Origin of the sequence: Streptomyces sp. NBC_01498 (assembly GCF_036327775.1) — a bacterium.
Taxonomy (GTDB): Bacteria; Actinomycetota; Actinomycetes; order Streptomycetales; family Streptomycetaceae; genus Streptomyces.
The window spans coordinates 6,034,969-6,092,279 of sequence record NZ_CP109598.1 but is presented as its reverse complement, the minus strand read 5'-3'; the positions used below and the strand labels follow the sequence as shown (position 1 = coordinate 6,092,279).

General features: G+C 71.7%; 48 protein-coding genes, 1 tRNA gene and 1 pseudogene (1 of these 50 running past the window's edge). 20 read left to right on the top strand and 30 right to left on the bottom strand.

Going from position 1 to position 57,311, the window contains the following annotated elements; all coding sequences use genetic code 11:
- Positions 1-2 precede the first annotated feature (2 nt).
- From OG875_RS25975 to OG875_RS25965, 3 genes are all read right to left on the bottom strand, one after another.
- Complete coding sequence (locus OG875_RS25975) at positions 3-593, bottom strand: hypothetical protein (RefSeq protein ID WP_330176649.1); 591 nt, start codon at positions 591-593, stop codon at positions 3-5.
- A 211-nt stretch (positions 594-804) separates the two neighbouring features.
- Positions 805-1,707, bottom strand: a complete 903-nt coding sequence (locus OG875_RS25970) for a tRNA (adenine-N1)-methyltransferase (RefSeq protein ID WP_330176648.1) — start codon at positions 1,705-1,707, stop codon at positions 805-807.
- Positions 1,708-1,772: 65 nt separating this feature from the next.
- Positions 1,773-3,020: a site-2 protease family protein gene (locus OG875_RS25965; RefSeq protein WP_330176647.1), complete on the bottom strand. Its 1,248-nt coding sequence runs from the start codon at positions 3,018-3,020 to the stop codon at positions 1,773-1,775.
- A 107-nt stretch (positions 3,021-3,127) separates the two neighbouring features.
- On the opposite strand from OG875_RS25965, the gene OG875_RS25960 reads away from it, so the two are divergent.
- Both OG875_RS25960 and OG875_RS25955 read left to right on the top strand, forming a co-directional pair.
- On the top strand, positions 3,128-4,042 hold the full coding sequence (locus OG875_RS25960) for a RecB family exonuclease (protein WP_330176646.1): 915 nt from the start codon (positions 3,128-3,130) through the stop codon (positions 4,040-4,042).
- 84 nt (positions 4,043-4,126) lie between these two features.
- Complete coding sequence (locus OG875_RS25955) at positions 4,127-4,798, top strand: response regulator transcription factor (RefSeq protein ID WP_330176645.1); 672 nt, start codon at positions 4,127-4,129, stop codon at positions 4,796-4,798.
- A gap of 150 nt (positions 4,799-4,948) precedes the next feature.
- Here the strand turns inward: OG875_RS25955 and OG875_RS25950 are convergent, their stop codons facing one another.
- The 3 genes from OG875_RS25950 to metH all read right to left on the bottom strand — a co-directional run bounded on the left by OG875_RS25950 (position 4,949) and on the right by metH (position 11,560).
- Positions 4,949-6,553 carry an ABC transporter substrate-binding protein gene (locus OG875_RS25950; protein WP_330176644.1) on the bottom strand — a complete coding sequence of 535 codons (1,605 nt, stop codon included), beginning with the start codon at positions 6,551-6,553 and terminating at the stop codon, positions 4,949-4,951.
- A gap of 463 nt (positions 6,554-7,016) precedes the next feature.
- On the bottom strand, positions 7,017-7,718 hold the full coding sequence (locus OG875_RS25945) for an HAD family hydrolase (RefSeq protein WP_330176643.1): 702 nt from the start codon (positions 7,716-7,718) through the stop codon (positions 7,017-7,019).
- Positions 7,719-8,050: 332 nt separating this feature from the next.
- Positions 8,051-11,560 carry a methionine synthase gene (gene metH / locus OG875_RS25940; protein WP_330176642.1) on the bottom strand — a complete coding sequence of 1,170 codons (3,510 nt, stop codon included), beginning with the start codon at positions 11,558-11,560 and terminating at the stop codon, positions 8,051-8,053.
- A 218-nt stretch (positions 11,561-11,778) separates the two neighbouring features.
- Here metH and OG875_RS25935 point away from each other — a divergent pair, with 218 nt between their 5' ends.
- The 5 genes from OG875_RS25935 (at position 11,779) to OG875_RS25915 (ending at position 17,665) form a co-directional block, all read left to right on the top strand.
- Positions 11,779-12,543: an IclR family transcriptional regulator gene (locus tag OG875_RS25935; protein ID WP_330176641.1), complete on the top strand. Its 765-nt coding sequence runs from the start codon at positions 11,779-11,781 to the stop codon at positions 12,541-12,543.
- A 226-nt stretch (positions 12,544-12,769) separates the two neighbouring features.
- Positions 12,770-13,561 (top strand): MIP/aquaporin family protein, encoded by a 792-nt coding sequence (locus OG875_RS25930; RefSeq protein ID WP_330176640.1) that lies wholly within the window; start codon positions 12,770-12,772, stop codon positions 13,559-13,561.
- A gap of 38 nt (positions 13,562-13,599) precedes the next feature.
- A complete protein-coding gene (gene glpK, locus OG875_RS25925) occupies positions 13,600-15,150 on the top strand; it encodes a glycerol kinase GlpK (protein WP_330176639.1) in 1,551 nt (516 codons plus the stop codon).
- 75 nt (positions 15,151-15,225) lie between these two features.
- The gene (locus OG875_RS25920) at positions 15,226-16,839 is read left to right on the top strand and encodes a glycerol-3-phosphate dehydrogenase/oxidase (RefSeq protein ID WP_330176638.1); all 1,614 of its coding nucleotides are present in this window, start codon (positions 15,226-15,228) and stop codon (positions 16,837-16,839) included.
- Between the two features lie 154 nt (positions 16,840-16,993).
- Positions 16,994-17,665 carry a FadR/GntR family transcriptional regulator gene (locus tag OG875_RS25915; RefSeq protein WP_330176637.1) on the top strand — a complete coding sequence of 224 codons (672 nt, stop codon included), beginning with the start codon at positions 16,994-16,996 and terminating at the stop codon, positions 17,663-17,665.
- Between the two features lie 171 nt (positions 17,666-17,836).
- Here OG875_RS25915 and OG875_RS25910 read toward each other — a convergent pair whose 3' ends face one another.
- The 5 genes from OG875_RS25910 to OG875_RS25890 form a co-directional block, all read right to left on the bottom strand.
- On the bottom strand, positions 17,837-18,868 hold the full coding sequence (locus OG875_RS25910) for an ABC transporter permease (RefSeq protein ID WP_330176636.1): 1,032 nt from the start codon (positions 18,866-18,868) through the stop codon (positions 17,837-17,839).
- A complete protein-coding gene (locus tag OG875_RS25905; protein ID WP_330176635.1) occupies positions 18,865-20,427 on the bottom strand; it encodes a sugar ABC transporter ATP-binding protein in 1,563 nt (520 codons plus the stop codon). Before OG875_RS25905 ends, OG875_RS25910 begins: the two co-directional genes overlap by 4 nt.
- Positions 20,428-20,429: 2 nt before the next feature.
- Complete coding sequence (locus OG875_RS25900; protein WP_330176634.1) at positions 20,430-21,503, bottom strand: sugar ABC transporter substrate-binding protein; 1,074 nt, start codon at positions 21,501-21,503, stop codon at positions 20,430-20,432.
- Positions 21,504-21,619: 116 nt separating this feature from the next.
- Positions 21,620-22,405, bottom strand: coding sequence for an SDR family NAD(P)-dependent oxidoreductase (locus OG875_RS25895; protein WP_330176633.1), 786 nt, complete (start codon positions 22,403-22,405; stop codon positions 21,620-21,622).
- On the bottom strand, positions 22,402-23,721 hold the full coding sequence (locus OG875_RS25890) for an enolase C-terminal domain-like protein (protein ID WP_330176632.1): 1,320 nt from the start codon (positions 23,719-23,721) through the stop codon (positions 22,402-22,404). Before OG875_RS25890 ends, OG875_RS25895 begins: the two co-directional genes overlap by 4 nt.
- Before the next feature lie 254 nt (positions 23,722-23,975).
- Here OG875_RS25890 and OG875_RS25885 point away from each other — a divergent pair, with 254 nt between their 5' ends.
- The gene (locus tag OG875_RS25885) at positions 23,976-25,043 is read left to right on the top strand and encodes a PAC2 family protein (protein WP_330176631.1); all 1,068 of its coding nucleotides are present in this window, start codon (positions 23,976-23,978) and stop codon (positions 25,041-25,043) included.
- A gap of 1,374 nt (positions 25,044-26,417) precedes the next feature.
- Here the strand turns inward: OG875_RS25885 and mshC are convergent.
- From mshC to OG875_RS25865, 4 genes are all read right to left on the bottom strand, one after another.
- Complete coding sequence (gene mshC / locus OG875_RS25880) at positions 26,418-27,647, bottom strand: cysteine--1-D-myo-inosityl 2-amino-2-deoxy-alpha-D-glucopyranoside ligase (protein WP_330176630.1); 1,230 nt, start codon at positions 27,645-27,647, stop codon at positions 26,418-26,420.
- A 141-nt stretch (positions 27,648-27,788) separates the two neighbouring features.
- Entirely contained in the window at positions 27,789-28,622 is an 834-nt protein-coding gene (locus OG875_RS25875; protein ID WP_330176629.1) for an SCO1664 family protein, read from the bottom strand.
- Positions 28,586-29,176, bottom strand: a complete 591-nt coding sequence (locus tag OG875_RS25870) for a DUF3090 domain-containing protein (protein WP_330176628.1) — start codon at positions 29,174-29,176, stop codon at positions 28,586-28,588. The genes OG875_RS25875 and OG875_RS25870 overlap by 37 nt, the downstream gene beginning before the upstream one ends.
- A 114-nt stretch (positions 29,177-29,290) precedes the next feature.
- Complete coding sequence (locus OG875_RS25865) at positions 29,291-29,998, bottom strand: histidine phosphatase family protein (protein ID WP_330176627.1); 708 nt, start codon at positions 29,996-29,998, stop codon at positions 29,291-29,293.
- 167 nt (positions 29,999-30,165) lie between these two features.
- Between OG875_RS25865 and OG875_RS25860 the strand changes: the two genes are divergently transcribed.
- Positions 30,166-31,182, top strand: a complete 1,017-nt coding sequence (locus OG875_RS25860; protein WP_330176626.1) for a magnesium and cobalt transport protein CorA — start codon at positions 30,166-30,168, stop codon at positions 31,180-31,182.
- A 63-nt stretch (positions 31,183-31,245) separates the two neighbouring features.
- Here OG875_RS25860 and OG875_RS25855 read toward each other — a convergent pair whose 3' ends face one another.
- Both OG875_RS25855 and OG875_RS25850 read right to left on the bottom strand, forming a co-directional pair.
- On the bottom strand, positions 31,246-32,028 hold the full coding sequence (locus OG875_RS25855) for a ferritin-like domain-containing protein (protein ID WP_330176625.1): 783 nt from the start codon (positions 32,026-32,028) through the stop codon (positions 31,246-31,248).
- A gap of 336 nt (positions 32,029-32,364) precedes the next feature.
- Positions 32,365-33,417: an LLM class F420-dependent oxidoreductase gene (locus OG875_RS25850; RefSeq protein ID WP_330176624.1), complete on the bottom strand. Its 1,053-nt coding sequence runs from the start codon at positions 33,415-33,417 to the stop codon at positions 32,365-32,367.
- A 150-nt stretch (positions 33,418-33,567) separates the two neighbouring features.
- On the opposite strand from OG875_RS25850, the gene OG875_RS25845 reads away from it, so the two are divergent.
- Together OG875_RS25845 and OG875_RS25840 are read left to right on the top strand one after the other, a co-directional pair.
- Positions 33,568-34,551 carry an aldo/keto reductase gene (locus tag OG875_RS25845; RefSeq protein ID WP_330176623.1) on the top strand — a complete coding sequence of 328 codons (984 nt, stop codon included), beginning with the start codon at positions 33,568-33,570 and terminating at the stop codon, positions 34,549-34,551.
- Positions 34,548-36,881, top strand: coding sequence for a helix-hairpin-helix domain-containing protein (locus OG875_RS25840; protein WP_330176622.1), 2,334 nt, complete (start codon positions 34,548-34,550; stop codon positions 36,879-36,881). The genes OG875_RS25845 and OG875_RS25840 overlap by 4 nt, the downstream gene beginning before the upstream one ends.
- A 146-nt stretch (positions 36,882-37,027) precedes the next feature.
- Here the strand turns inward: OG875_RS25840 and OG875_RS25835 are convergent, their stop codons facing one another.
- Positions 37,028-37,696, bottom strand: a complete 669-nt coding sequence (locus OG875_RS25835; protein ID WP_330176621.1) for a hypothetical protein — start codon at positions 37,694-37,696, stop codon at positions 37,028-37,030.
- A 47-nt stretch (positions 37,697-37,743) separates the two neighbouring features.
- Here OG875_RS25835 and OG875_RS25830 point away from each other — a divergent pair, with 47 nt between their 5' ends.
- Positions 37,744-37,932: a DUF5703 family protein gene (locus OG875_RS25830; protein ID WP_330176620.1), complete on the top strand. Its 189-nt coding sequence runs from the start codon at positions 37,744-37,746 to the stop codon at positions 37,930-37,932.
- A gap of 79 nt (positions 37,933-38,011) precedes the next feature.
- Here OG875_RS25830 and OG875_RS25825 read toward each other — a convergent pair whose 3' ends face one another.
- The 3 genes from OG875_RS25825 to OG875_RS25815 all read right to left on the bottom strand — a co-directional run bounded on the left by OG875_RS25825 (position 38,012) and on the right by OG875_RS25815 (position 40,629).
- A complete protein-coding gene (locus tag OG875_RS25825) occupies positions 38,012-38,758 on the bottom strand; it encodes a chaplin (protein ID WP_330176619.1) in 747 nt (248 codons plus the stop codon).
- A gap of 132 nt (positions 38,759-38,890) precedes the next feature.
- A complete protein-coding gene (gene chpH / locus OG875_RS25820) occupies positions 38,891-39,124 on the bottom strand; it encodes a chaplin ChpH (protein WP_330176618.1) in 234 nt (77 codons plus the stop codon).
- A gap of 140 nt (positions 39,125-39,264) precedes the next feature.
- Positions 39,265-40,629, bottom strand: a complete 1,365-nt coding sequence (locus tag OG875_RS25815; RefSeq protein ID WP_443079200.1) for a M20/M25/M40 family metallo-hydrolase — start codon at positions 40,627-40,629, stop codon at positions 39,265-39,267.
- An 88-nt stretch (positions 40,630-40,717) separates the two neighbouring features.
- Between OG875_RS25815 and OG875_RS25810 the strand changes: the two genes are divergently transcribed.
- The 3 genes and pseudogenes from OG875_RS25810 to OG875_RS25800 all read left to right on the top strand — a co-directional run.
- Positions 40,718-40,805: transfer RNA gene (locus tag OG875_RS25810), tRNA-Leu, on the top strand.
- Positions 40,806-41,091: 286 nt separating this feature from the next.
- The gene (locus OG875_RS25805) at positions 41,092-41,913 is read left to right on the top strand and encodes a phytanoyl-CoA dioxygenase family protein (protein ID WP_330176616.1); all 822 of its coding nucleotides are present in this window, start codon (positions 41,092-41,094) and stop codon (positions 41,911-41,913) included.
- Positions 41,910-42,383, top strand: a pseudogene (locus OG875_RS25800) (DUF6309 family protein); the annotation flags it as partial. The gene OG875_RS25805 and the pseudogene OG875_RS25800, both read left to right, overlap by 4 nt.
- 39 nt (positions 42,384-42,422) lie before the next feature.
- Here the strand turns inward: OG875_RS25800 and OG875_RS25795 are convergent.
- Positions 42,423-43,172, bottom strand: a complete 750-nt coding sequence (locus tag OG875_RS25795) for an SDR family oxidoreductase (protein WP_330176615.1) — start codon at positions 43,170-43,172, stop codon at positions 42,423-42,425.
- A gap of 89 nt (positions 43,173-43,261) precedes the next feature.
- Here OG875_RS25795 and OG875_RS25790 point away from each other — a divergent pair, with 89 nt between their 5' ends.
- The gene (locus tag OG875_RS25790) at positions 43,262-44,596 is read left to right on the top strand and encodes an aspartate aminotransferase family protein (protein WP_330176614.1); all 1,335 of its coding nucleotides are present in this window, start codon (positions 43,262-43,264) and stop codon (positions 44,594-44,596) included.
- Between the two features lie 71 nt (positions 44,597-44,667).
- Here the strand turns inward: OG875_RS25790 and OG875_RS25785 are convergent, their stop codons facing one another.
- Positions 44,668-45,702: an NAD(P)/FAD-dependent oxidoreductase gene (locus OG875_RS25785; RefSeq protein WP_330176613.1), complete on the bottom strand. Its 1,035-nt coding sequence runs from the start codon at positions 45,700-45,702 to the stop codon at positions 44,668-44,670.
- A 410-nt stretch (positions 45,703-46,112) separates the two neighbouring features.
- On the opposite strand from OG875_RS25785, the gene OG875_RS25780 reads away from it, so the two are divergent.
- The 4 genes from OG875_RS25780 (at position 46,113) to OG875_RS25765 (ending at position 51,494) form a co-directional block, all read left to right on the top strand.
- Positions 46,113-46,271 (top strand): hypothetical protein, encoded by a 159-nt coding sequence (locus OG875_RS25780; protein ID WP_330176612.1) that lies wholly within the window; start codon positions 46,113-46,115, stop codon positions 46,269-46,271.
- Positions 46,272-46,358: 87 nt separating this feature from the next.
- On the top strand, positions 46,359-49,463 hold the full coding sequence (locus tag OG875_RS25775; RefSeq protein ID WP_330176611.1) for a lantibiotic dehydratase: 3,105 nt from the start codon (positions 46,359-46,361) through the stop codon (positions 49,461-49,463).
- Positions 49,460-50,767 (top strand): lanthionine synthetase C family protein, encoded by a 1,308-nt coding sequence (locus tag OG875_RS25770; RefSeq protein WP_330176610.1) that lies wholly within the window; start codon positions 49,460-49,462, stop codon positions 50,765-50,767. Before OG875_RS25775 ends, OG875_RS25770 begins: the two co-directional genes overlap by 4 nt.
- A gap of 340 nt (positions 50,768-51,107) precedes the next feature.
- On the top strand, positions 51,108-51,494 hold the full coding sequence (locus OG875_RS25765) for an SH3 domain-containing protein (protein ID WP_330176609.1): 387 nt from the start codon (positions 51,108-51,110) through the stop codon (positions 51,492-51,494).
- Between the two features lie 177 nt (positions 51,495-51,671).
- On the opposite strand, the gene OG875_RS25760 is transcribed toward OG875_RS25765, so the two are convergent.
- The 7 genes from OG875_RS25760 to OG875_RS25730 all read right to left on the bottom strand — a co-directional run.
- Positions 51,672-52,562, bottom strand: a complete 891-nt coding sequence (locus OG875_RS25760; RefSeq protein ID WP_330176608.1) for a hypothetical protein — start codon at positions 52,560-52,562, stop codon at positions 51,672-51,674.
- Between the two features lie 97 nt (positions 52,563-52,659).
- Positions 52,660-53,088 (bottom strand): peptidase inhibitor family I36 protein, encoded by a 429-nt coding sequence (locus tag OG875_RS25755; protein WP_330176607.1) that lies wholly within the window; start codon positions 53,086-53,088, stop codon positions 52,660-52,662.
- 797 nt (positions 53,089-53,885) lie between these two features.
- On the bottom strand, positions 53,886-54,299 hold the full coding sequence (locus OG875_RS25750; protein WP_330176606.1) for an Asp23/Gls24 family envelope stress response protein: 414 nt from the start codon (positions 54,297-54,299) through the stop codon (positions 53,886-53,888).
- 180 nt (positions 54,300-54,479) lie between these two features.
- Complete coding sequence (locus OG875_RS25745) at positions 54,480-55,403, bottom strand: SRPBCC family protein (protein ID WP_330176605.1); 924 nt, start codon at positions 55,401-55,403, stop codon at positions 54,480-54,482.
- 6 nt (positions 55,404-55,409) lie between these two features.
- Complete coding sequence (locus tag OG875_RS25740) at positions 55,410-56,108, bottom strand: histone protein (RefSeq protein WP_330176604.1); 699 nt, start codon at positions 56,106-56,108, stop codon at positions 55,410-55,412.
- 53 nt (positions 56,109-56,161) lie between these two features.
- A complete protein-coding gene (locus tag OG875_RS25735) occupies positions 56,162-56,602 on the bottom strand; it encodes an Asp23/Gls24 family envelope stress response protein (RefSeq protein WP_330176603.1) in 441 nt (146 codons plus the stop codon).
- A 196-nt stretch (positions 56,603-56,798) separates the two neighbouring features.
- Positions 56,799-57,311, bottom strand: partial view of a hypothetical protein gene (locus tag OG875_RS25730; RefSeq protein WP_330176602.1) — the 3' portion only. Its footprint extends 498 nt past the window's final position; 513 of the gene's 1,011 nt are visible here — the last part of the coding sequence; its start codon lies beyond the right edge, outside the window; its stop codon occupies positions 56,799-56,801.

Sequence of the window (57,311 nt, the reverse complement as noted above, 5' to 3'; positions counted from 1 at the left end):
GCTCAGACGCTCCGTGACGCGTTCTGGGTGCTCCGTACGAAGGCGCCGTTCGCCCATTCCCAGGTGAGCCGCTGCTCCTCGTCGGGGCAGCAGGACGGGATGTCCGGTCCGGAGTAGCCGAGGAGCCGGGCCCGGACGAGGCCGTCGCGTATGTCCAGGTCGGTGACGCTCCGGCGGTCGGCGGGATTCACGAGGGTGGCCACGACGCGGGGGGCGCCGTCCTTGGTGGTGGTGAGGACGTAGAGGCCGTGCGGCGGGGTGCCCGAGCCGGCGTCGCAGCGGGCGGCCGCCACGGTTTCGGGGTTGCCGTCGCCGTCGAGGTCCCCGGCCGCTTCCTCCGTCACGCGTACGGTCACGTCCCCGCAGTCCAGCGGGAGGTCGGCGGTGGCGGGGTCGGGGGCGGGCCGTGCCGCCGCAGCCGTGTCGGGAGCGGTGTGTCCGGCGGACGCGGTGCCGGTCTGGGTGGCGGTGGCGGCGTCGGGCTGGAGCAGACCGGCGGCGGCCACGACGGCGGCCATCGCGGTGGCCGTGGCGAGCCAGTGCACCGGACGCGGTCGGGTGTGCGCGAGGTCCGGGACGTCGGAGGTCTGCACGCGGTGTCTCCTGTGAAGGCGGTGCCGGTGGGGGTGGCGTGAATGGTGCCACACGTCACAGGGCAGCGGAACAGCGGGGTGAGCGTGGCTGCCGCAACACGACGACGCCGCCGTCGAGTTCACCCGGTGCGCGGGTGAACTCGGCGGCGGCGTCGTTGTGTTGCGGTGGAAGCGGTGATCCGGCGCGCGTGGGCCGGGTGGTGACGCGGCGTCAGCCGCGGGAGCCGCTGCCGCTTCCGGGGCCGTCGTAGTCGTCGCCGTAGGCGCCCTTGGAGGGGCGGCGGCGGCGCAGCGGCGGTTCGACGCCGTCGGCGAGGCGGCGGGCGGTGACGAGGAAGCCGGTGTGCCCGATCATGCGGTGGTCGGGGCGGACGGCGAGTCCCTCGACGTGCCAGTTGCGGACCATCGATTCCCAGGCGGCGGGCTCGTTGAAGGAGCCGTGCTCGCGGATGGTCTCGACGGTGCGGGCGAGCTGGGTGGTGGTGGCGACGTAGGCGCAGAGGATGCCGCCCGGTACGAGGGCCTTGGAGACCGGCTCGACACATTCCCAGGGGGCCAGCATGTCCAGGACGACCCGGTCGACCTCGGTGTCGGTGAGGTTGTCCTGGAGGTCGCCGACGGTGAGCTGCCACGCGGGGTGGGGGCCGCCGAAGTAGCGCTCGACGTTCTGCCGGGCGATGTCGGCGAAGTCCTGCCGGCGCTCGTAGGAGTGCAGCATGCCCTGGTCACCGATGGCGCGCAGCAGGAAGCTGCTGAGCGAGCCCGATCCCACTCCGGCTTCGACGATGCGGGCGCCGGGGAAGATGTCGGCGAAGGCCAGGATCTGGCCCGCGTCCTTGGGGTAGACCACGGCGGCGCCGCGGGGCATGGACAGGACGTAGTCGGGGAGCAGGGGGCGCAGCGCGAGGTAGGCGACGTTTCCCGTGGTGCGGACAACACTGCCCTCGGGGGCACCGATCAGCTCGTCGTGGGGGAAGGAACCCTTGTGGGTGTGGAAATTCTTCCCGGCTTCGAGCGTGAAGGTGTAGTGGCGTCCCTTGGGGTCGGTGAGCTGGACCTGGTCCCCGACCTTGAAGGGGCCGCGACGTCGGGCGGCACCGGTCGGTTCGGACATGCGGTCAGACTACCTGCTCCATTTGGGGTGTCCTTACGTGGCCGGGGCCGGGCCGGTGCGGGGGTTCAGGTGGTGTCGGGCCTGGCCATGGCGGCGACGAAGGCGCGTTCGACGTCGGCGGTCGCGAGGACTCCGTAGATCTCGCCGGTGTCCTCGACGACGAGGTATTCGGTGGCGGGGTTGGCGCGGAGGCGGTCGAGGAGTGCTTCTCCGGCGAGTTCGGCGGGGATCTTCATGCCGTCGGTGAGGTCCTGGGCGAGTTCGCTGACGGCGACCCAGGGGCGGCGGTGGGTGGGGACGCCGACGATGGCGGCTTCGCGGACGAGGGCGGTGGGTTCGCCCTGTCCGTCCACGACGACGAGGGCGCGGGCGCCGGCTTCGTTGGCGCGGCGGAGTGCCTCGGAGAGGGGGGTGGTGGATTCGACGGGGACGGCGCGGCGGGTGAGGGTCCGGGCGCGGAGGTCGGGGAGGTGTTCGCGGAGGCGGGCCATGCGGAGGCTGTTGCCGGCGCCGGTCCAGATGATGGCGGCGAGGATGGCGGCGAGGAGTGCGTCGGTGACGGTTTCGACGCCGCCGATGTCCTTGGTGGAGTTGCCGAGGGCTCCGGTGTGGGTGAGGAGGGGGAGGCCGATGAGGACGGCGACGGCGAGGGCGCGGCCGACCCAGGCGGCGGCGACGGTGCCGGCCATGGGTTTGCCGGTGATCTTCCAGACGACTGCGCGGAGCATGCGACCGCCGTCGAGGGGAAGGCCGGGCAGGAGGTTGAAGGCGGCGACGATGAGGTTGGAGATCATCAGTCCGGCGAGGAGCACGGCGGGGACGGTGCCGGGCCGGACGGCGCCGAGGGTGAGGTAGAAGAAACCGGCGAGGACGAGGGAGAGGAGGGGGCCGACGAAGGCGAGCGTGAATTCGCGGCCGGGGGTCTCGGACTCTTTCTCGATCTCGGAGACGCCGCCGAAGAACTGGAGCTGGATGCGGCGTACGGGGAGTTTGTAGTGGAGGGCGACGACGGTGTGGGCGAGTTCGTGAACGAGCACGGAGGCGTAGAAGGCGACGGCGAAGAAGAGGGCGACGAGGTAGCGGATGCCGCCGAGTTCGGGGAGTACGCGGTCGAGTTGGCCGCCGAAGACCCAGGTGATGAGGGCCGCGACGAGGAACCAGCTGGGGGCGACGTAGACGGGCACGCCGAAGGGGCGGCCCATGAGGATGCCGCCGCCGGGGTCGTCGGGTCGTTTGCGCCTCTTGTCGGGGGGCGTGTCCTCAGGACCGGACTGCGGCCTTCCGCTGTCGCCGCTCTCGTCGTCCTTTTTCACGTCGTCCCTTCGTCGCGGCGTGTTCGCTCGCTCGGTGGTCGTGGGTGCGCGGTCTCGGGTCGATGGTATTCCGCTCGCTGTCAGTGGCGAGCCGTAGGGTCTGCGTCATGAGTACGAGTCAGCAGCCCAGTTCGCTCTCGCCGTCGCGTGCGAGTGACTTCATGCAGTGCCCTCTGCTGTACCGGTTCCGGGTGATCGACAAGTTGCCGGAGCGGCCGAGTGAGGCGGCGACGCGGGGGACGCTGGTGCACGCGGTACTGGAGCGGCTGTTCGATGCTCCCGCTGTCGAGCGTACGGCGCCGCGTGCCCGGTCGTTGGTCCCGGGGCAGTGGGAGCGGTTGCTGGAGTCGAGGCCGGAGCTGGCCGGGCTGTTCGCGGGGGACGAGGGGGGTGAGCGGCTGGGGCGCTGGCTGTCGGAGGCGGAGCTGCTGGTGGAGCGGTGGTTCTCGTTGGAGGACCCGACGCGTCTGGAGCCGGCCGAGCGCGAGTTGTTCGTGGAGACGGAGCTGGAGTCGGGGCTGCGGTTGCGGGGGGTGATCGACCGGGTGGATGTGGCGCCGTCGGGTGAGGTGCGGATCGTGGACTACAAGACGGGGAAGGCGCCGCGTCCGGAGTACGCGGAGGGGGCGCTGTTCCAGATGAAGTTCTACGCGCTGGTGGTGTGGCGGTGGAAGCGGGTGGTGCCGCGGCGGCTTCAGCTGGTGTATCTGGGCAGTGGCGACGTGGTGACGTACGACCCGGTGCCGGAGGATCTGGAGCGGGTGGAGCGGAAGTTGCTGGCGTTGTGGGAGGCGATCCGGGAGGCGACCCGGACGGGTGACTGGCGGCCTCGGCCGACGAAGCTGTGCGGCTGGTGTGATCATCAGGCGGTGTGTCCGGAGTTCGGCGGGACGCCGCCGGTGTATCCGCTGACGGTGCCGCCCCGGCAGGGTACGGAGCCGTCGCCGGTCACGGAGCCGGGGCCGCCGGTGGCGGTGCCGGAGGGAGAGGGCGTCCCGGTGGAGCCGGTCCGGGGGGTGTGAGGGGCGGTCGTGCGTGCCCGCCGCCGGGGTGGCCGGGCGCGCAGGGCAGAATGGTCCGGGATCTGTCCCAGCGAAGGAGTTCCCGTGGCGATCCGCGTCCTACTGGTCGACGACCAGCCACTGCTGCGCACCGGTTTCCGGATGATCCTGGAGGCCGAGCAGGAGATCGCGGTCGTCGGTGAGGCCGGGGACGGCCTTCAGGCCATCGATCAGGTCCGGGCGCTCCAGCCCGACGTCGTACTGATGGACATCCGGATGCCGAGGATGGACGGGGTGGAGGCGACGCGCCAGATCACCGGTCCGGGCAAGGACGGTCCCGCGAAGGTGCTGGTGCTGACCACGTTCGACCTGGACGAGTACGTGGTGGAGGCGCTGCGCGCCGGGGCCAGCGGTTTTCTGCTGAAGGACGCGCCGGCGAACGAGCTGGTGCAGGCGATCCGGGTGGTGGCCGCCGGTGAGGCGATGCTGGCGCCGAGTGTCACCCGCAGGCTGCTGGACAAGTACGCGGATCATCTGCCGTCGGGCGAGGAGCGGGTGCCGGACACGCTGCACACGCTGACCGACCGGGAGGTCGAGGTGCTGAAGCTGGTGGCGCGGGGGCTGTCGAACGCGGAGATCGCGGCGGACCTGTTCGTCAGCGAGACGACGGTGAAGACGCATGTGGGCCATGTGCTGACGAAGCTGGGTCTGCGGGACCGGGTGCAGGCGGCGGTGTACGCGTACGAGAGCGGTCTGGTGCGGCCGGGCGCCCAGTAGGACGGTGGGGCGCGGGCGCGGCCGTGGTCGCCGCGACCCGTACGGCGGGCGCGTGACGTGACGTGGCGTGGTGCGGCGTGAGGAAGGGTCCCCGGCATCGTGTGGATGCCGGGGACCTCTGTCGTCGGGGGTGGGACCGCCGGGGGCGGGTCAGACGGCGCTGCCGGTGCCCAGTTCCCACAGGAGCAGTTCGCCCGAGGGGTTGAGGGCCCATTCGACGCCGGAGATGTCGTCGGCGGCGGCGACGTACTGCTTGCCCTGCCAGAGCGGCAGGACCGGCACGTCCTCGGCGACGATGTCCTGTATCTCCGTGAACGGTTTGACGGCGGCGCTGCGCTCGGCCTCGCGGCGGGACAGCGGGATCAGCTCGTCACTGATCTTCTTGTTCGAGTAGGGCGAGTTGAGGAAGTTGTCCGTGTCGAGGAACGGCGCGACGTAGTTGTCCGGGTCCGGGAAGTCGGGGAACCAGCCCATGCCGTAGACGGTGTAGTCGCCCCGGGTCTGCGCGGGACGGAACTTGGACCACTCGGTGCCCTTGATGTCGACCTTGAAGAGGCCGCTGGAGTTGAGCTGCTGCTGGAGCGTCTTGAACTCCTTGGCGGTGGCCTCGCCGTAGTGGTCGGTGGTGTAGTTCAGGGTGAAGGTGACGGGCGTCTCGACGCCGGCCTCTTCGAGGAGCCGGGCGGCCTCGGCCCGGTCGGGCTCGCCGTACTTGTTGAAGAACGAGTTGGTGTGCGTGGTGATCGTCGCCGGGATCAGCGAGTAGAGCGGCTGGGCCATGGAGCCGTACACCTCGGAGGCGATCTGGCCCCGGTCCACGAGGGAGGCGACGGCCTGGCGTACGGCCTTGTCCTTCACGACGGGCTCGTCGGTGTCGAAGACGAGGTAGCGGATCTCCACCCCGGGCATCTGGGTGAGTTCGACGCTGTCGTCGGGCTTGGTCACCATGGAGACGATCTGTTCGGGCGACATGGTGCGGGCCATGACGTCGATCTCGCCGGAGTCGAGCGCCTTGCCCATGGCGGCGGCGTCGGCGAAGGGGCGCAGTTCGACCTTGCTGTTGCTGAGTTTGAGGTCGCCCTTGTACGCGTCGTTCCTGGTGAAGACGGCCTTGGTGATGTGGTCGCCGTCCACCTCGGCCTTGAAGGTGTAGGGGCCCGAGCCGTTCACCTCGAAGCCGTCGCGGAGCTTCTTGCCGTCGTAGGAGGCGGGGTCGACGATGCCCGCGACGGGGGTGGAGAGCTTGTACGGGAAGGTGGCGTCGGGGGTCTTCAGGTGGAAGACGACCTCGGTGTCGCTGGGCGTCTCGACGGTGTCGATGTTCTTGAAGAGGCCCACGGCGCCGGCCTCGGAGTTGATGGTGAGGACGCGCTCGATGGAGAACTTCACGTCCTCCGAGGTGATCTCGGTGCCACCGGCGAAGGTCAGTCCCTCGCGCAGTTCGCAGCGGTAGCTCTGGTTCTGCTTGTCCGAGAACGCGCAGTTGGAGGCGGCGTCGGGGACGGGGGCGCCGCCGCCGCGCGGGATGTGCATGAGCGTCTGGAGGGACTGGCGCAGGATGTTCCAGGAGCCGGTGTCGTAGGCGAACGCCGGGTCGAGCGGCGCCGGCGTCTCCTCGGTGGCGGTGAACTGGTCCGTGGTGCCGACGACTATGGCGTCTCCGCCGCCGTCGGAGCCGTTCGAACCGCCGCAGGCGACGAGCACCGGGGCGAGCAGACCGGCGATCACCGGCAGCACGAGACTCTTGCGCATCATCCTGGACGTACTCCTCATCCGAACACCCTGCGTTCCAACGGTGGTTGAGAATCTCGCGACGTGATGACCGTCGGAACAGACCGTGGAGGCGGTGAACGAGTGGCGAAGTTCTCGCGATGAGATTAGTCCTCAGGTGCGGATGTGATGAACCGGGCCCACTTCGGGCGTAATCGCGGAGTGATCGGGAATTGCCCGAATGCGGGGGCACCCTCGGAGAAGAATTCGCGCATCGGGTGGCAAACCAGGACGCATGGGTGCCCGCTTCGATGAAGCCCGCGGGCAGCGCCGTGCGGCGGAACGGGCGTGATCACTTTTGGCGAGAGCACGGAGAGTGACATAAGTCACCCGATTTCCCCTCGGCTTTTGTTGATCACCCCCCAAGTGATCAACAGAGAGTCGTGGCAAGCGCTTACCGAATACCCTGGGCTTTCGATAATTTCAGGGGCCACGCTCTGTATGCCTATCAGTCTCGCCGCGTCATCAGACCACGCAGGAATTCCAGATCGACGTCTTCGAGCGAGCGAACGACGACCCGGCCCTCGGCGGGCGCGATGGGCGCGACGGACGGGACGGCGACCACCCGGCAGCCGGCGGCCTCGGCGGACGCCACCCCGGTCGCGGTGTCCTCGACGACGGCGCATCTGGAGGGGGTGGCGCCGAGCCGGCGCGCGGCGAGCAGATACGGGTCGGGGTGCGGCTTGGTGTTCATCACCTCGTCACCGGCCACGGTGAGGGCGAAGTGGTGGCGGCCGACGGATTCCAGCACCCGGTCGATGATGCGCCGGTGGGAGGCGGAGACCAGGGCGGTGGGCACGCCGTGCCGGGCGAGTTCGGCGAGGAGCCGGGCCGCGCCGGGCATCAGCGGGACGTCGAGGCCGATGCGCTCCTCGAAGCGGTCGTTGAGCAGGACGGTCAGCTCGTCCAGGGTGATGTCCGCCCCGGTGGCCTCGATGAGATAGCCGGCGCTCCTGGTCATGGGGCCGCCGACGACGATGTCGCGCCATGCCTCGTCCAGGGGGTGGCCGAGGTCCTTGAAGACGGCGACCTCGGTGTCCCACCAGAAGCCCTCGGTGTCGACCAGGGTGCCGTCCATGTCGAGCAGCACGGCCTGAAGGGTCGAGCCTTCGGCCGTACGGGTCAGGGACGCGGGAACCGTACTGGTCATGCGGCGCACCTCCGGGAGGGACGAGAGGGCCGGTCACCTTTCCCGGCGGGAATTCCCGCCGGGTCCGGGGACCGGCCCGCACTGGACCGACAAGTGTACGGCTCGCCCCGGCGAAGCGCCCGGTGAGCGCGACAGCTCGCCTCTGCCGGGCTCGTGGTCCCGCCGCCGAGCGGCTCGCTGTCCCCGCCGCCGGGCCCCTGGCCGACGTCCGCCGGGGCCCGTGTCCGGTTCCTGTCCGTCTCGCCTGTCCGCGTCATCTGTCCACGCCGGCGGCCGGGGACGCCGTCCCCGTCCCCGTACGTCGTCCCCGGCCGCCGGCGTACCAATGTCCGCTACCGGGCGTTGAAGTACTTCGCCTCGGGATGGTGGAGCACGATGGCGTCGGTGGACTGCTCGGGGTGCAGCTGGAACTCCTCGGACAGCTCGACACCGATCCGGCCCGGCTCCAGGAGGTCGGCGATCTTCGCCCGGTCCTCCAGGTTGGGGCAGGCGCCGTAACCGAGCGAGAATCGGGCGCCCCGGTACTTCAGGGCGAACATCGACTCGACGTCGGACGGGTCCTCGCCCGCGAAACCCAGCTCGGAGCGGACCCGGGCGTGCCAGTACTCGGCGAGGGCCTCGGCCAGCTGGACCGACAGGCCGTGCAGTTCGAGGTAGTCCCGGTAGGCGTTCTGCTCGAACAGTTCCGCCGTCGCGACGCCGATCCTCGACCCGACGGTGACGATCTGGAGGCCCACGACATCCGTCTCGCCGGACTCCTCGGGGCGGAAGAAGTCGGCCAGGCAGAGCCGCCGGCCGCGGCGCTGGCGCGGGAAGGTGAACCGGGTGCGCTCGGAGCCGTCCTCGTGGAGCAGGATGAGGTCGTCGCCCTTGGAGACGCAGGGGAAGTAGCCGTACACCACGGCCGCTTCGAGCAGGTTGTCGGTGTGCAGTTTCTCCAGCCAGCCGCGCAGCCTCGGCCGGCCCTCGGACTCGACCAGTTCCTCGTAGCCGGGTCCGCCCTTGCGGGCCTCCTTCAGTCCCCACTGGCCCTTGAACAGGGCGCCCTCGTCCAGCCAGGAGGCGTACTCCTTGAGCTGGATGCCCTTGATGACGCGGGTGCCCCGGAACGGCGGCTCCGGGACGGGGTTGGTGGTCGAGACGTCCGAGCGCACGGCGCCCTCGTCGGGGTGTTCCTCGACGGCGACGGTCGCGACGGGCTTGACGCGGCGCTGCTTGAGTTCGGGGAGTACGGCGCCGGGGACGCCGCGCTTGATGCCGATCAGCGCGTCCATGAGGCGCAGACCCTCGAACGCGTCGCGCGCGTAGCGGACTTCGCCCTCGTAGATCTCGTGCAGGTCCTGTTCGACGTAGGCGCGGGTGAGGGCGGCGCCGCCGAGGATGACGGGGAAGTCGGCCGCCATCTTGCGCTGGTTGAGCTCCTGGAGGTTCTCCTTCATGATCACCGTGGACTTGACGAGGAGGCCGGACATGCCGATGACGTCGGCCCGGTGCTCCTCGGCGGCTTCGAGGATCGCGGAGACGGGCTGCTTGATGCCGAGGTTGACGACGGTGTAGCCGTTGTTGGAGAGGATGATGTCGACGAGGTTCTTGCCGATGTCGTGCACGTCGCCGCGGACGGTGGCGAGGACGATGGTGCCCTTGCCGTCGTCGTCGGTCTTCTCCATGTGGGGTTCGAGGAACGCCACGGCCTTCTTCATCACCTCGGCGGACTGGAGGACGAACGGCAGCTGCATCTGGCCGGAGCCGAACAGCTCACCGACGACCTTCATGCCGTTGAGGAGGGTGTCGTTGACGATCTCCAGTGCGGGACGGCTCTCCAGGGCCTCGGCGAGGTCGGCCTCCAGGCCGTTCTTCTCGCCGTCGATGATGCGCCGTTCCAGCCGCTCGTTCAGGGGCAGCGCCAGCAGTTCCTCGGCCCTGCCGTCCTTCATGGACTTGGTGTTGACGCCCTCGAACAGCTCCATCAGTTTCTGGAGCGGGTCGTAGCCCTCGGCGCGGCGGTCGTGGATGAGGTCGAGCGCGACCGTGACCTGTTCCTCCTCCAGCCGGGCGATGGGCAGGATCTTGGAGGCGTGCACGATCGCCGAGTCCAGGCCGGCCTTCACGCACTCGTCGAGGAAGACCGAGTTGAGGACGATGCGGGCGGCGGGGTTGAGGCCGAAGGAGATGTTGGACAGGCCGAGGGTGGTCTGGACGTCGGGGTGGCGCCTCTTCAGCTCGCGGATCGCCTCGATGGTGGCGATGCCGTCCTTGCGGGACTCCTCCTGGCCGGTGCAGATCGTGAAGGTGAGGGTGTCGATGAGGATGTCCGACTCGTGGACGCCCCAGTTGCCGGTCAGGTCGGCGATCAGCCGCTCGGCGACCGCGACCTTGTGCTCGGCGGTACGGGCCTGGCCCTCCTCGTCGATGGTCAGCGCGATCAGCGCCGCTCCGTGCTCCGCGGCCAGGGCGGTCACCTTGGCGAACCGGGACTCGGGCCCGTCGCCGTCCTCGTAGTTGACGGAGTTGATGACCGCGCGCCCGCCCAGCTTCTCCAGTCCGGCCCGCAGGACCGGCAGCTCCGTGGAGTCCAGCACGATCGGCAGCGTCGAGGCGGTGGCGAAGCGGCCCGCCAGCTCCGCCATGTCGGCGACACCGTCCCGGCCGACGTAGTCGACGCACAGGTCCAGCAGGTGGGCGCCCTCGCGGATCTGCTCGCGGGCCATCTCGACGCAGTCGTCCCAGCGGCCCTCCAGCATGGCCTCGCGGAACTTCCTCGACCCGTTGGCGTTGGTGCGCTCGCCGATCGCCAGGTACGAGGTGTCCTGCCGGAACGGCACCGTCTGGTAGAGCGACGCGGCGCCCGGCTCGGGCCGCGGGTCCCGCGCGGTGAGGGCGGTGCCCCGTACCCGCTCCACGACCTGCCGCAGATGCTCCGGGGTCGTACCGCAGCAGCCGCCGACCAGGGAGAGCCCGTACTCGCGGACGAAGTTCTCCTGCGCGTCGGCGAGTTCGCCCGCGCTCAGCGGGTAGTGCGCGCCGTCCTTGCCGAGGACGGGCAGTCCGGCGTTGGGCATGCAGGAGAGGGGGATACGGGAGTGGCGGGCCAGGTAGCGCAGGTGCTCGGTCATCTCCGCCGGGCCCGTGGCGCAGTTCAGGCCGATCATGTCGATGCCCAGGGGCTCCAGCGCCGTCAGTGCCGCGCCGATCTCGGAGCCGAGCAGCATCGTGCCGGTCGTCTCGACGGTCACCGAGCAGATGATCGGCAGGTTGCCGCCGGTGGCGTCGAGCGCGCGGCGGGCGCCGAGGACGGCCGCCTTCGTCTGGAGCAGGTCCTGGGTCGTCTCGACCAGCAGCGCGTCGGCGCCGCCGGCGATCATGCCCTCGGCGTTGCGCTGGTAGGCGTCGCGCAGGGTCAGGTAGTCGACGTGGCCCAGGGTCGGCAGCTTGGTGCCGGGGCCCATCGAGCCGAGGACCCAGCGCTGCTGTCCGGTCGAGACGGTGAACTCGTCGGCGGTCTCGCGGGCGATGCGCGCGCCGGCCTCGGAGAGTTCGAAGACGCGTTCGGGGATGTCGTACTCGGCCAGCGCGGCGAAGTTCGTGCCGAAGGTGTTCGTCTCCACGCAGTCGACACCGACCGCGAAGTACTCCTCGTGGACCGAGCGCACGATGTCGGGGCGGGTCACGTTGAGGATCTCGTTGCAGCCTTCCAGGTCCTGGAAGTCCGCCATGGTCGGCTCCTGCGCCTGGAGCATCGTCCCCATCGCCCCGTCGGCCACCACCACCCGGGTGGCGAGCGCCTCGCGCAGCGCGTCGATTCGGGTCCGGCTGTCGGGGGAAACGCTGGAGGACGGGGCCATGTGAATACTCCCGGAGGTGCGACGGCTGTCGGCTTTGCGCCCTCCGGTGGAGGGCGCACCCGGCAAGGGTAGCCGGGCCCGGCTACGAGGGGTGCGGCGTTTCACGGGGCGGACGCGTGTCCGCCTCAATAGGGACCACTGTGTCCGAAACGGAGCGTCGGCATGGGCCGATAATGTTCAGCATTGCCGAACAGCGGCGAATGAGGAGGTTCCGGTCGATGGCGAAGAGCATTCAGTCGCTCCAGCGTGCCGCGGCGGTGCTGCGGCTTCTGGCGGGCGGCGAGCGCCGGCTCGGTCTGTCCGAGATCTCCTCCTCCCTGGGGCTGGCGAAGGGGACGGCGCACGGGATTCTGCGCACCCTCCTGGAGGAGGGCCTGGTGGAGCAGGACGCCGCGTCCGGGCGCTATCAGCTGGGGGCGGAGCTGCTGCGGCTGGGGAGCAGCTATCTGGATGTGCACGAGCTGCGCTCGCGCGCCCTGGTGTGGACGGACGACCTGGCGCGCTCCACCGGTGAGAGCGTCCATCTGGGGGTGTTCCACCTGGACGGGGTGCTGGTCACGCACCATGTCTTCCGGCCCGACGACGGCCGGCAGGTCCTGGAGGTCGGCGCCATGCAGCCGCTGCACTCGACGGCGCTGGGGAAGGTGCTGGCGGCGTACGACCCGGTGGCCCGGGAGCGGGCCGTACGGGGCACCCGGGAGCGGCTCACCGCGCGCACCGTCACCGGACTGGAGCAGTTCGAGGCGATTCTCGACGGGACCAGGGAGCGGGGGTGGGCGGCCGATGTCGAGGAGACGTGGGAGGGGGTGGCGGCGGTGGCCGCGCCGATCCATGACCGGCGCCGGATGCCGGTGGGGGCCGTCGCGGTGACCGGCGCGGTGGAGCGGCTGTGCGAGGACGGCGGGATTCGTCCGGAACTGATCGCGGCGGTGCGCGCGTGCGCCCGTTCGGTGTCGAGGGATGTCGGCGCCGGGCGGTTTTGAGAAGTTTGCCCGATGATCTGAGCAGAACACGTTCCGACTACCGGGCCCTTGACGGGGTAACCATCACGCGATGAACTGCCGTTCGACGGTCGGCATTGTCGAACACTGATCGACGGTCCCTCGTGTGAGTGGCGACAACGCCAAGGGCCGGGAATGCCCTCATCCGAGGGCGCGGATCACGCGTGCGAGCCGCGGGTCCGCCTTCCCCTGGACGAAGGAGTCTCGGGTGTCTCATTACGACATCTTCATCGGCGAGTTCGTGGGCACCGCTCTGCTGCTCCTGCTCGGCGGTGGTGTGGTCGCGGGCGTGGTTCTCAAACGTTCCAAATCCACCGGCGCGGGCTGGGTCGCCATCAGCTTCGGATGGGGTTTCGCCGTCCTCACCGGCGCCTACCTCGCCGCGGGCGTCTCCGGGGCGCATCTGAACCCGGCGGTCACCCTCGGTCTGGCGATAGCGGGCACCACCGAGTGGGGCGACGTCCCCCTCTACATGGCCAGCCAGCTGGCCGGTGCGATCGTCGGCGCCTTCCTGGTCTGGGTCGCGTACATGGGCCAGTTCAAGGCCCATCTCACCGACCCGGAGATCATCGGGTCCCAGCCGAGGGTCGAGGGCCTGGTCGACCAGAAGACCGCCCCCAAGGCCGGCCCGGTGCTCGGTGTCTTCTCGACGGGCCCGGAGATCCGGCACTACTGGCAGAACGTGCTCACCGAGGTCATCGCCACCTTCGTGCTGGTGATCGCGATCCTCACCCAGGGCCTCAACGACTCGGGCAACGGCCTGGGCGTACTCGGCGTGCTGATCACGGCCCTCGTCGTCGCCGGCATCGGTTTCTCGCTCGGTGGCCCCACCGGTTACGCCATCAATCCGGCACGCGACCTCGGCCCCCGCATCGTGCACTCCCTGTTGCCACTGCCCAACAAGGGCGGCTCCGACTGGACGTACGCCTGGGTCCCGGTCGTCGCCCCGCTGATCGGCGGCGCCGCCGCGGCCGGCCTCTACAACTGGGCGTTCAAGTAAGCCTCCGCCTTCCCCCCGACCGAGCAGGAGCAGACACCGTGAGTGACGCACAGAGCACCGGGACTTCCTCCCGCGGCAGCGGACCCTTCATCGCGGCCATCGACCAGGGCACCACGTCGAGCCGCTGCATCATCTTCGACGTCGAGGGGCGCATCGTCGCCGTCGACCAGAAGGAACACCAGCAGATCTTCCCCAAGCCCGGCTGGGTGGAGCACGACGCCAAGGAGATCTGGACCAACGTCCAGGAAGTCGTGGCGAACGCCGTCGAGAAGGCGGGCGTCACCAAGGCCGACGTGCTGGCGATCGGCATCACCAACCAGCGCGAGACCACCATGCTCTGGGACCGGAAGACCGGAGAGCCGGTCCACAACGCCATCGTCTGGCAGGACACCCGTACCAGCGGGCTGGTGCGGGAACTGGGCCGCAACGTCGGCCAGGACCGGTTCCGGCGCGACACCGGACTGCCGCTGGCGACCTACTTCGCCGGACCGAAGGCCCGCTGGCTGCTGGACAACGTCGAGGGGCTGCGCGAGCGCGCCGAGAGCGGCGACATCCTCTTCGGCACCATGGACTCCTGGGTCATCTGGAACCTCACCGGCGGCGTCGACGGCGGCGTGCACGTCACGGACGTCACCAACGCCTCCCGCACGATGCTGATGCGCCTCGACACCCTGGAGTGGGACCCGAAGATCTGCGCGTCCATCGGTGTCCCGACCGCCGTGCTGCCGAAGATCCGCTCCTCCTCCGAGGTGTACGGCACCGCCAAGGGCGGCCCGCTGCACGGCATCCCGGTCGCCTCGGCGCTCGGCGACCAGCAGGCCGCCCTGTTCGGCCAGACGTGCTTCGCCGAGGGCGAGGCCAAGTCGACGTACGGCACGGGCACGTTCATGCTGATGAACACCGCGCACAAGCCCATCAACTCCTACAACGGGCTGGTCACCACGGTCGGTTACCGGATCGGCGACGAGCCGGCCGTGTACGCGCTGGAGGGCTCCATCGCCGTCACCGGCGCGCTCGTGCAGTGGCTGCGCGACCAGCTGGGCCTGATCAACTCCGCCCCCGAGATCGAGGCGCTCGCCGCCTCCGTCGAGGACAACGGCGGCGCGTACTTCGTCCCCGCCTTCTCCGGGCTGTTCGCGCCCCACTGGGACTCGGCGGCGCGCGGGGTCATCGCCGGTCTCACCGGTTACGTCACCAAGGCGCACCTGGCCCGCGCGGTGCTGGAGGCCACGGCCTGGCAGACCCGCGAGATCAGCGACGCGATGACCAAGGACTCCAAGGTCGAGCTGACGTCCCTGAAGGTCGACGGCGGCATGACCGCCAACAACCTGCTGATGCAGACGCTCTCCAACGTCCTCGACGCACCCGTCGTCCGCCCGGTGGTCGCCGAGACCACCTGTCTGGGCGCCGCCTACGCCGCCGGGCTCGCCGTCGGCTTCTGGCCGGACACCGAGGCCCTGCGCGCCAACTGGCGCAAGGACGCCGAGTGGACGCCGGACATGGACGCCGCCAAGCGCGACCGCGAGTACAAGAGCTGGCTCAAGGCCGTGGAACGGACCAAGGGCTGGGTGGACGAGGACGACAGCTGACGGGCCGGTCCGACCGAGCGACGGGGCCGCCACGAGGTCCGACCCACGTGGCGGCCCGCGAGTGAAGGAGACACCATGACCACCCTGCACAGCGGTCCCGCCCTGGGCACGCACCCCTCCGGCGGCTCCCTCCCGAGCCGCGCGGAGACCCGGGAGCAGCTGTCCCGCGCCACCTACGACCTGCTGGTCATCGGCGGCGGCATCCTGGGCATCTCCACCGCCTGGCACGCCTCCCAGTCGGGACTGCGGGTGGCCCTGGTGGACGGGGGCGACTTCGCGGGAGCCACCTCGTCCGCCTCCTCCAAACTGCTCCACGGCGGTCTGCGCTACCTCCAGACCGGCGAGGTCCGGCTGGTCGCGGAGAACCACTTCGAGCGCCGCGCGGTCGCCCGCCGGGTGGCACCGCACCTGGCCAACCCGCTCACGTTCTATCTGCCCGTCTACAAGGACGGGCCGCACAGCGCCGCCAAGCTGGGCGCGGGGGTGTTCGCGTACTCCGCGCTCTCCGCGTTCGGCGACGGCGTCGGCCATCTGCTGAGCCCGGCGAAGGCGCGGCGCGCGGTGCCCGAGCTGCGGACGGACAATCTGCGGGCCGTGGCCGTCTACGGCGACGACCAGATGAACGACGCGCGGATGGCCGTCATGACCGTCCGGGCCGCCGTCGAGTCGGGCGCGGCCGTCCTCAACCACGCGCAGGTGACCGGGCTTCGCTTCACCGGCGGGCGGGTGACCGGCGCCGAACTCAAGGACGCGCTGGACGGCACCGAGTTCGGGGTCGACGCCCGGCTCGTGCTCAACGCCACCGGCCCCTGGGTCGACCGGCTGCGCACCATGGAGGACCCCCGGTCCGAGCCGTCCATCCGGCTCTCCAAGGGCGCGCACCTGGTGCTCAGACGCACCGCGCCGTGGAACGCGGCGCTCGCCACACCCATCGACAAGTTCCGCATCACCTTCGCCCTCCCCTGGGAGGACATGCTGCTGCTCGGTACGACCGACGAGACGTACGAGGGCGACCCGGCGGACGTGGCGGTCACCGACGCGGACATCCACCAGATCCTGGACGAGGCGTCGCTCTCCGTCCGGGACCAGCAGCTCTCGCGGGACCTGATCACCTACTCGTTCGCGGGGCTCCGGGTGCTGCCCGGCGGTCCCGGCGACCCGTCCACCGCCAAGCGGGAGACGGTCGTCACCGAGGGCAGCGGCGGCATGCTGTCGGTCGCCGGCGGCAAGTGGACGACGTTCCGGCACATCGGCCGTACGGTGCTGGACAAGCTGGAGACCCTGCCCGGCCGGCCGCTGGGCTCCGACATCGAGCCGACCTCGCGGCTGCCGAAGCTGCTGCCGCTGCCGGGCATCGCCAACCCGCACGCGGTGACGCACCGGCTGCTGATCGACGGCGGCGCGCACGGCGACGGCATGGCGCACGACACCGCGCACCATCTGGCCCGCCACTACGGGTCGCTGGCCTTCGACATCGCGCGCCTGGCGTACGAGCGGCCGGAGCTGGCCGAGCGCATCCACCCGGAGGCCCCGGAGATCTGGGCGCAGGTCGTGTACGCGGGCGACCACGAGTGGGCCGAGACGGCGGACGACGTGCTGCGGCGCCGTACGACACTGACGATCCGGGGTCTGGCCACGGACGCCATCCGCTCCCGGGTCCAGCAGTTGCTGGACCAGCGGCGGGACTGATCCACCCGCCCGGCCACACGATCCGGTACGGCGCCGGGGGCGGCAGCACCGCCCCCGGCGCCGCCGTTCTCGGAGAACTCCGGTGGGAGGGGGCGCCGGGGCCCTGCGGAGACGCATAATGGAGGCCGATACATCGGATGTATGGAGGTCGCCCATGGCTGTCACCGACGAGGCCATCGAGAAGATCAAGGGGATGATCGTCTCGGGCGCGCTGCGCCCGGGGGACCGTCTTCCCAAGGAGAGCGAGCTCGCCGCCGAACTGGGCCTGTCGCGCAACTCGCTGCGCGAGGCGGTACGCGCCCTGTCGCTGATCCGCATTCTCGACGTACGGCAGGGCGACGGGACGTACGTCACCAGCCTCGATCCCCAACTGCTCCTCGAAGCGCTGAGTTTCGTGGTCGACTTCCACCGCGACGACACGGTGCTGGAGTTCCTGGCGGTCCGGCGGATTCTGGAGCCGGCCGCGACGGCGATGGCCGCCTCCCGGATCAGGGAGGCCGAACTGGAGGCGCTGGGAGCCCAGTTGGACGCGCTGGGGGCGGAGCCGTCGGTGGAGGAGCTGGTCGCGGCGGACCTGGAGTTCCACCGGGGCATCGTGCAGGCGTCGGGGAACTCCGTCCTCTGCTCGCTGCTCGACGGGCTGTCCGGGCCGACGACGCGGGCCCGGGTGTGGCGCGGGCTGACCCAGGAGGACGCGGTCAGCCGCACCCTGCACGAGCACCGGGCGATCCTGGCGGCACTGCGCGACCGGGACCCGGAGGCGGCCAGGTCGTGGGCGACGGTGCATGTCGCGAGCGTGGAGCAGTGGCTGCGCTCGACGCTCTGAGCGGGACGTGAGGGGCGACGCGTACGGCGCCGGGCGGGAGTGCGGGGCCGTACACGGTGCCCGTACGACCCCCGGCGCGCACACGTACGGGCCTGCCGGGAGAGACACCCCTCCCGACAGGCCCGTTGTCCGTGGCCGGCGCCCGACTCGTCACGCGCGGGCAGCGGCCGGTCAGTCCTGTTTCTCGCCGCTCGCGAACCGCGAGATCACCAGGGCGACGATGATGATCGCGCCGTTCAGGAACTGGTTCCAGAGCGCGGGCACCCCGCCCAGCGTCATCACGTTCACGACCAGCTGGAGCGTCAGCACACCGGTCAGCGCGCCGAACAGCGTGCCGCGCCCGCCCTTGAGGCTGATGCCGCCGATCACGGCCGCGGCGAAGACCTGGAAGATCCAGCCGTTGCCCTGGGTGGCGGCCACGGAACCGTAGTGGCCCGTGTAGAGGACACCGGCGAAGGCCGCGAGGACACCGCCGATGGCGAGCACGATCCAGGTGATCCGGTCCACCCGGACCCCGGCGGCGCGCGCCGCCTCCGGGTTGCCGCCGATCGCGTACAGCGCGCGCCCGTGCCGCAGCCAGGCCAGGGCGGCGCCACCGAGCGCGAACAGCGCGAGACAGATCCAGACGGCGGCGGGCGCCCCGAGCCAGTCGGTCTTGCCGAGGTAGCGGAAGGACTCCGGGACATCGGTGATCGACTTGCCCTCGGTGATGCCGATCTGGAGACCGCGCAGCATGGTGAGCATGCCGAGGGTGGCGATGAAGCCGTTGACCCGCAGCTTCAGGATCAGGAAGCCGTTGATCACGCCCACGACCAGGCCGACCAGCAGACAGAGCGGGATGGCCGACCAGACGGGCAGCAGGTCGAGACCGGCGAACCGGCCGCCCTCGGACGGCAGCACCATCCACATGGCGACGACCGGCGCGATGCCGATGGTCGACTCCAGCGACAGGTCCATCCGGCCGCAGATCAGGATCAGCGCCTGGCCGAGCACCAGCAGGCTCAGTTCGGACGACTGCTGGACGACGCTGATCAGGTTGTTGGAGGTGAGGAAGACCGGCGAGACGATGAAACCGATCACCAACAGCACCAGGATCACCGGCACCAGGGAGAAGTCGCTCCACCGGATGAGCTTGAGCCGGTTCAGCGGATGGTCGTCGTCGCGTGCCTTGGCCGGCACCGGCGGTCGTATCGTGTCGGTCATCGGTTCTCCCCCACACCTTCCATGGCGGCGACCAGTTCCCGGTCGGTCCACCCGCTCCCGAACGTTGCCACCACTCGCCCGTGGAACAGGGCCAGTACGCGGTCGCAGACCCGCAGATCATCCAGTTCGTCGGAGATGATCACGGCCGCGTTTCCCTCGTCCGCCACCCGGCGTACGACGCCGAGCAGCGAGTCCTTCGACTTGACGTCCACGCCCGCCGTGGGACGCAGCGCCACCAGCACACTGGGCGCGCGGGCCAGGGCGCGGGCGACGACCACCTTCTGCTGGTTGCCGCCGGACAGGCCCGCCACCGGCTGTTCCGGCCCGGTCGTCTTGATGTCCAGCGAAGCGATCATGGACCGGGCGAACTCCCTGGTGCGGGAGGGCAGTACGGTCCCCCACGGGCCGAGCTGGTCGGCGACGGTGAGCGTGGCGTTCTCGGCGACGCTGCGGTTCAGTACGAGCCCCTGGAGGTGCCGGTCCTCGGGGATGTAGCCGATCCCGGCGTCCAGCGCGTGCGGCACGCTGCCGGGCCGGACGGTCCGGTCGCGTACGGCGATCCGGCCGCCGGTCGCCTTGCGCATCCCGGCGAGGGTCTCGCCGAGCGCCGTGTTGCCGCTGGCCGCCGAGCCGGCGAGGCCGAGGACCTCACCGGGCCGTACCTGGAGGTCGAGCGGTTCGAACTCGCCCTCCAGGGTGAGCCCTTCGGTGGTCAGTACGGGCTGCGCCGTGCTGTCCGGCACGACCGCGCGGGCGGCGTGCCAGGCGGCGGCCGAGCCCGCCGAGTCGCCCGTCATGGCCGTGACGAGGTCCGCCTTGGCCAGATCGGCGACCGGCGCCGTCAGGACGTGGCGGGCGTCGCGGTAGACGGTGACGGTGGAGCACAGCTCGTACACCTCCTGGAGGTGGTGCGAGATGAAGAGGAACGCCACCCCCTGGCTCCGGAGGTCGCGGAGCTTCTCGAAGAGGCTGTCGATGCCGCGCGCGTCGAGCTGTGCGGTCGGCTCGTCCAGGATGATCAGCCGGGCACCGAAGGACAGGGCGCGGGCGATCTCCACGAACTGCCGCTGTTCGACGGCGAGATCCTTGGCCCGGGTGTCGGGGTCGACACTCACGCCGTACTCGGCGAGCAGTTCCTCGGCGCGGGCGCGGAGCCGGCGCCAGCTGATGAGCCGGCCGCCGATCCCGGAACGCCCTTTGTCCAGGCCGTAGTTGTTGAGGAAGAGGTTCTCGGCGACGGTCAGGTCGGGGACGACCATCGACTTCTGGTAGACGCAGGCGACCTTGGACTGCCAGGCCGTGATGTCGCCGAAGGCGGGCGCCGGTTCACCGCCGAAGCTCACCTTTCCCGCGTCGGCCTCGTGCAGTCCGGTGAGGACGCTGACGAGGGTGGACTTGCCGGCGCCGTTGCGCCCGACGAGTGCGTGGGACTCGCCGGGCGCGACGGTAAGCCGGACACCGTCGAGTGCCACGGTGGGACCGAAGCGCTTGACGATGCCCTCCGCGTGGACGGCGGGCGCCGCCGCTGCCGGCGCTCCGGCCGCAGGTGCCTGGTCCATGACTAGCTCTTCTTCTCCAGCTGGTTGGCCCACAGCGCCTTGTCGTCCACGTTGTCCTTGGTCACCAGGGGCGCGGGCAGCTGGTCCTCGAAGCCGTTCGGGATCTTGATGATGGTGGAGTCGTGGTCGGTCGGGCCCTCCTTCGGCTCCGTGCCGGCCAGCGACTCCTTCGCCCAGTACAGCGCGTACTTGGCGTACAGGTCCGCGGGCTGCGAGATCGTGGCGTCGATGGTGCCCGCCCGGATGGCGTCCAGCTCCTCCGGGATGCCGTCGTTGGAGATGATGGTGATGTGGCCCTTCTCCCCCGCCGGCTTGAGGAGCTTCTTCTGCTCCAGGAGGGCGAGCGTGGGCTGGAGGAAGACGCCGCCGGCCTGCATGTAGATGCCGTTGAGGTCCGGGTGCGCGGCGAGGGTGGACTGGAGCTTGGCGGACGCCACCTCGCCCTTCCACTCGGTGGCCAGCTCGAAGACCTCGATGTCCGGGAACTTCTCGTCCATGCAGGTCTTGAACGCCTCGGAGCGGTCCCGGCCGTTGATGGAGGCCAGGTCTCCCTGGAACTCGGCGACCTTGCCCTTGCCGCCCAGCTGCTCGCCGAGGTACTCGCACGCCTTCTGGCCGTACGCGCGGTTGTCGGCCCGGACGACCATGTAGACGTCGCCCTTGTCGGGGCGGGTGTCGACGCTGACGACGGGGATCTTCTTCTCGTTGAGGTCGGCCAGCGTCTCGGCTATCGCGCCGGTGTCCTGCGGGGCCATGACCACGGCCTTGGCGCCCTGGTCGGTGAACGCCTGGACGTTGGAGACGAGTTTGCCGATGTCGTTCTGCGAGTTGGTCAGCGACAGCGCGTCGATGCCCTCGTCCTTGATGCCGGACTCGATGTACTGCTGGTAGGAGTTCCAGAAGTCGCTGTCGCTGCGCGGCAGGTCGATACCGACCTTGCCGCCGCCTTCGGCGTCCCCGCTCCCCGAGTCACGGTTGCAGCCCGCGAGGGCGGTGACGGCGAGCAGCGCGGCGCAGGCCGCGGCGCTCGTACGCAGTGCGGTGCGTGGGGATCGCCCCACAGGGTTTTGCGGCATTGGGAGTTCCGTCCTTGGGTGGGTGTCGGCTCGGACCGGGTCGGAGGGATCGGAGTGGGACGACGCGGCCTGGTCGAGGGGGGTGCAGGCGAGCGGAGTCGTGGGGCGGGGCCTGGTCAGTTGGCGGGGCGCAGACGCAGGCCCTGCATGCCGCCGTCGACCGCGAGTGCCGTGCCCGTGACGGCGGCGGCGGACGGGCCGGCGAGGTAGGCGACCGCGGCGGCGATCTCGTCGGCGCCGACCAGCCGTCCCGTGGGCTGGCGCGCTTCGAGGGCGGCGCGTTCGGCAGCCGGGTCGGGCGCCTGGTCGAGCAGGCGGCCGACCCAGGGGGTGTCGGCGGTACCGGGGTTGACGCAGTTGACGCGGATGCCCTCACGGACGTGGTCGGCGGCCATCGCGAGGGTCAGCGACAGCACCGCGCCCTTGCTGGCGCTGTAGAGCGCGCGCTGGGGCAGCCCGGCGGTGGCGGCGATGGAGCAGGTGTGGGTGATGGACACGCAGCCGGGCCGTTCGGCGGCGGCGCGGCGCAGATGGGGCAGGGCGTGGCGCGCGGTGCGGACCATGCCGAGGACGTTGATGTCGAGGACCCGGTGCCATTCGGCGTCGTCGTTGTCGGCGACGGTGCCGATGGCACCGATCCCGGCGTTGGAGACGACCGTGTGCAGGGCGCCGAACTCGGCCGCCGCCGCGTCGACCGCCGCGCGGACGGCGTCGTCGTCGGTGACGTCGGCCTTGAGGGCCAGGGCGCCCGCGGGGGCGGCGGAGATGTCGCGGTCCAGGACGGTGACGCGGGCGCCCCGGGAGAGCAGCAGGGTCGCGACGGCCGCGCCGATCCCGGAGGCGCCGCCGGTGACCAGGGCGTTCAGGCCCGCGAAGTCTCCTGTGTCCGGTGCGGCGCTCATGAGTGGGTCTCCTCGGTGGTGCGGCGGGCCTGCCAGACGGGCCCGTCGGGGTAGCGGTGCTCGGTGATGGAATCGGGTCGCATCCGCGCGGAGAAGCCGGGGGCGTCCGGTGCGACGTAGCGGCCGGAGTCGATCACGACGGGGTCGGTGAAGTGCTCGTGCAGATGGTCGACGTACTCGATCACGCGGTCCTCCCAGGTGCCCGAGACGGCAACGTAGTCGAACATCGCGAGATGTTGGACCAGTTCGCACAGTCCGACGCCGCCGGCGTGCGGGCAGACCGGTTTGCCGTATTTGGCGGCGAGGAGAAGGATCGCGAGGTTCTCGTTGACGCCGGCGACGCGGGCGGCGTCGATCTGGACGAAGTCGACGGCCTCGGCCTGGAGGAGCTGTTTGAACAGGACGCGGTTGGCGCCGTGTTCGCCGGTGGCGACCTTGACGGGTTGTCCGGCCCGGACGGCGGCGTGGCCGAGGATGTCGTCGGGGCTGGTGGGCTCCTCGATCCAGTGCGGTTCGTGCGGGGCGAGCGCGGTCATCCAGCGGATCGCCTCGGGGACGTCCCAGCGCTGGTTGGCGTCGACGGCGATCCGGATGTCGGGGCCGACGGCCGCGCGGGCCAGCTTCATCCGCCGTACGTCGTCCTCCAGGTCGCCGCCCACCTTGAGCTTGATCTGCTCGAAGCCGTCGGCGACGGCCTGTTCGGCGAGGGTGACGAGTTTGGTGTCGGAGTAGCCCAGCCAGCCCGGTGACGTGGTGTACGCGGGGTAGCCCTCGGCGCGCAGCCGGGCGGCGCGCTCGGCGCGGCCGGGTTCGGCGGCGCGCAGGATCTCCAGCGCCTCGGCGGGGGTGAGGGCGTCGGTGAGGTAGCGGAAGTCCACGAGGGAGACGAGCTCCTCGGGTGTCATGCGGGCCAGGAACTCCCAGACGGGCAGGCCCGCGGCCCTGGCCGCGTAGTCCCAGGCCGCGTTGATGACGGCGCCCGCGGCCATGTGCATGACGCCCTTCTCCGGGCCGAGCCAGCGCAGTTGCGAGTCGTGGGTCAACTCGATGTGCAGCGCGGCGAGTTCGGCGGCGGTACGCGGTGCCCGGCGGCCGACGACGTACGGGCGCAGGGCCTCGATGGCGGCGGCGAGTACGTCGTTGCCGCGGCCGATGGTGAAGCAGAAGCCGTGGCCCTCGGCGCCGTCACCGGTGCGCAGGACCACGTACGCGGCGGAGTAGTCGGGGTCGGGGTTCATCGCGTCCGAGCCGTCGAGCTGTTCCGAGGTGGGGAAACGGATGTCGTGTACCCCGAACTCCGTGACGGTCTGACTCACTGCACGCCCCCTGAAAGAACATCGGACCTCTTCGGTCATCCGATGTATAGCGTCGTTGACGGGTAAACGTCCAGGGGCGGAACAAAAATTACGGTCACAGCTCGGATGAATTCCGTGATTGCCGGGGAGGCATCCCCAGCCCTGCCCAGTGACGGGGAAGTTCACCCACGCGTGGGTGAGGGCTGCTGGCGGGCGGCTGAGAAGCCGTAAGGTTGGTGCGTACGTTCAGAGAACACTTCGGAAGGAGGCCCTGGGTGATCGAGCTCGAGGGGGTACCCGAGCTGATCGACCCGGTCATGGTGGCCGCGTTCGAGGGCTGGAACGACGCCGGCGACGCCGCCTCCACGGCGGTCGGGCATCTGGACAGCGAATGGAAGGGCGAGGTGTTCGCGGCGCTGGACGCCGAGGACTACTACGACTTCCAGGTCAACCGGCCCACGGTCTGGCTGGACGCCGGGGTACGGAAGATCGTCTGGCCGACGACCCGGCTCTCCGTGGTGCGGGTCGGCGGGGAGAAGCCCCGTGACCTGGTGCTGGTCCGGGGCATCGAGCCGTCCATGCGCTGGCGCTCCTTCTGCAACGAGATCCTGGGCTTCGCGCACGAGCTGGGTGTGGAGATGGTGGTGATCCTGGGCGCGCTGCTCGGCGACACCCCGCACACCCGCCCGGTACCGGTGAGCGGCGTGACCTCGGACGCGGACCTGGCCAGGACGATGGACCTGGAGGAGTCGCGGTACGAGGGGCCGACCGGCATCGTCGGCGTCCTCCAGGAGGCGTGCACCCACGCGGGCGTGCCGGCGGTGAGCCTGTGGGCCGCCGTACCGCACTACGTCTCGCAGCCGCCCAACCCGAAGGCGACGCTGGCCCTGCTGAACCGGCTGGAGGACCTGATCGGGCTGCGGATCCCGCTGGGCGAACTGGCGGAGGACGCGCGGGCGTGGCAGCTCGGGGTGGACCAACTGGCCGCCGAGGACAGCGAGGTGGCGGAGTACGTCCAGTCGCTGGAGGAGGCGCGGGACACCGCGGAGCTGCCGGAGGCGTCGGGCGAGGCGATCGCGCGGGAGTTCGAGCGGTATCTGCGGCGGCGGGACGGCGGCCCGGGACAGTCACCCGGCGGGCACGCCACGGAGACCGGCGAGGGCTCGGCGACGTATCTGCGCGACACGTCGGGCCCGGGTCGCGGCAGACCACCGCGGGGCCCCCGCCCGGAGCGCGCCCCCGGGCCCGGCACGGCACCCGACGAGACACCGGGTGACGCCCCGGACGACGCCCCCGAGGGCAAGGACGGCTCACCGGACGACGGGGATTCGTCGGAGGATTAGCACGTCGGACCGCCCCACGGCGTCCGGTACGTGCCTCGCAGGGCGGGTGGCCCGCGCACCGGAGGTACGTGCGCGTACCTGACAGCTCGGCGAGATCCGGTCAGGTGCCGGGGCTCCGGTCCGGCGGGAACGGGGCCCGCGCACCGGAGGTACGTGCGCGTACCTGACAGCTCGGCGAGATCCGGTCAGGTGCCGGGGCTCCGGTCCGGCGGGAACGGGGCCCGCGCACCGGAGGTACGTGCGCGTACCTGACAGCTCGGCGAGATCCGGTCAGGTGCCGGGGCTCCGGTCCGGCGGGAACGGGGCCCGCGCACCGGAGGTACGTGCGCGTACCTGACAGCTCGGCGAGATCCGGTCAGGTGCCGGGGCTCCGGTCCGGCGGGAACGGGGCCCGCGCACCGGAGGTACGTGCGCGTACCTGATAGCTCGGCGAGATCCGGTCAGGTGCCGGGGCTCCGGTCCGGCGGGAACGGGGCCCGCGCACCGGAGGTACGTGCGCGTACCTGATAGCTCGGCGAGGTCCGGTCAGGTGCCGGGGCTCCGGTCCGGCCGCCGGCTGGGAACGGTCGGACGGGGCGCACGGGGGCTGTCCGGGGCGCAGACATGGCCCTCGGCGGCGGGCCTGCCCGGCGGGTGCCGCACGGCGGGGACCCACGGAGCGGCATGCCCGTCGCTGAGGGCGTGCCCGGCGGGGCTCCGGCCTCGGCGGGTCCGCTTCGGCGGTTCCTCCCGGACGGTCCGGGCCGGCCCGCCGCTGAGCGGCTGATGCCACGGTCACGTGCGGCGGTGCCTCCCCGTACGGCATGGCGGGCGGGCCCGGCTCCTGTACGGGGGCGGCTCCGCCCGGCCGGCGAGGCGCCGGACCGGGCGCTCCGGGCCCAAGCCCCCGGCCAGTGCCAGGACGTCCGACGTACCGCCCACGCCCGCCCGGGGCGGTACATGACCCGGCCGTACGGGGCGGCTCCGCCCGGCCGGCGAGGCGCCGGACCGGGCGCTCCGGGCCCAAGCCCCCCGGCCCGCTCGCGGATACCCACCGGGCGCGGCCCCATACCCCCGCCCCCGGCCGGTGCCGGGCCGTCCTACGCCCCGCTCAGCCGGCGAAAGCCCATCGAGCCGGGGCACCGGGTCACCACAAGTCGCCGCGCGTAGGGGGCAGAGGGCCTGGTCCTACGGGGCGGGGGCCGTCGGCCCAGTACCCGGCCGGTGCCAGGCCGTCCGACGTACCGTCCTGCGCCCCGCCCCGCCTCCGGGCCGCAATCAGATCGCCGCGCGTACGCGAGAACGCCGGGCAGGCCGTATACACGGCCCACCCGGCGTCCCGCGCTCGTGCGGACAAGACGAGGAACCCACCGGGGTCCTCCCCGTCGCACCGTCCTACAGCGCGACGCCCAGCAGCGCGTCCACCGTTCGGGACACCACTCCGGGTGCCCCCTCGTCCGTACCGCCCGTGGTGTCCTGGAGCGCGGCCCAGCGGTCGACCGCCGCCAGGGCGGCCGGGGCGTCCAGATCGTTCGACAGGGCCTCGCGTACCTCCTCCACCAGCGCCTCCGCCGGGGGGCCGTCCGGCCGGGACACGGCGGCGCGCCAGCGCGCGAGGCGTCCGACGGCCGTGTCGAGCACCTGGTCCGTCCACTCCCAGTCGGCGCGGTAGTGGTGCGCGAGCAGCGCGAGGCGGATCGCGGCCGGGTCCACGCCGGCCCGGCGCAGCGTCGAGACGAAGACCAGGTTGCCCTTGGACTTGGACATCTTCTCGCCGTCGAGCCCGACCATCCCGGCGTGCACGTACGCCTTGGCGAACGGGTGTTCGCCGGTCAGTGCCTGCGCGTGCGAGGCGCCCATCTCGTGGTGCGGGAAGGCCAGATCGCTGCCGCCGCCCTGCACGTCGAAGCCCATGCCGAGGTGGTCGAGGGCGATGGCGACGCACTCGATGTGCCAGCCAGGCCGGCCGGGGCCGAGGCCGGCGCCGTCCCAGTGCGGCTCGCCCTCGCGGGCCGCCATCCAGAGCATCGGGTCGAGCGGGTTCTTCTTGCCGGGGCGGTCGGGGTCGCCGCCGCGCTCGGCGGAGAGCAGCCGCATGGCCTCGGCGTCGAGGTGCGAGACCTCGCCGAAGTGCGGGTCGGCGTCGACGGAGAAGTAGACGTCGCCGTCCAGGACGTAGGCGGCGCCGCTGTCGCACAGCCGCTCCACGAGCGGCACGATGCCCGGTATGGCCTCGACCGCGCCGATGTAGTGGCGCGGCGGGAGCATCCGCAGCGCCGTCATGTCCTCGCGGAAGAGGGCGGTTTCGCGTTCGGCGAGGCCGGTCCAGTCCTCGCCGTCGCGCGCGGCCCGCTCCAGCAGCGGGTCGTCGATGTCGGTGACGTTCTGGACGTAGTGGACCTGCCGCTTCGTGTCGAGCCAGACGCGCTGCACGAGGTCGAACGCGTTGTAGGTCGCCGCGTGCCCGAGGTGGGTCGCGTCGTACGGCGTGATGCCGCAGACGTAGATGCGGGCGACGGGACCGGGATCGAGGGTGACGGGGCCACCGGTCGCGGTGTCGTGAATCCGGAGGTCGCGGCCCTTGCCGGGCAGGGCGGGGACGTCGGAAGCGGGCCAGGCATGCATGTCATGAGCGTAACCGGACGTTGCTTCCGGATACGAACCGGACCGGCGCTGTTGTCCGGTTGGGCGCTCTTGCGCGATCGGGGTGCCGGTGCGTGCCCGGCGGGGCTCACCGGCCGGGACGGTCCCCGGCCGGGTGGCGGGTCAGACCGGCGGCCAGGGGATCGCGGGCCACTGGCCGGACGGCTCCGGGTGGCGGCCCGTACGGCGCAGTTCCCGGACCCGGGAGCGTACGGCCTCGGCCTCGGCGGGTGTGATCAGTTCGGCCAACCGGGTGGACAGCGGGGTGCCTTCGGCGAGTTCACCGGCCAGCCGCTCCAGGACGGTCAGGGCCTCCTCGGGCAGCGGCTCGCCCGCCCAGCCCCAGAGCAGGGTGCGGAGCTTGTCGTCCACGTGGAAGGTGACACCGTGGTCGATGGCGTACAGCTGTCCGTCGGTCCCGGTCAGCAGATGGCCGCCCTTGCGGTCGCCGTTGTTGACGACGGCGTCGAGGACGGCGAGGCGCCGCAGCCGGGGGTCGTCGGCGTGCACCAGCAGCGCTGTACGGCCCTCCCCCACGTCGGCGAGGCCGATCGCCTTCCAGCCGTCGGCCGGCTCCTCCTCCTCGACCAGGGCGAGGAGTTGGGGCGCGCTCCCGCTCCCGTCGGCCTCGATCCACAGCTGGCACATGCCCTCGCCGTACGGTCCGTCACGCAGCACCGTGGGCGGGACCAGGTCCCAGCCGGTCGCCCGGGACAGCTCGTACGCGGCGACCTCGCGCTGCGCGAGCGTCCCGTCGGGGAAGTCCCAGAGGGGCCGCTCCCCCGCGACGGGCTTGTAGACGCAGAACGCCTCCTCGCCCTCGTACGACACGGCGCAGTACAGGACCGCGTTGGAGGCCCCGCTGATCCGGCCTTGCACGGTCAGCTCGCCCTTGGTGATCAGGTCGAGCGCGGGCGTGCTCATGCGTCGCGGCGGTATCCGTTCTGGCGCGGGCACACGTGTCCCTCCGGGTCGAGCGGCAGGCTGCACAGCGGGCACGGCGGGCGCCCGGCGTTGACCACGTCCAGGGCGCGTTTGGCGAAGGCCCGCGCCTGGGCGCCGGACAGCCGGACGCGGAGCATCGGCGGGCCGTTCTCCTCGTCCTGGAGCAGGCGTTCCTCGGCGTCGGCGAGGTCCTCGTCGGTGTCCGCGTCGAGTTCGACCAGGGCCTGCGCCTCGACGATCATGCGCTGTTCGTCGCCGTCCCAGGCCAGGGCCATGGTGCCGACCCGGAACTCCTCCTCGACGGGCGAGTCGAGCGGCGCGGAGTCGGCGACGTCCGTGGGGGCCATGGCGGGCACCGGGGCGTTGCCCCCGGTACGCCGTACGACCTCGTCCAGCAGTTCATCGATGCGCTCGGCGAGCGCGGCGACCTGGGTCTTCTCCAGGGCCACGCTGGTGACGCGGCCCGAGGCGGATGCCTGGAGGAAGAACGTACGGCGGCCAGGCAGCCCGACCGTACCGGCCACGAAGCGGTCCGGCGGGTCGTAGAGGAACACCTGACGGGACACGTCCTGTCTCCCTTGGGAAGTGACGGAATGACGGAATGCGACGGGCCGACGACGCCCGGGGAGCGAACCTCCGCCGTGACGCGGACGGCCCGACCAGCCTACTGCGCGCGGAGATCACGCGGTGCCGGTGGAGCCTCCCACGACGGCGTCGGCGTCCCCGTCCTTCTTCTTGCCCCCCGCGCCGGTCTCACGCGGTGTCAGGGAACCGAGATCGCCGGTCTCCCCCAGCCGCAGCAGGAACGGGCGCAGCCGCGTGTACCGGACGACGGTGACCGAGCAGGGGTCGGCGTGCAGGCGCTGAAACAGGTCGAGGTGCATGCCGAGCGCGTCCGCGACCAGGGACTTGATGATGTCGCCGTGCGAGCACATCAGGAAGACGGCGTCCTCGCCGTGCTCCGCCTCGACGCGGGCGTTCCAGTCCCGTACGGCCTCCACGGCGCGGGCCTGCATGGCGCGCATCGACTCGCCGCCGGGGAACGCCGCGGACGAGGGGTGCTGCTGCACGACCGACATCAGGGGGTCGTCGGCGAGTTCGGCGAGCTTGCGGCCGGACCAGTCGCCGTAGTCGCACTCGTTGATCCGGTCCTCCTGGTGGATCTCGGCGCCGGGGCGGGCGTCGACCAGGGGCCGGACGGTCTCCAGACAGCGCTGGAGGGGGCTGCTGACGACGGCGGCGAGGGGCAGGTCCGCGAGGCGTCCCGGGAGGGCGGCGGCCTGGGCGGTGCCCCGTTCGTCGAGCGCGACGCCGGGGGTCCGGCCGGCGAGGACGCCCGAGGTGTTGGCGGTGGAGCGTCCGTGCCGTACGAGGATCAGGGTGGCCATGCGGGTCAGCCTAAACGGTGCGCCGACGGGGTGGCGGTCACCCGTACGGCGGGCGGTCGGGGCGGTGCCGCGCGGGGCCGGGGCGGGCGGCCCGGACGGCGCGGGGGTGCGGCGCGGGCCGGCCGGGGGTGCGGCAGAGGTGCGTCAAAGCGTGTCGCCCGGGAAGAATGGACGGGGTGATCGTCGACCGTGCCATCTACCGCGACGGGCGCCGTACCGACGGGCCCGCCGATCTCTCCGACGCCCTCGCCGAGGCGCGGGCGGACGGGAACGCCTTCCTGTGGGTCGGGCTCCACGAGCCGACGGAGCAGGAGTTCGAGCTGGTCAGCAACGAGTTCGGCATGCATCCGCTGGCCGTGGAGGACTCGCTCAAGGCCCACCAGCGGCCGAAGCTGGAGGTGTACGAGGACTCGCTGTTCATGGTGCTGAAACCGGTGGTGTACGACTCCGCCCAGGACACCGTCTCCAGCGGGGAGCTGATGGTCTTCATCGGCGACTCGTTCGTGGTGACGGTCCGGCACGGCGAGGGCGCGCCGCTGCACGCCGTGCGGCAGCGGCTGGAGTCGGAGCCGCAGGTGCTCAGGCACGGCCCCACGGCGGTGCTCTACGCGGTGAGCGACGCGGTGGTGGACCACTACATCGACGTCGGCGCCGAGCTCCAGGTCGACCTGGAGGAGCTGGAGGCGCAGGTCTTCTCCCCCAATGAGAGCGGCTCGGGCCGCAAGCAGGAGGCGGGCGACCAGCCGGCGGCGGAGCGGATCTACACGTTCAAGCGGCAGGTGCTGGAGTTCCGCCGGGCGGCCGGGCCGCTGGCGGCGCCCATCTCGCGGCTCTCGCAGGCGGGGGTGCCGTTCGTGCAGAAACGGTCGCAGCCGTTCTTCCGGGACGTGGACGACCATCTGACGCGGGTCAACGAACAGGTGGACGGGCTCGACCGGCTCCTCTCGGACATCCTGTCCGCCCATCTCGCGCAGATGGGCGTGCGGCAGAACGACGACATGCGCAAGATCTCGGCGTGGGCGGCGATGGCGGCGGTGCCCACCCTGCTCGCGGGCGTCTGGGGCATGAACTTCGCGCACATGCCGGAGCTGAGCCAGGAGTGGGGGTATCCGGCGGCGCTGGCCCTGATGGTCGGCGCGGTGTTCCTGCTGCACCGGCTGTTCAAGCGCAACGGCTGGCTCTGACCGGGCCGGCGGCGGGTCGGATCCGCCCCGGGCCCGGCGGCGGGCCCCGGTCGGAGGACGGCGTCAGAAGGCGGCGGCGGTCGCCGGGCCGCCCAGCGCGTCGCGGCGCTCCGGCATGCTCAGGCTGACCATGCGCCGCCACCCGCCCGCCCGCTCCATCCCGTACAGTCCGGCGATTCCGGCCTTCAGCAGCGCCGACTTGGGGCGGGGCCAGCCCAGGATCCGGCCCATCCGGTCCATGACGGCGAAGCTCACGTCGCGGTAGATGCGGACCTCGGCCCGCGCGCTCTCCTGGAGCACCCGGTGGATGGTGCGGCCGTGACCGAGCCGGGCGAGGCGCAGCAACTCCTCGTGGCAGTAGGCGAGGTGGTTGTCCTCGTCGGCGCTGATGATCTTGACGGCGTTGCCGACGAGCGGGTGGTCGCCGAAGTGCCCGACGAGCATCTCCATCTGGTCGGCGGCGCGCTGTTCGGTCACACGGCTGTGCGAGAGGTAGACGACGACGTCCTGCTCGGTGAGCGGGGTGTTCCGGCGCAGCTTGTCGTGCGGGAGTCCGATGCCGCGCTGTTCGAGGAGCATCGTGTAGTCGGTGGCGGGCGGGATGTCGACCGGTGGCAGACCGCGCCGCTTCAGCAGGGCGTGGAAGATCCTGCCGTGCTTGTCCTCGTCGGCCCCGTGCCGGGCGATCTTGGGCGCGAGGTCCCGCATCCCCTCGGGGACCAGCGCGGCGATACGGCCGTTCTCCCAGCCGCCCTGGGCCTCGCCGCTGGCCGCGATGGAGCAGAAGAGCTGGAACGACTCGTCGTTGTCGAGGATTTCCTCGAACAGACCTCGGGCCGAGAGCATCGGATGCCACCTCCATGCCGGTGTCCGCCGCAGACACCCGCACAAAGGAGTCAAATGCGACATAGGGGAACAGGCAACAGCTCAGGGTCCGCACTCGGCCGAAGGGAGGAAGCGGGGACGGCGGGGCAGGAGCGGCGGACGGGAGCGGAGGAACGACGCGGGGGCACGTCCGTACGGATGCGGGCGGGCGTAACCGGGCGCCCGGCCGGGCGTTGTCCCGCACGACGGCCGTGGCGGGGAAGACCCCCCGAGCCCCCACCACGGCCGCGGACCTTCGCGGCGCCGCGCACCCCCGCCCCGCACCCTCGTCCCGTGTCCCCGCCGGCGGGGTGCCGGTCAGCTGACGAGACCCGCCCGCTCCAGCGCCTCGGTGCCCGCGCGCAGGGCCGCGAGGCGCTCGTCGAGGGTGAAGCCCGCCGGGGAGAGCGTGAGCGTGGTGACCCCGGCCGCCGCGTACGCCGCCATCCGGTCGGCGATCCGCTCCACCGGTCCGAGCAGCGTGGTCGAGTCGATCAGCCGGTGCGGTACGGCAGCCGCCGCCCCGTCCTTGTCTCCGGAGAGGTACCGGTCCTGGATGTCGGCGGCCTCCTGCTCGTAGCCCATGCGGCCCGCCAGCTGGTTGTAGAAGTTCTGCCGGCGGCTGCCCATGCCGCCCACGTAGAGGGCCGTGTACGGGCGGAACGTGTCCGCCAGCGCCTCGATGTCGTCGCCCAGCGCGATCGGCAGGGTCGGGCAGACGTCGAAGCCGTCCATGGTCAGCCCGGCCTTCTCCCGGCCCGCGCGCAGGGGCCCGATCGCGGTCTCCTCCAGATGGTCCGCCGAGGGGAAGATCAGCAGGGCGCCGTCGGCGATCTCGCCGGTCTGCTCCAGATTCCTGGGGCCGATCGCGGCGATGTAGAGGGGGATGTGCTCGCGCTGGGGGTGGACGGTGAGCTTGAGCGGCTTGCCGGGGCCGTCGGGGAGCGGGAGGGTCCAGTGCTCGCCTTCGTAGGAGAGGCGTTCGCGGGACATGGCGCGGCGGACGATCTCGACGTACTCGCGGGTGCGGGCGAGCGGCTTGTCGAACTTCACCCCGTACCAGCCCTCGGAGACCTGCGGTCCGGAGACGCCGAGCCCGAGCCGGAACCGGCCGCCGGAGAGCGAGTCCAGGGTGGCGGCGGTCATCGCGGTCATGGCGGGCTGGCGGGCCGGGATCTGGAGGATGGCCGAGCCGACGTCGATGCTCTCCGTCTGGGCGGCGACCCAGCTCAGCACGGTGGGGACGTCGGAGCCGTACGCCTCGGCGGCCCAGCAGACGTTGTAGCCGAGCCGGTCGGCCTCCTGGGCGACGGCGAGGTTGTCGCCGTCCATGCCGGCGCCCCAGTAGCCGAGATTGATGCCGAGCCGCATAACCACTCCCTTACTGATCAGTAACGTCCCTGTGCCGGGACTCTAGCGCGCGGCGCGGACATCCGTCAGGGGCACCGGTGGACGGCCCGCGGCGGCCGGTTGTCCACAGGCTCACTGCGGTTGGGGCCCCGGCCAGTAATCTCAGCGCTCATGGAGCAGAGGCATCTGGGCCGTACCGGCCTGCGAGTGTCCCGGATCGGGCTCGGCACGCTGACCTGGGGGCGGGACACCGACGAGCACGACGCGGCCGACCAGTTGAAGGCGTTCTGGGAGGCGGGCGGCACCCTTGTCGACACCGCCGACGTGTACGGCGGCGGGGAGGCGGAGTATCTGCTCGGACAGCTCGTGGAGAGACTCGTGCCGCGCCGGGATCTGGTGATCGCCACCAAGGCGGGCAGCGTGCCCGATCCGTGGCGGCGCTTCGACGGCTCGCGCGGGCATCTGCTCGCCGCCCTGGACGCCTCGCTGGAGCGGCTGGGCACGGACCATGTCGATCTGTGGCAGATCCACGCGTTCGACCCCGGGACGCCGCTGGAGGAGACGCTCCAGGCACTCGACATAGCCGTGAGCAGCGGCCGGGCCCGGTACGCGGGGGTGTCGAACTTCTCGGGGTGGCAGCTCGCCAAGGCGGCGACCTGGCAGCTGGCCTCGCCCGGGGTGCGGACCCGGCTGGCCAGTACCCAGATGGAGTACTCCTTGTTGCAACGGGGCGTCGAGCGCGAGGTGTTGCCGGCGGCCGTGGATCTGGGGGTGGGGCTGCTCCCGTCGTCGCCGCTGGGCCGGGGGGTGCTGACGGGCAAGTACCGGCACTCCACGCCCGCCGGCTCCCGTGGGGCCTCGGAGCAGTTGGCGCCGTTCGTGGAGCCGTATCTGGACGAGCCGGCGAGCCGCATCGTGGACGCGGTGGTGACGGCGGCGGACGGGCTGGCGACGACCGCGCTGGAGGTGGCGCTGGCGTGGGTGCGGGACCGGCCGGGGGTGGTCGCGCCGATCGTCGGGGCCCGCAACGCGCGGCAGCTCACGGCCGCGTTGTCGGTGGAGAGCCTTAGGCTTCCCGACGAGATCTGCCGGGCGCTCGACGATGTGTCGGCGCCCGTGCACCGCTATCCCGATCAGGACTGGAGCACGCTGTGACTGTGCCTTCCCGGGGGACGACCCCCGGCTCCCCCGCCGAGGACCGCGACGCGGCGGTCGCGGAGGAGAGCGGGGAGGTGGCGGAGTCCGGCTCCCCGGCCGCGCCCGGGGAACTCCCGGGGACGGCGGGCGACGGCGCGGCGGACACGCCCGGGTCTGCCGGTGACGGCGCGGCGGACGGCGCGGAGGCCGTCGGGAGCGAGGCGGCGCCCGGAGACGGCACCCCGGTCGACGGCGAGGCGGCGGACGCCGTGGACGGGGCGGCGGACGGGGCTCCCGCCGCCGGGGGTACGGAGGCGGCGCAGCCGTCCGAGGCCGAGGCGGAGATCGCCGCGCAGCGCGAGCTGCGTGAGCGGATCGCGCGGCGCAAGGCCGAGAAGGAGGGGCCCATCGCGGCGGGCGCCAAGCTGAGCGGCCAGGCGGCGCACCTGCTCGCCGCCGTACGGGCCATGGAGAACGGCGAACCGGCCCCGGCCCGTCCGGTGGCCCCCGCTCCCCCGCCGGCCGCCGTGGCAGCCGCCGTACCGCCGCAGCACCGTCCGCGGGAGCCCGCGCCCGCCCGGATCGCCGGCGGGTCCTCCGTGACCGCTCCGGAGGCCGTGGTGGCGGCCGTCGGGGCCGTACTCGCCGAGGGTGGCGCGCCTCGGACGCTGGCACCGCGGGTCGCGGCCTCGCTCGGGGAACGGGCCGGGGACGCCCTGCGGGACGATCCGTGGCTGCTGCTGTCGGTACCCGGTGTCCGGCCCGAGCAGGCCGACGGTTTCGCCCGCGCGCTGCTCGGCGACGGCTGCGGGCCGGGTGACGAACGGCGGGCCGCCGCCCTGGTCGGCTGGCTGCTGGAGCGGGCGGCCGGGCAGGGCCACACCGCGCTCGCCTTTCCCGAGGTGCGGGCCGCGCTGGCGGAGCGGTCGGTGCCGGATCCCGACGAGGCGCTTCGGCACGCCATCGCGGAAGGGGTGGTGCTGGTGTTCCAGGACGGCGTCCCCGAGGCGGCCGGGGAGCCGGACGACGAAGCGGCGGACGCGTCGGCGGACGGGGCCGCGGAGGACGGTCCGGCGGTGCCGGTCCTGCTCGGGCTCGACCGGTACGCGCTGGCGGAGGAGAGCCTGGCCGACGGTCTGGCCCGGCTGGTGAAGACGGCTCAGGGGGCGGCACACGGGTCGGCCCAGGGGTCCTGGGAGGAGGCGGCCGAGGGGGCCCCGTCGCCCTCGGCGGCCGAACTGGTCCGGGCGGTCGCCGGACACGGTCTGGTGATCCACACGGGCGGCGAGGCCGCGCGCGCGGAGCCGGTGGCGCTGGTGGAGAGCGCCCGCGCGCTGGGTCTGCGCCCGGTGCTGGCCGCGCACAGCGAGAACGGACGGCGTCGGCTGGGCGCGGGCGCCGTGACGGTGGCGGGGCTGCTCTCGGGCGCCGAGGGACCGGGACGGGACACGGACGGCGCGCTGGCCCTGGACCTGCTCGTCGTCCTGGACGCTCCCCAGCTGGACGTCGAGACGGCGGCGGAGCTCGTGGAGGCGCTGCCCGACGGTGCGCGGCTGGTCCTCGGCGGTGACCCCGGTGTGCTGTGGTCGGCGGGCGCGGGCCGGGTCTTCGGGGATCTGCTGGCGGCCCGGGTGTGCCCGCGGATCGCCTCACGGACGCCGGACCCCGGGCCGATCGGCGAGCTGGTCTCCGGCATCGGCATCGGCGAGCTGAGCCAGGTCGGGGCGCCCGGCAAGGAGGTCGTGATCGTGCCCGTGCGCGACGCGGGCGAGGCGGTGCACCGTACGGTCCAGCTCGTCGCCGACTCGGTGCCGCGCGTCATCGGCGTGCCGTCCGGTCAGACACAGGTGATCACGGTCGGCCACGGCGGGGCGGCGGGCACCCGTGTCCTGAACGCCGCGCTCAAGGAGCGGCTGAACCCCGGGCCCGGCCGGTTCGGCGGCTTCGACCCGGACGACCGGATCGCCTATGTGCCCGCGCCGGGCCGGGCCCTGACGGGCTCGGTGGTGTCGGCGGACGCGGAGGGTCTGCGGCTGGACTGCGACGGGGTGCCCGTCGTGGTGCCGAGGGAGCTGGTCGACTCGGTCGTACGGCACGGCTGGGCGCTCACCGCGCACCAGGCGGCGGGGATGCGGTGGCCCGCCGCCGTCGTGGTCCTGCCGGGCGACGCGGCGCCGGGTCTGAGCCGGCCGTGGGTCTACACGGCCTTCGGGCGGGGCGAACGGCACCTGTCCGTGGTCCACGGCGTCGACCAGGCACTCCCCCGCGCGGTGTCGGACGTCCCCGCCGCCGACCGCACGACGCGCCTCCGTCCCCTGCTGGAGGGCCTGCTGACCCCCGTGCCGTAACCGGAACGGCCCAGCCCGCACCAGAAAATTGGTGCGCCCGCCGCACGGACCCGACCCGCACGGGGCGGGACGGGGACGAGCGCGGCCCGCGCGCGAGGGTCGCGGGCGGGCCGGGGAAGGGATGCGGGTGGGGGTGCGGGTGCGGGTCAGGCGTCCTGTTCCTCCAGGTCGCCCAGGTCTCTGTCGTGCGGGCGGGAGCCGTCGAAGTCCTCGTCGTCGAAGACCGAGCTGACGTCGAAGCGGCAGACGACCTGCTGCGGATCGGCCTGTTCGAAGGGTGCGCCGAGCCATTCGCCGGGCTCGGGAAGGTCGTCGGTGGCCGACACCCAGAGGGTGGAGTCGCCCTCCTCCAGGCCGAACTCCTTGTGCCGGGACGCGATCTCGTCCGGTTCGTACTCACCGAAGAGCACGCCCACGGCGGCGTGCACGCTGGAGCCGACGACCGCGACGGTCTCGGCGTCCCCGTCGACGTCGGCGATGCGCTGTGCCTGTGCGAGCAGTCTCCGGGGCTCCGCCACCGCGTAGTCGCGGCGGATGAGCACACTGAGCGCGTTCGGCTCCTCCGGGCCCGTGTAGGGCGGCAGGGAGTCGTCCGTGCCGGGGATCTCGAAAGGGGTGACTTCGTCGTAGAGGTCGTAGAGCCGCTCGTCGTACTCCTCCGCCGCCGTGGCGAGGGCGTTGAACGCCTCGGAGACCGCCGGGTCGTCCTCCCCGGTGCGGCGTTCGACCGCCGCGAGGTGACGGTCCAGCGCGACCTTGACCGCCTCGGCGGCGGCACGTACCTCGGCAGCCGTGGGCTGCGCAGCATCAGACATGGAGCAGACGCTATCCGTACCGGGCCTCTGCCCGCACAATAGATGCGATGCCGGAATACGAATTTGTCGACGTGTACGTGCCGCGCGGGGTGACCCGCGGCGAAGCGACCCGCCTGCTGACCGACCACGCCGAGTACGGGCACTGGGAGATGGACCGCCTGAGCCTGCACCGGGACGGCAGCCGCAGAGTGCGGCTGCGCAGACGCATCATCCGCCAGGTACGCGCCACCTGGTGACGGCGAGAGGGCGGGCCTCCGCGCGGCGGAGGCCCGCCCCCGCAACCGGGACGAACGGGTGTGCGGTATGCGCGCGCCTTTACGCGGCGGCGCGGGCGCGGCGGTAGATGAACCCGCCCGCGAGGAGCAGGGCCGCACCGGCCGGAATCGCCAGGCCCAGTCCGTCGGCGCCGGTCATGGCCAGGGCCTCGGTGCCCTTCGGGTCGACCGACTGTGTCCCCGGGGTGTTCGGGGACGGCGGGGTCACCTCGGTCGGAGGCTCGGGGGTGCCCGGCTCCTCGGGCCGTTCCTCGGTCGGAGGCTCGGGAGTGCCGGGCTCGATGTTCTCGCAGCCGTTGCCGAACGCCGGGTTCAGGACTCCGACGACATCGACGGTGTTGCCGCAGATGTTCACCGGGATGTCGACCGGGACCTCGACGACGTTGCCGGAGCCGACGCCGGGCGAGTTGCCCGCGCCGCCTTCCGCGTGTGCGCCGCCGCCTCCCGAGCCGCTCTGCGGGCCGGCTCCGTTGGAGCCACCGCCCTGGGAGCCGCCGCCGTTGGAGCCGCCGCCGCCCGAGCCGCCCTGCGGGGCTCCGCCGTCGGACGCGTTGACGCAGCCGTTGCCGAACGCCGGGTTCAGGGCCCCGACGACGTCGACGGTGTTGCCGCAGACGTTGACCGGGACGTGCACCGGGACCTGGACGTTGTTGCCGGACAGCACGCCCGGCGAGTTCGCCGCCGTACCGGCGGCACCCGAGTCCGCGTGCGCGTGACCGCCGCCGAGGGCGAGTACGCCGCCGGCCGCCGCCACGGTGATCAGGCCTTTGCGCGTGACCTGTCTCATAGCTTGTTCCTGCCTTCTGCATTCCGGATACCCCCGGCACGACGCCTGGGGCTCAATGCCCCGCGACCCCGGAGCGCAAGGCACGCGCTCCGGGGCCACAGGGCTCAGACCCTCACGGGTTGAGTGACGACGTCACGCGTTGACGCAGGTGTTGCCGAAGGCGGGGTTCAGCAGACCGATCACGGAGATCGTGTTGCCGCACACGTTCACCGGAACGTGAACGGGCACCTGGATGACGTTGCCCGAGAGCACACCGGGGGAGCCCACAGCGGCGCCCTGGGCCCCGGCGTCGGCGACGGCCATGCCCGCGCTCGCGAGCACGAGACCACCGGTGGCAGCCGCAGCGGCGACGACCTTCTTGATCATTATTTCCTCCTCGTTGGCAAATGCGGTCCCAACCTCGGACCGCACCTCTGTAACGAGGAGTAAGTAATGAGGCTACGAGCGTATGGTCGCATTCACTCTTCTCAGTCCCATACGCACGCGCTGGCGATTACCGCCGCCCCTCAGCAGGCGTCGATGAAGCGGTCCAGGACCCGCACGCCGAAGCGCAGCCCGTCCAGCGGCACCCGCTCGTCCACCCCGTGGAACATCCCGGCGAAGTCCAGCTCCGGCGGGAGCTTGAGCGGCGCGAAGCCGAAGCCGCGGATGCCGAGGTCGTCGAAGGACTTGGCGTCCGTACCGCCCGAGAGCATGTACGGCACGGCCCGCGCGATCGGGTCCTCCGCGACGAGCGCGGTCTGCATGGCCTCCACGAGCCTGCCGTCGAACGTGGTCTCCAGCGCCTTGTCGCCGTGCACGTCCTCGCGCCTCACGCGCGGGCCGAGGATGCGGTCGAGCTCGGTGAGGAACTCCTCCTCGTGGCCGGGCAGGAAGCGGCCGTCGACATGGGCGGTGGCCTGGCCGGGGATCACGTTCACCTTGTAGCCCGCGCCGAGCATGGTGGGGGCGGCGGAGTTGCGCAGGGTGGCGCCGATCATCTTCGCGATGCCGCCGAGGGTGGCGAGCGTGCCCTCCATGTCCTCCGGGTCGAGCGGCACGCCCAGCGCGTCGGACAGCTCGTCGAGGAAGGACCGTACGGTCTTGGTCATCCGCACCGGCCACTCGTGACGGCCGAGCCGGGCCACCGCCTCGCAGAGTTCGGTGATGGCGTTGTCCTTGTTGGTCATCGAGCCGTGCCCGGCGGTGCCGTCCACGGTCAGCCGCATCCAGTGCATGCCCTTCTGCGCCGTCTCGACCAGATAGAGCCGCAGGTTCTGGTTGACGGTGAAGGAGAAGCCGCCGACCTCGCTGATCGCCTCGGTGACACCTTCGAAGAGCCCGGGGTGGTTGTCGACCAGGTACCGCGCCCCGTACGTACCGCCCGCCTCCTCGTCGGCCAGGAACGCCAGGACGATGTCGCGCGGGGGCTTGCGCCCGCTGCGCAGCCTGTCCCGCACCACGGCGAGGGTCATGGCGTCCATGTCCTTCATGTCGACGGCGCCGCGCCCCCAGAGGCAGCCGTCGGCGATCTCGCCGGCGAACGGGTCGTGCGTCCAGTCGTCGGCATTGGCCGGGACGACGTCGGTGTGGCCGTGGATGAGCAGCGCGGGCCGGGACGGGTCCTCACCGGCGATCCGGGCGACGGTGGAGGCGCGGCCCTTGTGGGACTCGAAGATCCGCGGTTCCAGCCCCACCTCGGCGAGCTTCTCCGCCACGTACTCGGCGGCGAGCCGTTCGCCGGGGCCGGAGTGGTCCCCGTAGTTGCTGGTGTCGATCCGGATCAGATCGCGGCAGAGATCCACGACCTCGTCCTCGCCCGAGACGGTCCCGCCCGTGTTCGGCTTGCTCACGCTGCTCACTCCCGCTGTGGGTACCGGTGGTCGGCCCATCCTCCCACCGGGGCGGGATCGGACCGTGCCCGATGTTTGCTATGGTTTTCCACGTCGGAACGGCCACGGGTCGTCCGGCGGACACCTTGTCCGGGTGGCGGAATGGCAGACGCGCTAGCTTGAGGTGCTAGTGCCCTTTATCGGGCGTGGGGGTTCAAGTCCCCCCTCGGACACCACGGGTAGCTCACGTAGTTGCCCCGGTTGGCTTCACAGAACTCCCAGCACGGATTCGTCCGGGCTGGGAGTTCTTCGTGTGTGCGGGGATCTTGCCGGGCAGCGGCCCGCCGACGGCGCCCGACGGTGTCGTTCGGCCGGTTCGTCCCCGGTTCATTTCAGGTGCCGGCCGTCGGCGTTCCCGTACTCGGTTGCCGCATTTCGGCCATTATCCATGCCATGGGCATGACTGGTACCTGTCTGGGACAGAAACGCCGAGCGCAGTGGCATCCGTGAGGCGTCAGCCGAGTGAACCGGGGGTTCCGAAACGTGAGAGGTAACCGCGCCAACGACGGTCGGACAGGGAACTTCGCCGAGGACGGCTTCCTCGTGCTACCGGGCTTTCTTCCGGCCGGCCTGGTCGGCCGCCTTGTTCCGGAAGTCGACCGATGGGTGGAGACGGGGTGGCGTCAGCGGTCCATCGACGCGTGTGCGGACGTGGGTGGCCCGCCGCCGCGAATGGTCGAGCTGGACCTGGAGGCGCACGGTGAACTGGCGGTGTATCCGCCGCTGTTGGATCTGCTCCGCAGCCCCGAACTGCTGGGCGGCTCCTTCGTCTTCCACCACCTGCACAGCGACCGGCGACCGGTCGGCGGAGCGGGCAAGAGCTGGCATCACGACTACGAACAACGACCGCAGCGCGACCGCCGCTTCCCGATGATCCACGCGCTGCACTACATAGGCGGGCTCCGGCCGGAGCTGGGTGGACTGGCGGTGCTGCCCGGTTCGCAGCGGGAAGTCGCCGAGAAGGACGCGCGAAGACATGCGGGCACGGACGTGCTGCCGGGCGAAGTGGTCATCGACGACCTGCCGCCGGGGTCGACCGTCGTCCTTCACTCGGCGCTCTTTCACGCCCGCCGCGCCGCGCGCCCCTCGCGGGGGAACGCGGGCAGCCGTTACATGATCGACGGCTCCTACTGCCGCACGGGTACCTTGTGGCCGCCGGTCAAGCCGTACTGGCGGCAGGTGTTGGCGGTGGCCCGGGCGCGCGGTCTGGGCGCGGGGCGGCCGGAGCTGTTCTGCGAACGGCATTTCAGCGAGTACGAAGCGGCGCGGAGGAGCAGTGCATGAGGATCCTTGGGGCAGTCCCGTTCGACGAGGTCATGCGCCGCTTCGTCCGTGAGCATCCCTTCGTCGCCTCCGACGAGGCCAACACCAACGACGAGGCCGAGGGGCATGTCCGCAACGCGCATGACGAGTTGGGCGGCAGTTGGCACCGGGTCCTGCTGGAGGGGCCGGAAGTGCGGGGCGTGATACTTCCCTGGCACCTGGGGGAGGGCGGCGAGGTGGAACTCGTCCCCCCGACCGGGCTCAGCGTGGCCGCCGCCGCGGACCGGGCCGCGATGCTCGGTCCGGCGTACGAGCGCTCCAATCCGCTGTGCGCGTTCAAACTCGCCAGACAGCGCTCAGCGGTCCGTCTTCCCCTGTTTCTGAGTACCCGGCCGGTTTCGGGGCCCGACTACGCGTCCTTGACGGTCCGTTCGGGGCTGATTCACCTGGACGGGCTGCACCGCATGCTCGCTTGGGCTCAGACCGGACAGCTGGTGTCCGGCAACTGGTTCGAGGCGTACGCGGCCGGTCTATCCCCGGCCCACGTACGGCATGGTGCTGGGCATGACCAGGACGGACTGGATGTTCACCCCCGGGGGCAGACCGGCCATGGTCCGCACCATGTCGACGACATGCCTCACGTCCATGGTGGCTTCGACCCGCCGTGAACCGTCCGCCTGGAGAACCGCCGGCTGCGGACGGTCGGGCGGAGTGACGTTGCCGATGTCGATCTGCCCGCACGAGATGTCGTGAGGGCGGCCGTCCAGGGACAGCGAGCGCGTCAATCCGGCCACCGCGTGCTTGGCGGCGGTGAACGCCACGGAGTCCGGCCGGGGTACCTGGGCCGAGGGCGCCCCGTTGTTGATGATCCGCCCCCCGCGCGGGGTCTGCCGCTTCATCACCCGGAAGGCGGCACGGGAGCAGAGGAACGTTCCGGTGGCGATGGAGTCCATCACACGGTGCCAGTCCTCGATGCCCACGTCCTCCGTCGGGGTGTACGCCATGGTGTCGGCGGCGTTGTTGAACAGCACGTCCAGCCGGCCGAAGCGGTCCACGACATGTCCGAACAGGGCGTCCACGGCGGCGGGATCGGTGATGTCGGCCGGGAACGGGACCGCCCGACCACGAAGGGCGGCGGGGGCCGAGGCGACCGTCTCCTCCAGCGGCTCCCGGCGTCTGCCGACCAGAATCACGGTCCAGCCGTCGTCCAGCAGACCCAGCGCACAGGCCCGCCCGATCCCGCTGCCCGCCCCGGTGACGAGCACCGTTCTTCCGTCCACGCCCACCCGTCCTCTCCACCAGCACATCCACGCGTACGAAAGGCATTCCGAGCGTGCCCAACCGCCCCTCACCGAAACAGGAGCCGCACATGAATGGCCACATACAGGCGTTGGGCGGAACCGAAGGCAGCAGGGCCTGGTTCGACCGGGCCCAGGCGTCACTCGCCGGCGGCATCAGCTCCTCCTCCCGGCTGACGTCGACAGGCCCGCACCCCTATCCCCTCTACATGGCCAGCGGCTCCGGTACGCGTATCCGCGACGTCGACGGCAACGACTACATCGACTACCTCATCTCCTACGGCAGCGCGGTGCTGGGACACGCCCCGCCACAACTCACCGAGGCACTCACGGCGGTCCTGCACACCGGCACGATGTTCGGCACCTGCAACACCCCGGAGGTCGAACTCGCCGAGCTGATCCGCGACATGGTGCCCTGCGCGGAACTCGTCCGCTTCGCCAACTCGGGCAGCGAAGCGGTGCAGGGGGCGGTGCGCGCCGCCCGCGGGTACACCGGACACTCGAAGATCCTCAAGTTCGAAGGCCACTACCACGGCTGGTCCGACACACTCGCCGTCTCCAACCGCCCCGGTGCCGCCGAGGCCGGCCCCTACGCCGCGCCCCACCCCGTGCCCCACTCCCCCGGCATACCCGCCGGGGTCGTCGACGACGTCGTCGTCTGCCCGTGGAACGATCCCGCGGCTCTCCGCACGGCCCTCGACGCCCACCGCGGGGAACTCGCAGCGGTCATCTGCGAGCCGATCGTCGCCAACAACGCCTGCACCATGCCCGACCCGGGCTACCTGGACCTGCTGCGAGACGAATGCACCGCACGCGAGATCGTGCTCATCTTCGACGAAGTCTGCACCGGATTCCGCACCGGACCCGGCGGCGCCCAGACCATGTTCGACGTCACGCCGGACATCGCCGTCTTCTCCAAGGCCCTGGGCGGCGGCCTGCCCATCGCCGCCTTCGCGGGGCAGCGGCACGTGATGGAACCCCTGGCACGCGGCCTCGTCAAGCACGGCGGGACGTACAACTCCTCACCTCTGTGCGCCACATCGGCCCTGGTCACCCTCCGCGGTCTGAACCGGCCCGAGACCACCGAACGCATCGACGACAGCGGTCGCCGCATCATGGAGACGATCCGGCGCGCCGCGCACGACCGGCGCATTCCGTGCGCGGTGCAAGGCGTCGGTGCCATGTTCCAGACGGTCTTCACCCCCGACGGCGCGCCGACCCGCCAGTACCGGGACCTCCTCCACGCCGACCAGGCCCGCTACCACGCCTTCCGTCACGAACTCCTCAAACGCGGAGTGCACGCCAACGCCTACGGCATGGCCTGCTGGTTCGTCGCCGCGACTGTGACGGAGGACGAACTGGCCATCACCTGCGAAGCGGTGGAAGAAGCCTTCGCCGCCCTCTGAGCGAATGTTCGGCGCCCCGTCGGCCAGGTTCTCGCTCCGTTCCTCCTGATCGATGTCGTGGAGACGCGAGGTCAGCGGGTGCGCGGGCGGCAGTGCCGCAGCTCGGGGGCCGGTCTGCCGGTCACGAGTTCGTCCGCGACGAGCCGTCCGGCCGTGGGCGCCAGGGTGACGGCGGAGTGCATGACGGCGACGTAGACGGATCGATCGTCCGTCGCGTAGCCGATGACGGGTCCGTGCGCGGGCATGGGGCGTCTGCCGGTGCGATAGCCGAGCAGGCGGCACTGCCCGCTCCCCCGGAAGGCGGCCTTCAGACGCTGGAGCGTGTCACGCGCGGCCCGATCGAGGGCCGCTCTGCCCTCGGCGTGCGGCAGACCCAGCAGGAGCTCGCCGTCCCGGACTTCCCGGACCTCGAAGGCGGGGCTCGCCACGACGGTCCTGACCAGGCCGGGCGGAGCCGCGACCCGCGCGACGGCGGCCGGGGATGCCACGACGGGGAGGTCCGCCGACAGGGGCTCGCAGAGCTCGGGGATGTCGGTGCCCGCCGTGAGCACCACGGTGCCGGCGGCATGGGGTCCGGTCGACGTCAGCACTCCGTCCACACGTCCGCCGGTCACCCGCAGGGAGGTAACCGCGGTGTCGTGGAGGGCGGTTGCTCCGTGGTCGGCGGCGGCTGTCACGAGCGTCCGGGCCAGCGCCGTCGGGTCGACGCCCCGCGTCGCTCGGGATGTGGACGGCTTGCTCGGGCGGGCGCCGGAGGTTGGGCTCCAGCGCCGCGATGTCACGTCGTCCGACGCGGAGCTGACCCGCCTCCGGCCGTGCGTCCCCGTCCGGTGCGCCGGAGACAGCGAGCCGCACCGGCGGACCGTGACGTGGGGCAGTTCGCCCTCCAGGCGTCGGTAGTCCGCCAGGACGTACTCGCGGAGGTCGCGCGCACCACCGGGCCAATGACCTCCCGCGCCGCCGATCCAGGCGAAGGACGCCCCGGTGACCCCGGCGGCCGGTGCGGGTCCCCGCTCGATCAGGGTGACCGGGACGCCCCGGCGTGCCAGGTGGTAGGCCACGGAGGAACCGACGATTCCCGCGCCGACGACGACAACGGCTGACATGAGGTCCTTTTCGACAGGCCAACGACCGCTCGGGCCACGGCCGTAGAGACACTGTCGGTTCACCGGCGGGACGGCGCAACGGGATTTCCCGCGACCCGTCGTGCACGGCCGGCGCGGGCCGCCGCCGTCCGGGGCCCGCGAACTGTCTTCCTCGTGGCGCGAAATCACCGTCGCGCCAGAGAATCGCCGGGCACGGGCCGCACGCCGGACCGCCCTTTTCCCCCAGCGGGAAGGGCGCCGTGGGAACAGTCAGTCATGTGGCGTCACGGAGCGCTTATTCCGGTCAACTTGCGTAACCGCACGTGATGTTTTGCATGCACCCTGCATATGCTCCGGTCTGGTTCAAACAGAACCGAAACGTTTCGCCAACGTCCAACCGACGTCGGCGAGCCAATGACCGGAGGAGTCTCATGAGCACCAACCTTCTGCTGGAAGACACCACCGACCTCGTCGAGCTCGACCTCGACATCCAGATCGCCGAGACGGAGGCGGAGGGCACCGCGTACGCGGCCGGCGGTGCCACCTCGCCCAGCACCTTCGGGTCGCCCTGCAACATCTGTTGCGCGTAGGCGTCCTCCAGCCCGCGTGGGGCGGGGTCCGTACCCCGCCCCACGCGGGTGGTGCCAGTCGCCGGGATCGAGGGGGAGCCAGAACACGTGCGGGACGATCACTACACACCGCGGGACTGCCTGTTCGTCCGCGCAACGGCGACGCCCCGCTCCGGACCGGGCGGCCGTCCGCTCGGCGACTCGGCCGCCCAGGTGCGCGAGGCCGCCGCCGATCCGCTGCTGCGCGAGGCGTTGCACGTCGCCAGCGGCAGCCTCGCCGGCTCCCTGGACCGGCTCGACGCCGGGGCCGAACTCGGAGCCAAACGACTGCGCCGTACGGCGCTCGCCCTCTCCCGGTACGCGCTGCGGGCGGAGACCCGGCCGACACCGTTCGGACTCTTCGCCGGGGTCGCGCCCGCGCGGGCGGCGGACACCACACGGGTGACGCTGTCCGGCCCCGGCGCGAAGTCGGTACGGCTGGACGCCGCCTGGCTGACCCGGCGCGTCGCCGAATGGCTCGAACTGCCCGGCGTACGGCACCGCGTGGACGTCGTGCTGAACGACCTGTGCCGCACCCGCGGCGAACGGTTCGTCGTCCCCGGCAACGGGAGCGAGGTCTCCGTCCGCGACACGGCCCTGGTGACCTGGGTGCGCGAGCACGCGACGGCGCCCGTCGGCTACGCCGTACTCCTGGAGCGGGCGTCCGCCGCCTTCCCCCCTCTGACTCCCGACCGGCTGGACGCCGCGCTGTTCCCGCTGGTACGCCACGGCTTCCTGCTGACCTCCCTCACCCCGCAGGATTTGGACGAGGACCTGTACGACCGCATCGCGGCGGCCCTCACGGCCGCGCCGGAGGCGGGGGCCGAATTCGCCCGCGTACGCGCCGCGTTGGCCGCCTACGCCACAACGACGCCCGGCGAGGGCCGCGCGGCCTGGCAGGGGCTGATGCGGCTGACCGACCCCGGGGGCACCGCCGCAAGGCCGCCCGTCCACGTCGACCTGCGCATGGACGCCGACGTGCGGATCTCACGGGTGGTCACCGAGGAGGCCGCCCGCTACGCCTCCGCCATGTGGGAACTCTCCGGGGAGTGGCAGACCCACGCCCATATGCGTACGTACCAGGACCGGTTCGTGGAGGCGTACGGCACCGGCGGAGTGGTCCCCCTCGGCCGGCTCGTCGACCCGCACCGGGGCATCGGATTCCCGCCCGGCTACGGCGAGCGGGCCGGCGGCGAGCCCGCGCGGGGCCAGGAACCGGAACCGCTCCCCAGGGAACGCCGCCTCCTCACCCACGACCTGGTGCAGGAGGCGCTGCTGAGCGGCGACGCCGAGGTCCGGCTCACCCCCGGCCTCGTCGACCGGCTGGCCGCCGGACGCACGAGCGACGAGTCCGTTCCCCCGCCGAGGTCGCTGGAACTCTGCTTCCAGCTGCTGGCCGGGAGCGAACAAGCCGTCGACCGGGGCGACTTCCGGCTCCTGTCGCCGGCGTACCCGGGTTCCTGGCTGGCCGGGGCGACCGTCGGGCGATTCGCCGGACTCGTCGGTATGGAGGGCGAGTTGGCGTCCCTCCTGGGCGGTCTCGGCGACCCGGAGACCGTCCCGGCCCAGGTGGTGTACCGCCCGCACACGGTGCGCGGGCTCAACATGGCCCAGGTTCCCCGCCTGTTGCCGCACTCGATTCCGGTGGGCGTGTACGCCGACCGGAACGCGCCGGGCACGCTCGACTGGCGGCGGCTCCTCGTCACCCTCGGGCCTCACGGACTGCGGCTGATCCTGCCGGACGACGGGCGTGAAGTCCTGCCCGTCGTCCCGCACATGCTCGCTCTCGGCCGGGAGGCGCCACCGGTCGCCCGGCTCCTGGTGGAGCTCGCGTGCGGCCGGGCCAGGACGTGGACGGGCTGGAACTGGTGCGGGCTGGAGTCACTGCCGTACCTCCCCGCCGTGACGTACGGCCGTGTCACGATCTTCCCCCGGCGCTGGGTGCCGGACCGGCATCTGCGTGCGGCGGTGGAGGACCCGTCCGGGTGGGAGCGGGCCGTCGAGGCGTGGCGGGAGCGCTACCGGGTGCCCGCCGAGGTGAACCTCGCCCGGTGGGACCGTACGTACCGGGTGGACCTCACCGACCCCTGGCGCCGCGAGGTGTTCCGCCAGGAAGTGCGCGGCGGCGGCTCGCTGGCGATCATGGAGGACCTCACCGACGGCGGACGCGCGCTGGGCTGGTCCGGCGGGCACGGCGCCGAAGTCGTCGTTCCGCTCACCCGGGCCACGCCACCCGACCGGCACGACGAGACCTCCCGCCGGGCCCGCCGCCCGCTCGCCCCGCGGCCCACGGACCACACCGTTCAGCACCTGCCGGGCGAGGAATGGCTCTACGTCAAGTTGTACGGAACGCCGGACACGCACGACGAGTTGCTGCACACCGGACTTCCCACCCTCGTACGCGCGGTGGGCGACGACCTGCGCGGCTGGCACTTCCTCCGGTACCGCGATCCCGAACCCCACGTCCGGCTGCGCCTGCACGGCGCGGCCGAGGCCCTGCGCACCACGGTCCTGCCCCAACTCGCCGCCGTGAGCCGGAAGTGGCAGGAGACAGGGCTGATCAAGGGCATGGTCCTGGACACCTACCGGCCCGAGACCGACCGCTACGGCGGACCCGAGGCGCTCGCCCACGCGGAACGGATGTTCTGTGTGGACAGCCAATCGGCACTGGCCCAGCTCGGCCTGCGCGCGCGGGGCGCCCTGGCCCTGCCCGCGCCGGTGCTCGCCGCCGTCAACCACGCGCTCCTGCTGGAATCGCTCGGCGACTGGGACTGGTCGGCCTGGATCAGCCGTGTCCTGCCCAAGGGGCCCGCCCACGCGGCGTACCGGACCCACCGGGAGCAGGCCATGTCGCTGATCGTGCCCGGACACACCGCCCGGAGCGCGGCCCCGGTACTGGGCGAGCCCCTCGCGCGTCTGTGGAGCGGCACGCCGGAGACCGGGAAGTACGGTGCGCTGCTGCTGTCCGACCCGGGGCGCGCGCCCGGTACCGACCAGCACGCCGAAGCGGTCATGGCGCTGCTGCACATGCAGCACAACCGGCTGCTCGGCATCGACAGGACCGGCGAGGACACCGGTTACGCCGTGCTGCGCGGCGTCGCCCGCGAGCACCAGGGCCGCCTGGCGCACGCCCGCACCCCGGAAGAGAACAAGCACAGGGAGCAGACCGGATGACCGCCCCCCGGTACGCGGACGAGGCCCGGGACGTCGCCGCGCAGGTCTTCGGCCGGCTCACCGACCCGGAGGCGACCGCCGCCGACACCCGTGTCCCGGACGACGGGCCGCAGGTCGCCCTGCGGGCGCCTCTGTGGGAGGAGTTGTCCCTCTCCTGCGGCTATCCCGGAGTGTCCCTGGCGTACACGGCACGCGGCGGACCCGCCGACGCCGCGCGGGCGCACGCCTATCTCGTCCGCGCCATGCGCGCCATGGCCGCCGGCGCCCACCCCCCGGGCGGCATCTACAACGGTCCGGGCGCCGTCGCCTTCGCCGTCCTCGTCGCGCACCGCGCCACGGGCGGCTACCGTTCCGCTCTCGACCGGCTCGACGACCACCAGCGCCGGCTGATCCGCCGCGCGCTGCCCGACGTCCGCTCCGTCCCGGCCCCGACCAACGGCGAGTTCGAGGTGGTCCGGGGCATGAGCGGGGTCGGCCGCTATCTGCTGGCGCGCCGGGAGCGGTGCGAGGAGGAACTGCGCCTCGTCCTCACCTACTTGACGCGCATGGCGCACGGCGAGATCACCCACCGGGGCCATCGGGTGCCCCGCTGGTGGACCTGGGCGGCGCCCAAACTGGGGCAGGAGGTCGAGATGCCCGACGGGCATCTGAACCTCGGACTCTCGCACGGCGTGGCGGGACCGCTCGCCCTGCTGTCGCTGGCCCGGCAGCGGGGCGTGGTCGTGGACGGGCAGCGCGAGGCTGTCGAGCGGCTGGTCGGGCTCCTCCAGCGGTGGGCCTACGAGAGCCCCGACGGACCACGGTGGCCCGCGCATCTGACCCTCGAACACTGGGCGGACGGACCGGGTGTCGCGCCGCCGCGCCAGCGCCCGTCCTGGTGTTACGGCGCCCCGGGGATCTCCCGAGCGGTGCAGCTCGCGGGGCTCGCCTTCGACCGTGCCGACTGGCTCGGCCTGGCCCACCGTTCCCTGCTGCCCTTCCTGACCACCGATCCGGACGGCTGGAACATCGACAACCCCACCGTGTGCCACGGGTGGAGCGGGATGATGCACCTGCTCGCCGTGCTGAACGAGACCATCGGCGACAAGCGCCTGACCGACCTCACCGACACGATGGCGGCGCGCACGCTCGCCCAGTTCCGCCCCGGGTACCGGTTCGGTTTCCGGTCCCCCCTCACAAGCGCCCCGCAGGGCACCGACGTTCCCGCCTTCCTGGAGGGCGCCACGGGAACCGCGCTCGCACTCGACGCCTACGCGGACGGCCGCACCACGACCGAATGGGACATGGCCCTGCTGCTGGCCTGAGCCCCGGTGGTGAGGCGAGTGAGCGGGATCGCGGCCGGTACGGCACACCGCCGGCGGACCCGAAGCCGCGTCCGAGCCGGCACCCCGCACCCCGCGCGCACACCCGAGCCCGAACCCGAACCCGCCGACCCCTGACCGTTATTGACCCGCCGTACGACATCGGCCCGCCCCGAGGCCCTGCGTCCCGGATCGGTCGTACGGACCCCGAACACGTACGCCCGTCCGGGTGAGAGTCCGCGTTTCCGGCGCGGGGGCAGGGTTCACCGCCCCTGCTCGTGCCATGAAGGGGGCACCACCGGGAAGCCCCCCGGATGCTCACCGACAACAAGAGGAATCCGCCATGAGCGCACCGCACACCGGGCACCGGATCGTCTCCGTGCTCGCCGGAGTCCTGCTGGCCGGTACGGCACTGGCCGCCCCCGCCGTCGCCACCGACCACCGGACCGGCTCCGCGCCGTCCTCCGCCGAGGCCGCCCAGTCCCCCGCCGCTGTCGTGTTCAAGGGCCGGGTCATCGCGCAGCCGTCGCTCAACGTGCGGAAGGACCCGAACACCAGCAGGCCGCCCGTCGGCTCCATCCCGTTCGGCACCGTCATCGAGCTGGAATGCAAGACCAACGGCGAGGTCGTGGAAGGAAATCGCCGTTGGTACAAGCTGCCGGGTGAGCGCCACTGGGTCGCCGCCCGCTGGGTCGAGAACATCGGGGCGGCGCCCGGCGAGTGCCCGTGACTCACTGAGCACCGGCGCCAGTTGATCCCGGTGTTCCCGTAGGACAGTGCCCCGTCGGCCTCGCCCGAGTCTCTCGTGGCCGACGGGGCACCGGCATGACCACCGTCGGGCGGGAACCCGCCCACAGGACCCGCAGGGGACACCGCGAAGACATCGCCGCCCGCCACGCCTTCGCGTCTACCCCTTCGTTCTCGCTTCCGCGAGAGCGGATCGCAGTACCTCGTAAGTCCTCGACACAGCGGCTTCGTTGTCGGCCAGCCAGCGCCGGGCGAGGCGATCGACCGCGGCGGCACGCCGCTCACGCAGTCGCACCGTCGTCTGGCACTCCGCGTCCCCGGCAGCGAGCGTCTTCTCGTCCGCCCCCGCGCGCCCGCGCCGGCCGTCGGGGTAGTACGTGGCGGCCAGGGCGACGGCGTCGTCCGGCGTCGCCGTGTCGTAGCCCTTGGCCGCCATGCACCGGGCGAAGGCCGCGTGGGCGTCGCGTACGTCGGGGTCTTCGTCGGCCGCGGATGCCTGCCGCTGCACGAGTTCGGGCAGGTAGTACACGGTCAGGTAGTTCTCCACCGATCCGTAGAGCCGCCGCCGGGCGCTGCCCACGCAGCCCGAGGAAGCCGCGGCCACCTCGAAGTTCCCCGGCAGCACCACCCGTACGTCGTTGCCGCCTTCGCCGAGGAGCAGGCGATGGAACCGCTCTCTGGTGTCGGCGGGCAGCGAATCGGCGTATCTGTCGACCGGACCCTTCCCCGGATCACGGGCACGGGTCATCCACCTGTCGGGATAGCCGTGTTGCCGTGCGGTCTCGGCGTGCAGCGGTGTCGCGCCTCTGAGCAGCCCGCTCATCGGCCGGTCGTCTCGCGGGGCGGGCACCTTCGGATAGCCCAGTCCCGCCTGTTCCATGCACCGCGCGATCAACCGGTTCTCGGTCTCGTCGAGTACGGCGGGCCGATCCACGAGCTGGCGGAAGCGGTCGGGAACAGCGGCTGCCTCCGAACTCCGCGCGCAGCCGGCGGATCCGACAGCCAGCATGAGCGACACGGCCGTCAGGGCCGCCACGGTGAAACCCGGCATCGTCCTTCTCCCGTCAAGGCCGGCAACCTGACATGTCGTCAAGAACGGGGGCGCCGGGGAGACCGGCACCCCCGTGGGTGTGACAACTACCGCACGCCTACTTCACGTCGAAGTGATTGATCTTGTCGTTCGCCGCCGAGCTGACGTTCCCCTCCGAATACGGGGCCCACTTCCAGACGTCGTCGTCGGGACCGGGAATCTCGTTGACTCCCACCCACTGGTTCCCCGTGTTGTTGGAGCCCGACGACGTCCCGCCGCTCACCTGCACCCGCGAACCCCGGCCGGCCGACGACCTCATCAGCTCGCCGCTGTAGTTGGCGTGGATGTACGCGCAGAAGGTGCCGCGCGGACAGCGCAGGGCGGCCGGCGCCACGGCCGATTCGGCGCTGCGGAAGGGGGTGTTGACGGTCGTCCGGTCCGTCGCCGTCCGCACACCGGTGGTGTCGGTGGCGGCGCTGGCGCCGATGCCGGTCAGCGCGACGGCCATGGTCAGTCCGGCCGCGGTGGCCGCGAAGCGGATACGCATGTCGAGCTCCTGTCGAAGAGGGTGCGGTGCCGTCGACATCCGACCCCGGATTCCTCCCCCCGGCGCCCTTTGATCCCTTGGTGGGCGCGGCGTTCACGTGGCGTTGACGTCCCGCGCGCGGCCACCTCACCGAAGCCGCCGGGGCGTCGCGGTCAGCGGGGTGCCGGGCCCCGGGCCACGGGGAGCACCGCCGGCTTGGTGAAGAACAGGTCGAGTTCCCAGGGGATGTCGCGTTCGGGGACGGCCGGGAACAGGGTGGGGAAACGGGTGAAGAGAGCCTCGTACCGCGAGCCGGCGGGTCACCGTCGAGCGGTTCACGGTGAGGTCGTGGCCGTGTTCGGAGGCGACCGACGACACGGCGCGGGCACACTGGGCCGCGGTCCATCCCGCCTCCGCGAGAAGCCGCGCGAGCCGTGCGTTCGGTTGCCGAGAGGACACCGCTTCCCCGTTCTCAGCCCCGGCGCGTGCCTCGCCGTACCCGTGCTTCGGCGGCCCGTACCGCTTCGACGACACGCTCCCGCCACGGTGACGCGGACGGGATGGCCTTTCACAAGGGCGCACGGGCGGCACGCTCGGCGCCTTCGCCGCCGACGGCCCTGCACGCGGGCGGAGTCGGCCGCGGTGGACCCCGTTCCTCACCGATCGGCGTCACGTGGGCGCGGCCCCGCGTGACGCCTTCGTGTACGACGAGGACGACGAGGACGACGAGGACGACGAGGACGACGAGGACGACGAGGTCCCGCCCCTTGTACAAGGGGCGGGACCTCGTCGGCTGTCGCGGAGGTGGTTCCGGTCGTTCAGCGGGTGCGGGATCCCCCGCCGTCGTCGCTGTCGTCCGACCCCGGCAGATGCACGTCGAGCACGTCGATGTTGACCTCGGCGACCTCAAGGCCGGTCATGCTCTCGACGGCGTCGGCCACGCCCGAGCGGATGTCGTCGGTGGTGCGGGTGATGGGATACCCGTACTCCACCACCACATCGATGTCCACGGCGGCCTGCTTCTCGCCGACTTCCACCTTCACGCCCCGGGTGACGTCGTCGGACCGGGCCATCTTGTCGCGCGCGGCACCCAGGGTCCGGGAGATTCCGCCGCCCATCGCGTACACACCGTTCGCGTCACGGGTGGCGATGCCGGCGATGGAGGCCACCACCGAATCGGCGATCGTCGTCGTGCCCTTGACGTCACCGTGGTGGTGATGACCGTTCGACATTGTCTTTGACGCTGCTTCGTTGACTGCCATGGCCGACCCATCCTCCTGGAGAGAATCAGAGGAGCGATTTCACGGTCACCCGAGTTCTTCCCCGGGCGACCTCCCGCCCTCCTTCCACTGTGCTCCGTACGTCCGGACAACGCCATTCGAGTGGTCGAGGCGAGCGGTCGGGGGGGAGGCTCACTCCCGTTCGGTGTCCTCGTCCCCGTCCTCGTCCGGCTCGGTCTCCTCCCCCTCGTCGTCCTCCGGATCCTGGTCCTCCTCCTCGTGCTGGTTCTCCTCCTCTTCCATGACCTCCTCATGGGTCCGGACGACCTCGCCGTCCCGGATCTCACCGCGCCATGCCTCCGGCTCCTCGTCGGTGAGGGTCACGTACCGCTGGAAGTTCTTGAAGTCGAGCCGCAGCCGACGGCCCTGGGCACGCCAGATGTTGCCGGTCTTCTCGAAGAAACCGGCCGGGCTGTACTCGACGACAAGCACGATCCTGGTGAGATTCGGCGCCATCTCGTGGAAGCTGATGGCGCCCTGGGTCGTGCCCTTCGAGCCCTCGGACTCCCAGACGATGCGGTCGTCGGGGATCTGTTCCAGGACGGTGGCCTTGAAGCTCCGGCTCGACGGGCCCACCTTGGCCGTCCAGTTGCTGGTGGTCTCGTCGTCCTTGTCCTTGGAGACGTTGCCGACACCCTTGGTGAACCCGGCGAACTTGTCGTACGCGGTCCAGTGGTCGTACGCCGTCCTCAACGGCACTCCCACGTCCAGGACTTCGACGATGTTCGTCACCTTCACGTCCCCGCTGCCCGGCTTGCCTCCGGCGCCCGTCAGATCCTTGGCCTTGTCGGTCACGGAGTCCTTGACGGATTTCGCCTTCTCGGAGACCACGGAGCGGATCGGCGACTCACCGTGCAGGATGCGGGAGCCGATCGCGGGCAGCTGACCGCCGTTCTCGGCGATGTCGGTCAACTTACCGGTCACATCGGTCAGTTTGCCGCCGACGCGGTCCACCACACGGTCCAGTTGCGCTCCCGCGTAGTGGGTGATCTCCGCACGGAGCCGTTCGACGTTCGAGGGCGCCGACGTGTCGGTGTCCTCCTGGGTGCTGGTCATACGCGGTCACCTCCGACGGCTGGAGCGGGCCGAAGCGGTCTTCTTCGCCGTCCTCTTCGCGGGTGCCGCCGTCTTCTTGGCGGCCGGTTTGGCCGGAGCCTTCTTGGCCGGGGCCTTCTTCTTCGGCGCCGGGCGCTTGCCCCGGCGTTCGGAGCCCCGCCGGCGCCTCGCGGACGGCGGTTCCTCCTCGGGCTCGGACTCGTCGTCCTCGGGTTCCTCCTCGGAGGCTTCGCCTTCGGGCTCGGACTCGTCGTCCTCCGGCTCCTCCTCCGAGGCGTCGTCCTCGGGCTCCGTGTCCTCGCCCTCGGCCTCTTCGCCCTCGTCCGGCTCCTCCGCCTCGTTCTCGGCGGCGTCCTCGTCGCTCTCGTCGTCCTCGTCGGCTCCGTCGTCCTTCGAGATGAGCGCCGTCGCCCGGCCGCTGATCGCGTCGGCCAGCGAGCCCATGCCACGGTCGGCGACCGCCGACAGCGCGCCGCGCGCGGCCTCCACACCCTGGTCACGGAACTGGTCCTGCAACCCCGCGATCTGCGGCACGTCGCCGAGCCTGCGGGCTCCCTCGGCGGCCAACTGCCGGGGGCCGTAACCGAGTCCCCTGCCGGCCACCAGCGTGGCGACCGTCAGCGCGAGACGGCCCTTCTTGGTCCGGCCCAGCACGTAACCGCCGAGGACGGCCGTGGCCAGGGTGAGTTTCGTCTGGTCTTCCATGAGTGATCCACCTTCGCCGGGTCTCGCGTGCGTCGCCCCCGCTCAGTCGCCCGTCAGCGGGCGCGCGGCTCGTCGTCGCCGTCGTCGTCCGAACCCTCCAGATGGACATCGAGAACGTCGATGTTCACCTCGGCGACCTCAAGGCCGGTCATGGTCTCGACGGCGTCGGCGACACCCGAGCGGATGTCGTCGGTGGTCCGGGTGATGGGATATCCGTACTCCACGACCACGTCGAGATCCACGGCGGCCTGCTTCTCGCCGACCTCGACCCGCACACCACGGGTGACGTCGTCGGAACCCGACATCTTGTTCCGCGCGGCGCCCAGGGTCCGGGAGATCCCGCCGCCCATCGCATAGACACCGGACGCCTCACGCGTCGCGATACCCGCGATGGAGGCGACCACCGAATCGGCGATCATTGTCTTTCCCTCGACGTCACCGTGATGACGACGACCGTCGGGCTTCGCTTTCGACGTGGCTTCGTTGACTGCCATGACCGATCCGTCCTCCTGGAATAGAGAGCTTTCCGGAGCTTCCCGAAGTGAATTCCTCCGGTGTCTCCGGAGAGAGGAACCGGAGGAGCGTTCTCGCGGTCGCGGGAGAATCGCTCGGGCGACCGCGCCCCCCTCCACTCTGCTCCGCGCATCCCGAAAACGCCATTCGGGTGAGTCGCGTCCGGGAGTGCGTAATTCAGCGCTTGTACGCGTCGCGGCGCCGGGCGCTCCTGTCGCCGCGGGGACTCCGCCGCCGCTCCTTCGATCCGCCGCCCGCCACCTCGGGCGCGCGGACCGGCTTCCGCCCGTTCTTCGCCGCCCCACCGGTCCCGGCGGCTTCGCCGACGTCCCCGGCCGCACCGCTTTCGGTGGCCTCCCCGGCGGTCTCTCCCGCGCGCCCGGCCGCGTCGGCCGCCGTCCCGCCGACCTCCTTGCCGGCCTGCCCGGCCGCGTCACCGGCACTTCCCGCCGTGTGCCCGACCGCGTCCCCCGCGCTCCTCCCCGTCTCCCCCACCGCGTCACCGGCGCTCCTCCCGACATCGCGGGTGGCGTCACCGGCCCCCTCGCCGACGTTCTCGACGGCTCCACCAGCGCCTTCGCCGACATTCTCGACCGCGCCGCCGGCGCCTTCGCCCACGTCCTCCACGGCTTCGCCCGCCCCGTGCCCGACGTGCTCCACCGCCTCCCCGGCCCCCCGGCCCACGCTCTC

Coding starts and splice junctions, on each gene's coding strand:
- OG875_RS25970 (WP_330176648.1), bottom strand. CDS start 1,707: ATGTCCGAACCGACCGGTGCCGCCCGACGTCGCGGCCCCTTCAAGGTC.
- OG875_RS25960 (WP_330176646.1), top strand. CDS start 3,128: ATGAGTACGAGTCAGCAGCCCAGTTCGCTCTCGCCGTCGCGTGCGAGT.
- OG875_RS25950 (WP_330176644.1), bottom strand. CDS start 6,553: ATGATGCGCAAGAGTCTCGTGCTGCCGGTGATCGCCGGTCTGCTCGCC.
- OG875_RS25945 (WP_330176643.1), bottom strand. CDS start 7,718: ATGACCAGTACGGTTCCCGCGTCCCTGACCCGTACGGCCGAAGGCTCG.
- metH (WP_330176642.1), bottom strand. CDS start 11,560: ATGGCCCCGTCCTCCAGCGTTTCCCCCGACAGCCGGACCCGAATCGAC.
- OG875_RS25935 (WP_330176641.1), top strand. CDS start 11,779: ATGGCGAAGAGCATTCAGTCGCTCCAGCGTGCCGCGGCGGTGCTGCGG.
- OG875_RS25920 (WP_330176638.1), top strand. CDS start 15,226: ATGACCACCCTGCACAGCGGTCCCGCCCTGGGCACGCACCCCTCCGGC.
- OG875_RS25915 (WP_330176637.1), top strand. CDS start 16,994: ATGGCTGTCACCGACGAGGCCATCGAGAAGATCAAGGGGATGATCGTC.
- OG875_RS25910 (WP_330176636.1), bottom strand. CDS start 18,868: ATGACCGACACGATACGACCGCCGGTGCCGGCCAAGGCACGCGACGAC.
- OG875_RS25905 (WP_330176635.1), bottom strand. CDS start 20,427: ATGGACCAGGCACCTGCGGCCGGAGCGCCGGCAGCGGCGGCGCCCGCC.
- OG875_RS25900 (WP_330176634.1), bottom strand. CDS start 21,503: ATGCCGCAAAACCCTGTGGGGCGATCCCCACGCACCGCACTGCGTACG.
- OG875_RS25895 (WP_330176633.1), bottom strand. CDS start 22,405: ATGAGCGCCGCACCGGACACAGGAGACTTCGCGGGCCTGAACGCCCTG.
- mshC (WP_330176630.1), bottom strand. CDS start 27,647: ATGCATGCCTGGCCCGCTTCCGACGTCCCCGCCCTGCCCGGCAAGGGC.
- OG875_RS25865 (WP_330176627.1), bottom strand. CDS start 29,998: ATGGCCACCCTGATCCTCGTACGGCACGGACGCTCCACCGCCAACACC.
- OG875_RS25860 (WP_330176626.1), top strand. CDS start 30,166: ATGGACGGGGTGATCGTCGACCGTGCCATCTACCGCGACGGGCGCCGT.
- OG875_RS25855 (WP_330176625.1), bottom strand. CDS start 32,028: ATGCTCTCGGCCCGAGGTCTGTTCGAGGAAATCCTCGACAACGACGAG.
- OG875_RS25850 (WP_330176624.1), bottom strand. CDS start 33,417: ATGCGGCTCGGCATCAATCTCGGCTACTGGGGCGCCGGCATGGACGGC.
- OG875_RS25845 (WP_330176623.1), top strand. CDS start 33,568: ATGGAGCAGAGGCATCTGGGCCGTACCGGCCTGCGAGTGTCCCGGATC.
- OG875_RS25835 (WP_330176621.1), bottom strand. CDS start 37,696: ATGTCTGATGCTGCGCAGCCCACGGCTGCCGAGGTACGTGCCGCCGCC.
- OG875_RS25830 (WP_330176620.1), top strand. CDS start 37,744: ATGCCGGAATACGAATTTGTCGACGTGTACGTGCCGCGCGGGGTGACC.
- OG875_RS25825 (WP_330176619.1), bottom strand. CDS start 38,758: ATGAGACAGGTCACGCGCAAAGGCCTGATCACCGTGGCGGCGGCCGGC.
- chpH (WP_330176618.1), bottom strand. CDS start 39,124: ATGATCAAGAAGGTCGTCGCCGCTGCGGCTGCCACCGGTGGTCTCGTG.
- OG875_RS25815 (WP_443079200.1), bottom strand. CDS start 40,629: ATGGGCCGACCACCGGTACCCACAGCGGGAGTGAGCAGCGTGAGCAAG.
- OG875_RS25790 (WP_330176614.1), top strand. CDS start 43,262: ATGAATGGCCACATACAGGCGTTGGGCGGAACCGAAGGCAGCAGGGCC.
- OG875_RS25785 (WP_330176613.1), bottom strand. CDS start 45,702: ATGTCAGCCGTTGTCGTCGTCGGCGCGGGAATCGTCGGTTCCTCCGTG.
- OG875_RS25780 (WP_330176612.1), top strand. CDS start 46,113: ATGAGCACCAACCTTCTGCTGGAAGACACCACCGACCTCGTCGAGCTC.
- OG875_RS25770 (WP_330176610.1), top strand. CDS start 49,460: ATGACCGCCCCCCGGTACGCGGACGAGGCCCGGGACGTCGCCGCGCAG.
- OG875_RS25765 (WP_330176609.1), top strand. CDS start 51,108: ATGAGCGCACCGCACACCGGGCACCGGATCGTCTCCGTGCTCGCCGGA.
- OG875_RS25760 (WP_330176608.1), bottom strand. CDS start 52,562: ATGCCGGGTTTCACCGTGGCGGCCCTGACGGCCGTGTCGCTCATGCTG.
- OG875_RS25755 (WP_330176607.1), bottom strand. CDS start 53,088: ATGCGTATCCGCTTCGCGGCCACCGCGGCCGGACTGACCATGGCCGTC.
- OG875_RS25750 (WP_330176606.1), bottom strand. CDS start 54,299: ATGTCGAACGGTCATCACCACCACGGTGACGTCAAGGGCACGACGACG.
- OG875_RS25745 (WP_330176605.1), bottom strand. CDS start 55,403: ATGACCAGCACCCAGGAGGACACCGACACGTCGGCGCCCTCGAACGTC.
- OG875_RS25740 (WP_330176604.1), bottom strand. CDS start 56,108: ATGGAAGACCAGACGAAACTCACCCTGGCCACGGCCGTCCTCGGCGGT.
- OG875_RS25735 (WP_330176603.1), bottom strand. CDS start 56,602: ATGGCAGTCAACGAAGCCACGTCGAAAGCGAAGCCCGACGGTCGTCGT.